The 56,038-nt window shown below is 71.4% G+C and carries 55 protein-coding genes (1 of these 55 only partly in view); 23 read left to right on the forward strand and 32 right to left on the reverse strand.

Translation table 11 applies throughout. The features are described 5' to 3' along the window. Positions 1-85: 85 nt before the first annotated feature. The 7 genes from ASG04_RS08615 to ASG04_RS08645 form a co-directional block, all read right to left on the reverse strand. Positions 86-1,459 (reverse strand): MFS transporter, encoded by a 1,374-nt coding sequence (locus tag ASG04_RS08615; RefSeq protein WP_056122502.1) that lies wholly within the window; start codon positions 1,457-1,459, stop codon positions 86-88. Between the two features lie 244 nt (positions 1,460-1,703). Then, positions 1,704-2,753: an NAD(P)-dependent alcohol dehydrogenase gene (locus ASG04_RS08620; RefSeq protein WP_056122504.1), complete on the reverse strand. Its 1,050-nt coding sequence runs from the start codon at positions 2,751-2,753 to the stop codon at positions 1,704-1,706. Continuing rightward, on the reverse strand, positions 2,750-3,967 hold the full coding sequence (locus tag ASG04_RS08625; RefSeq protein WP_056122508.1) for an ROK family transcriptional regulator: 1,218 nt from the start codon (positions 3,965-3,967) through the stop codon (positions 2,750-2,752). Before ASG04_RS08625 ends, ASG04_RS08620 begins: the two co-directional genes overlap by 4 nt. A 4-nt stretch (positions 3,968-3,971) precedes the next feature. Then, the gene (locus tag ASG04_RS08630; protein ID WP_056122510.1) at positions 3,972-4,997 is read right to left on the reverse strand and encodes a sugar phosphate isomerase/epimerase family protein; all 1,026 of its coding nucleotides are present in this window, start codon (positions 4,995-4,997) and stop codon (positions 3,972-3,974) included. 23 nt (positions 4,998-5,020) lie between these two features. Continuing rightward, the gene (locus ASG04_RS08635; RefSeq protein ID WP_200938434.1) at positions 5,021-6,106 is read right to left on the reverse strand and encodes a Gfo/Idh/MocA family protein; all 1,086 of its coding nucleotides are present in this window, start codon (positions 6,104-6,106) and stop codon (positions 5,021-5,023) included. Further along, positions 6,103-6,801 carry a ThuA domain-containing protein gene (locus ASG04_RS08640; RefSeq protein ID WP_056122516.1) on the reverse strand — a complete coding sequence of 233 codons (699 nt, stop codon included), beginning with the start codon at positions 6,799-6,801 and terminating at the stop codon, positions 6,103-6,105. Before ASG04_RS08640 ends, ASG04_RS08635 begins: the two co-directional genes overlap by 4 nt. Further along, the gene (locus ASG04_RS08645; protein WP_056122519.1) at positions 6,798-7,997 is read right to left on the reverse strand and encodes a Gfo/Idh/MocA family protein; all 1,200 of its coding nucleotides are present in this window, start codon (positions 7,995-7,997) and stop codon (positions 6,798-6,800) included. Before ASG04_RS08645 ends, ASG04_RS08640 begins: the two co-directional genes overlap by 4 nt. A 97-nt stretch (positions 7,998-8,094) precedes the next feature. Here ASG04_RS08645 and xylA point away from each other — a divergent pair, with 97 nt between their 5' ends. From xylA to ASG04_RS08665, 4 genes are all read left to right on the forward strand, one after another. Beyond that, the gene (gene xylA / locus ASG04_RS08650; protein ID WP_056123903.1) at positions 8,095-9,288 is read left to right on the forward strand and encodes a xylose isomerase; all 1,194 of its coding nucleotides are present in this window, start codon (positions 8,095-8,097) and stop codon (positions 9,286-9,288) included. Beyond that, positions 9,285-10,796: a xylulokinase gene (gene xylB, locus ASG04_RS08655; RefSeq protein ID WP_235515491.1), complete on the forward strand. Its 1,512-nt coding sequence runs from the start codon at positions 9,285-9,287 to the stop codon at positions 10,794-10,796. The genes xylA and xylB overlap by 4 nt, the downstream gene beginning before the upstream one ends. Before the next feature lie 69 nt (positions 10,797-10,865). Then, a complete protein-coding gene (locus ASG04_RS08660) occupies positions 10,866-11,879 on the forward strand; it encodes an acetylxylan esterase (RefSeq protein ID WP_056122521.1) in 1,014 nt (337 codons plus the stop codon). Further along, positions 11,879-13,111 (forward strand): endo-1,4-beta-xylanase, encoded by a 1,233-nt coding sequence (locus ASG04_RS08665; protein WP_056122524.1) that lies wholly within the window; start codon positions 11,879-11,881, stop codon positions 13,109-13,111. The genes ASG04_RS08660 and ASG04_RS08665 overlap by 1 nt, the downstream gene beginning before the upstream one ends. A gap of 345 nt (positions 13,112-13,456) precedes the next feature. Here the strand turns inward: ASG04_RS08665 and ASG04_RS08675 are convergent, their stop codons facing one another. Beyond that, positions 13,457-14,455 carry an alpha/beta hydrolase gene (locus ASG04_RS08675; RefSeq protein ID WP_056122531.1) on the reverse strand — a complete coding sequence of 333 codons (999 nt, stop codon included), beginning with the start codon at positions 14,453-14,455 and terminating at the stop codon, positions 13,457-13,459. Then, positions 14,448-15,848 (reverse strand): MFS transporter, encoded by a 1,401-nt coding sequence (locus tag ASG04_RS08680; RefSeq protein WP_235515515.1) that lies wholly within the window; start codon positions 15,846-15,848, stop codon positions 14,448-14,450. Before ASG04_RS08680 ends, ASG04_RS08675 begins: the two co-directional genes overlap by 8 nt. A gap of 350 nt (positions 15,849-16,198) precedes the next feature. Here ASG04_RS08680 and ASG04_RS08685 point away from each other — a divergent pair, with 350 nt between their 5' ends. From ASG04_RS08685 to ASG04_RS08710, 6 genes are all read left to right on the forward strand, one after another. Next, positions 16,199-16,756 (forward strand): RNA polymerase sigma factor, encoded by a 558-nt coding sequence (locus tag ASG04_RS08685; protein WP_056122537.1) that lies wholly within the window; start codon positions 16,199-16,201, stop codon positions 16,754-16,756. Further along, positions 16,747-17,331: a hypothetical protein gene (locus tag ASG04_RS08690; protein ID WP_056122539.1), complete on the forward strand. Its 585-nt coding sequence runs from the start codon at positions 16,747-16,749 to the stop codon at positions 17,329-17,331. The genes ASG04_RS08685 and ASG04_RS08690 overlap by 10 nt, the downstream gene beginning before the upstream one ends. Before the next feature lie 8 nt (positions 17,332-17,339). Beyond that, positions 17,340-17,807, forward strand: coding sequence for a hypothetical protein (locus tag ASG04_RS08695; RefSeq protein WP_056122542.1), 468 nt, complete (start codon positions 17,340-17,342; stop codon positions 17,805-17,807). Positions 17,808-17,874: 67 nt separating this feature from the next. After that, a complete protein-coding gene (locus ASG04_RS08700) occupies positions 17,875-18,597 on the forward strand; it encodes a VIT1/CCC1 transporter family protein (protein ID WP_056122545.1) in 723 nt (240 codons plus the stop codon). 64 nt (positions 18,598-18,661) lie between these two features. Next, complete coding sequence (locus ASG04_RS08705; RefSeq protein ID WP_056122547.1) at positions 18,662-19,171, forward strand: AAA family ATPase; 510 nt, start codon at positions 18,662-18,664, stop codon at positions 19,169-19,171. A 199-nt stretch (positions 19,172-19,370) separates the two neighbouring features. After that, a complete protein-coding gene (locus tag ASG04_RS08710) occupies positions 19,371-20,030 on the forward strand; it encodes a TetR/AcrR family transcriptional regulator (RefSeq protein ID WP_056122550.1) in 660 nt (219 codons plus the stop codon). A 6-nt stretch (positions 20,031-20,036) separates the two neighbouring features. Here the strand turns inward: ASG04_RS08710 and ASG04_RS08715 are convergent, their stop codons facing one another. From ASG04_RS08715 to ASG04_RS08755, 9 genes are all read right to left on the reverse strand, one after another. After that, positions 20,037-20,540, reverse strand: coding sequence for a GNAT family N-acetyltransferase (locus tag ASG04_RS08715; protein ID WP_056122553.1), 504 nt, complete (start codon positions 20,538-20,540; stop codon positions 20,037-20,039). A gap of 55 nt (positions 20,541-20,595) precedes the next feature. Further along, positions 20,596-22,779 (reverse strand): ArnT family glycosyltransferase, encoded by a 2,184-nt coding sequence (locus ASG04_RS08720; protein WP_056122555.1) that lies wholly within the window; start codon positions 22,777-22,779, stop codon positions 20,596-20,598. Positions 22,780-22,899: 120 nt separating this feature from the next. Then, entirely contained in the window at positions 22,900-23,601 is a 702-nt protein-coding gene (locus tag ASG04_RS08725) for a hypothetical protein (protein WP_056122560.1), read from the reverse strand. 354 nt (positions 23,602-23,955) lie between these two features. Beyond that, positions 23,956-25,308 carry a family 1 glycosylhydrolase gene (locus ASG04_RS08730; protein WP_056122563.1) on the reverse strand — a complete coding sequence of 451 codons (1,353 nt, stop codon included), beginning with the start codon at positions 25,306-25,308 and terminating at the stop codon, positions 23,956-23,958. After that, on the reverse strand, positions 25,305-26,222 hold the full coding sequence (locus ASG04_RS08735) for a carbohydrate ABC transporter permease (protein ID WP_200938438.1): 918 nt from the start codon (positions 26,220-26,222) through the stop codon (positions 25,305-25,307). The genes ASG04_RS08730 and ASG04_RS08735 overlap by 4 nt, the downstream gene beginning before the upstream one ends. Further along, positions 26,212-27,180, reverse strand: coding sequence for a carbohydrate ABC transporter permease (locus ASG04_RS08740; protein ID WP_200938440.1), 969 nt, complete (start codon positions 27,178-27,180; stop codon positions 26,212-26,214). The genes ASG04_RS08735 and ASG04_RS08740 overlap by 11 nt, the downstream gene beginning before the upstream one ends. Further along, positions 27,177-28,439: an ABC transporter substrate-binding protein gene (locus ASG04_RS08745; RefSeq protein WP_056122567.1), complete on the reverse strand. Its 1,263-nt coding sequence runs from the start codon at positions 28,437-28,439 to the stop codon at positions 27,177-27,179. Before ASG04_RS08745 ends, ASG04_RS08740 begins: the two co-directional genes overlap by 4 nt. Before the next feature lie 114 nt (positions 28,440-28,553). Next, positions 28,554-29,603 (reverse strand): LacI family DNA-binding transcriptional regulator, encoded by a 1,050-nt coding sequence (locus tag ASG04_RS08750; protein ID WP_056122570.1) that lies wholly within the window; start codon positions 29,601-29,603, stop codon positions 28,554-28,556. A 274-nt stretch (positions 29,604-29,877) separates the two neighbouring features. Next, a complete protein-coding gene (locus tag ASG04_RS08755; RefSeq protein ID WP_056122573.1) occupies positions 29,878-30,627 on the reverse strand; it encodes a hypothetical protein in 750 nt (249 codons plus the stop codon). A 408-nt stretch (positions 30,628-31,035) separates the two neighbouring features. On the opposite strand from ASG04_RS08755, the gene ASG04_RS17360 reads away from it, so the two are divergent. Then, the gene (locus ASG04_RS17360) at positions 31,036-31,278 is read left to right on the forward strand and encodes a hypothetical protein (RefSeq protein WP_156463581.1); all 243 of its coding nucleotides are present in this window, start codon (positions 31,036-31,038) and stop codon (positions 31,276-31,278) included. 73 nt (positions 31,279-31,351) lie between these two features. Here the strand turns inward: ASG04_RS17360 and ASG04_RS08765 are convergent, their stop codons facing one another. The 3 genes from ASG04_RS08765 to ASG04_RS08775 form a co-directional block, all read right to left on the reverse strand. Continuing rightward, complete coding sequence (locus ASG04_RS08765) at positions 31,352-32,035, reverse strand: GNAT family N-acetyltransferase (protein ID WP_056122579.1); 684 nt, start codon at positions 32,033-32,035, stop codon at positions 31,352-31,354. A gap of 51 nt (positions 32,036-32,086) precedes the next feature. Then, the gene (locus tag ASG04_RS08770) at positions 32,087-32,335 is read right to left on the reverse strand and encodes a hypothetical protein (protein ID WP_156463582.1); all 249 of its coding nucleotides are present in this window, start codon (positions 32,333-32,335) and stop codon (positions 32,087-32,089) included. Between the two features lie 111 nt (positions 32,336-32,446). Then, positions 32,447-32,836, reverse strand: a complete 390-nt coding sequence (locus tag ASG04_RS08775) for a hypothetical protein (RefSeq protein ID WP_056122585.1) — start codon at positions 32,834-32,836, stop codon at positions 32,447-32,449. Positions 32,837-33,096: 260 nt separating this feature from the next. Between ASG04_RS08775 and ASG04_RS08780 the strand changes: the two genes are divergently transcribed. Both ASG04_RS08780 and ASG04_RS08785 read left to right on the forward strand, forming a co-directional pair. Further along, positions 33,097-33,948, forward strand: coding sequence for an alpha/beta fold hydrolase (locus tag ASG04_RS08780; protein ID WP_056122588.1), 852 nt, complete (start codon positions 33,097-33,099; stop codon positions 33,946-33,948). After that, entirely contained in the window at positions 33,941-34,510 is a 570-nt protein-coding gene (locus ASG04_RS08785; RefSeq protein ID WP_200938442.1) for a TetR/AcrR family transcriptional regulator, read from the forward strand. Before ASG04_RS08780 ends, ASG04_RS08785 begins: the two co-directional genes overlap by 8 nt. A gap of 45 nt (positions 34,511-34,555) precedes the next feature. On the opposite strand, the gene ASG04_RS08790 is transcribed toward ASG04_RS08785, so the two are convergent. Both ASG04_RS08790 and ASG04_RS08795 read right to left on the reverse strand, forming a co-directional pair. Further along, positions 34,556-35,128, reverse strand: coding sequence for a hypothetical protein (locus tag ASG04_RS08790; protein WP_156463583.1), 573 nt, complete (start codon positions 35,126-35,128; stop codon positions 34,556-34,558). A 53-nt stretch (positions 35,129-35,181) separates the two neighbouring features. Further along, positions 35,182-36,165, reverse strand: a complete 984-nt coding sequence (locus ASG04_RS08795) for an aldo/keto reductase (RefSeq protein ID WP_056122595.1) — start codon at positions 36,163-36,165, stop codon at positions 35,182-35,184. A gap of 89 nt (positions 36,166-36,254) precedes the next feature. Between ASG04_RS08795 and ASG04_RS08800 the strand changes: the two genes are divergently transcribed. Continuing rightward, a complete protein-coding gene (locus ASG04_RS08800) occupies positions 36,255-36,668 on the forward strand; it encodes a MerR family transcriptional regulator (protein WP_056122600.1) in 414 nt (137 codons plus the stop codon). Positions 36,669-36,748: 80 nt separating this feature from the next. Here ASG04_RS08800 and ASG04_RS08805 read toward each other — a convergent pair whose 3' ends face one another. Beyond that, entirely contained in the window at positions 36,749-38,302 is a 1,554-nt protein-coding gene (locus tag ASG04_RS08805; protein ID WP_056122602.1) for a hypothetical protein, read from the reverse strand. Further along, on the reverse strand, positions 38,299-39,210 hold the full coding sequence (locus ASG04_RS08810; protein WP_056122605.1) for an ATP-binding cassette domain-containing protein: 912 nt from the start codon (positions 39,208-39,210) through the stop codon (positions 38,299-38,301). Before ASG04_RS08810 ends, ASG04_RS08805 begins: the two co-directional genes overlap by 4 nt. 87 nt (positions 39,211-39,297) lie before the next feature. Here ASG04_RS08810 and ASG04_RS08815 point away from each other — a divergent pair, with 87 nt between their 5' ends. After that, on the forward strand, positions 39,298-39,747 hold the full coding sequence (locus ASG04_RS08815) for a GbsR/MarR family transcriptional regulator (RefSeq protein ID WP_056122608.1): 450 nt from the start codon (positions 39,298-39,300) through the stop codon (positions 39,745-39,747). 87 nt (positions 39,748-39,834) lie between these two features. Here ASG04_RS08815 and ASG04_RS08820 read toward each other — a convergent pair whose 3' ends face one another. Then, a complete protein-coding gene (locus tag ASG04_RS08820) occupies positions 39,835-41,721 on the reverse strand; it encodes an arabinofuranosidase catalytic domain-containing protein (protein ID WP_056122612.1) in 1,887 nt (628 codons plus the stop codon). Positions 41,722-41,913: 192 nt separating this feature from the next. Between ASG04_RS08820 and ASG04_RS08825 the strand changes: the two genes are divergently transcribed. Continuing rightward, positions 41,914-42,354, forward strand: coding sequence for a hypothetical protein (locus tag ASG04_RS08825; RefSeq protein ID WP_056122615.1), 441 nt, complete (start codon positions 41,914-41,916; stop codon positions 42,352-42,354). 93 nt (positions 42,355-42,447) lie between these two features. On the opposite strand, the gene ASG04_RS08830 is transcribed toward ASG04_RS08825, so the two are convergent. The 4 genes from ASG04_RS08830 to ASG04_RS08845 are packed head-to-tail and all read right to left on the reverse strand — an operon-like array spanning position 42,448 to position 48,168. Beyond that, positions 42,448-44,952 carry a beta-glucosidase family protein gene (locus tag ASG04_RS08830; protein WP_082517909.1) on the reverse strand — a complete coding sequence of 835 codons (2,505 nt, stop codon included), beginning with the start codon at positions 44,950-44,952 and terminating at the stop codon, positions 42,448-42,450. Beyond that, a complete protein-coding gene (locus ASG04_RS08835; RefSeq protein WP_056122618.1) occupies positions 44,949-45,836 on the reverse strand; it encodes a carbohydrate ABC transporter permease in 888 nt (295 codons plus the stop codon). Before ASG04_RS08835 ends, ASG04_RS08830 begins: the two co-directional genes overlap by 4 nt. Beyond that, entirely contained in the window at positions 45,833-46,864 is a 1,032-nt protein-coding gene (locus tag ASG04_RS08840; RefSeq protein ID WP_082517910.1) for a carbohydrate ABC transporter permease, read from the reverse strand. Before ASG04_RS08840 ends, ASG04_RS08835 begins: the two co-directional genes overlap by 4 nt. 8 nt (positions 46,865-46,872) lie before the next feature. Next, a complete protein-coding gene (locus ASG04_RS08845; protein WP_056122621.1) occupies positions 46,873-48,168 on the reverse strand; it encodes an ABC transporter substrate-binding protein in 1,296 nt (431 codons plus the stop codon). Positions 48,169-48,330: 162 nt separating this feature from the next. Between ASG04_RS08845 and ASG04_RS08850 the strand changes: the two genes are divergently transcribed. After that, complete coding sequence (locus ASG04_RS08850) at positions 48,331-49,359, forward strand: LacI family DNA-binding transcriptional regulator (RefSeq protein ID WP_056122624.1); 1,029 nt, start codon at positions 48,331-48,333, stop codon at positions 49,357-49,359. 9 nt (positions 49,360-49,368) lie between these two features. On the opposite strand, the gene ASG04_RS08855 is transcribed toward ASG04_RS08850, so the two are convergent. Continuing rightward, positions 49,369-50,340, reverse strand: coding sequence for a helix-turn-helix transcriptional regulator (locus ASG04_RS08855; RefSeq protein ID WP_156463585.1), 972 nt, complete (start codon positions 50,338-50,340; stop codon positions 49,369-49,371). A gap of 149 nt (positions 50,341-50,489) precedes the next feature. Between ASG04_RS08855 and ASG04_RS08860 the strand changes: the two genes are divergently transcribed. Next, positions 50,490-50,948: a MarR family winged helix-turn-helix transcriptional regulator gene (locus ASG04_RS08860; protein WP_056122630.1), complete on the forward strand. Its 459-nt coding sequence runs from the start codon at positions 50,490-50,492 to the stop codon at positions 50,946-50,948. Between the two features lie 153 nt (positions 50,949-51,101). Continuing rightward, positions 51,102-51,251, forward strand: a complete 150-nt coding sequence (locus tag ASG04_RS17365; protein WP_156463586.1) for a hypothetical protein — start codon at positions 51,102-51,104, stop codon at positions 51,249-51,251. 118 nt (positions 51,252-51,369) lie between these two features. On the opposite strand, the gene ASG04_RS08865 is transcribed toward ASG04_RS17365, so the two are convergent. Continuing rightward, a complete protein-coding gene (locus tag ASG04_RS08865) occupies positions 51,370-52,404 on the reverse strand; it encodes a LacI family DNA-binding transcriptional regulator (protein WP_235515492.1) in 1,035 nt (344 codons plus the stop codon). 206 nt (positions 52,405-52,610) lie between these two features. On the opposite strand from ASG04_RS08865, the gene ASG04_RS08870 reads away from it, so the two are divergent. The 4 genes from ASG04_RS08870 to ASG04_RS08885 form a co-directional block, all read left to right on the forward strand. Beyond that, positions 52,611-53,846 (forward strand): ABC transporter substrate-binding protein, encoded by a 1,236-nt coding sequence (locus ASG04_RS08870; protein ID WP_235515493.1) that lies wholly within the window; start codon positions 52,611-52,613, stop codon positions 53,844-53,846. 149 nt (positions 53,847-53,995) lie between these two features. Then, positions 53,996-54,856: a carbohydrate ABC transporter permease gene (locus tag ASG04_RS08875; protein WP_056122636.1), complete on the forward strand. Its 861-nt coding sequence runs from the start codon at positions 53,996-53,998 to the stop codon at positions 54,854-54,856. Beyond that, positions 54,853-55,743 (forward strand): carbohydrate ABC transporter permease, encoded by an 891-nt coding sequence (locus tag ASG04_RS08880; protein WP_056122640.1) that lies wholly within the window; start codon positions 54,853-54,855, stop codon positions 55,741-55,743. Before ASG04_RS08875 ends, ASG04_RS08880 begins: the two co-directional genes overlap by 4 nt. A gap of 56 nt (positions 55,744-55,799) precedes the next feature. After that, a protein-coding gene (locus ASG04_RS08885; protein WP_056122643.1) for a ThuA domain-containing protein crosses the window boundary here: on the forward strand, positions 55,800-56,038 show its 5' end (the start). The gene runs 595 nt beyond the window's last position; only the first 239 of its 834 coding nucleotides appear in the window; the start codon lies at positions 55,800-55,802; its stop codon lies off the right edge, out of view.

Genomic DNA, 56,038 nt, shown 5'->3' on the forward strand with positions numbered 1-56,038 from the left:
GACAGCGGAAACGTCGCACCGCCGTCACATTCCTGCGCCGGCACGCCGCCCGACCACGCCTGCTCAGCGCCCGACCACCACGGCCTCAGCGCGCGGCGCGCCCCTCGTCCCGCACGAAGGCCATCAGCACCAGCCCCGCGACGAGCACCACCACGACCCCGATGATGCCGAAGCGCGTGGAGCCCCCGAGGGTCACGGCGATCCCGAACATCGCCGGCGCGATGAACGACGCCGCCCGCCCGGTGGTGGCGTACAGGCCGAAGAGCTCACCCTCGCGGCCGGGGGTCGCCAGCCGGCTCAGGTAGGCCCGCGACGAGGACTGCACGGGGCCGACGAACGCGCACAGCGCCAACCCCAGCACCCAGAAGCCGACCTGGGCCGACCCGACGAAGAACACCGCCGCACCGCACACCGCCAGCCCGACGAGCGAGACCATGATGAGCATGCGGGACCCGAACCGGTCGTCCAGCCGGCCCGAGGCGAAGGTCGCGATGCCGGCGACGATGTTGGCGGCGATCGCGAACAGGATGACCTGGGACGCGCTGAACCCGAACACCTGCGCGGCGATGATCCCGCCGAACGTGAACACGCCCCCGACGCCGTCGCGGAACACGGCGCTGGCGACCAGGAACGACAGCACGTTCCGGCGCTCGCGCCACAGCCGGGCGATGTCGCGCCCGAGGTCGCGGTAGGCCGACCACAGGGTGCCGCGGCGGGTCGGGTCCGCGGGTGCCTCGGGGACGACCAGGAACAGCGGGATCGAGCTGACCGCGAGCCAGACCGCCGCGATGCCGATCGCAACGCGCACGTCCCACTGCCCGGAGGCCACGGTGGCGGGGAGGTGCAACAGCCCCGCCGTGTCGCCGGCGCCGAAGTCCTGGATGCACAGCACCAGCAGCACGACCAGCAGCACGATGCCGCCGAAGTAGCCTGCCGCCCACCCGATCGCGGACACGCGGCCGGTCTTCTGGCCGGTGGCGACCTGTCCGAGCATGGCGTTGTAGCCGACGCAGGCGATCTCGTACGCGACGGTGCCGATGCCGATGAGGGCCGCGCCGAGCACCAGGAACGGCTCGCTGGGCGCGACGAACACCATCGCACCGATCGACAGCGCGACGCCGATCGTGGCGACGAGCACCGAGCGGCGACGGTGCCCGGACGAGTCGGCGAGCCGGCCCACCGCGGGCGCGACGAGCGCGACGACGATCCCGGCGATCGTCAGCGCCGTCGAGACCACGCCCGCGTTGTGCGCGAGTTCGCGCTCGACCGCCTGCTTCGCCGCGGCCGAGGTGTCCTCGGCGGCGACGATGGCGGGGTCGACGAAGGCGCGGCTGGCCAGGTAGGTGCTGAAGACGAAGGTCGTGACGACCGCGTTGAAGGCCGCGGAACCCCAGTCCCACAGCGCCCAGGACACGAGGGCGCGACGATCGGTGCGCTGCGGCGGCGGAGCGACGGTCATGCGCGAACCGTAGCGCGTCCCGGTGACGCACCGGTGGCCCCGTTCCGGGCCACACGGCGGACGGGAGGTCCGGTGCCGGTCGCACGTCGGGCCTCCCGTGCGCCCCGTGGCGCGCTGACGGGCGCATCGCACCCCCACTCGCGCATCGCGCCCCGCAGGAACGGGGCGCGATGCGCGCAGCGGGGTGCGATGCCGCGCGGGGCGTGATGCGCGCAGCGGAGTGCGATGCCGCGCGGGGCGCGGGTCAGGCGGGGACGCCGCCCGGGTACACGACGGACTTGAGCGACTCGGGGTCGGTGTCGCTCTCGAGGGCCTGTCGCACGTCGTCGAGGCCGTAGCGCCCGGTGACGAGCGAATCCAGGTCGACCTGCCCCGACGCGACGAGCTCGATCGCGATCGGCCAGGTGTTGGTGTACCGGAAGATGCCGGTGACGGTGACCTCGAGGTTCTGGATGTGCTCGACCGGCAGCGTCATCTCGGAGTTGCCGAGACCGACGAGCACCGCTGCGCCGGCCGGACCGACCGCCTTGATCCCGTCGGACACCGCACGGGGTGCGCCGCTGGCGTCGATGAACGCGTCGACCGGGGCGATGTCCGCGGAAACGTCGACCGCGGTGGGATCGACGACCTCGGTCGCGCCGTAGGACAGGGCACGCTCACGCCGCTCGGGGACCAGGTCGCTGATGACGATGCGCGTCGCGCCGAACGCCCGGGCTGCCTGCGCGCAGATGATCCCGATCGGACCGGCACCGGCGATGAGCACCGACGAACCGGGGACGATGCGGGCTTTGCGGACGGCGGCGATGCCGACGGACAGCGGCTCGAGCAGGGCACCAGCCTCGAACGACACGGAGTCGGGCAGGGTGTGGGCGAACTCGGCCTCGATGGTCACGAACTCGGCGAAGGCCCCGTCGACCGGGGGCGTCGCGTAGAAGCGCATGTGCGGGCAGAGGTTGTAGCGGCCGGCCAGGCACTGCGCGCAGCGGTGGCAGGGGCGCTGCGGCTCGATGGCGACGCGCTCCCCGACGCGCGACGGGTCGACTCCCTCGCCCACCGCGACGACGGTGCCGGACAGCTCGTGGCCGAGCACGAGCGGCTCCTCGACGACGAAGTCGCCGATGCGGCCGTGCCGGAAGTAGTGGACGTCCGAGCCGCACACGCCGACGGCGGCGACACGGACGAGCACGTCGCCGGGGTCGACGGTGGGGACGGGGCGGTCCTCGACGGTCAGGTCGTCCTGACCGAGCAGGACGCTGACACGCTGGGTGTCGGACTGCGGGGTGGTGGTGCTCATGGGGTGGTCACTTCCTGTTGCGGGGAGAACTCTGGGTCGTCGAGCAGGTCACGGAAGCCGATCTCGGCTGCACCGCGCAGCAGGACGTCGGGACCGAGGGCGGTGGGCACGATGCGGACACGATCGGCCATGGCGGCCATCGACTGTGCCCGCACCGCGGTGACGATGCGGTCCCCGACGTGGCCGAGCAGCGTGCCGAGGAACCCCCCGAGCGCGACGACCTCGGGGTTGACGGAGTGGATCGCGTTCCGCAGGCCGGTGGCGAGCGCCGCGACCTGGCGGTCCACGACGGCCTGCACCGCGGGCCCGCCGGTGTCGAGCGCGACGGCGAGGGCAGGCAGGTCGTCGGCGGCGACCCCGGTCACGGCGACGAGGGCCGCGCGTGAGGCCTCGGTCTCCAGGCACCCGAACGCGCCGCAGTGGCAGCGGATCCCGTTGTCGGCGACGAACGTGTGTCCGAGCTCGCCGGCGTACCCGTCGGCGCCGCTGAGCGGCCGACCGGCGCTGATCACCCCGCCGCCGATGCCGGACGCGCCGCCGTTGAGGTAGATGAGGTCGCTGACGCCCCGGCCGCTGCCGTAGAGGTGCTCGGCGAGGGCGCCCAGGTTGGCGTCGTTCGCCACGCGCACCGGGAGGCCGGTCGCGGCGGCGAGGGGCTGCGCGAACGGCTCGTCGCGCCACCCGAGGTGCGGGGCGTACCGGACCAGGCCGTCCTCGACGCGGACGGTGCCGGGGATGGACACGCCGATGCCGACCGTCCGGACCGGCCGCATCCGCTCGGCCAGGTCGTCGAGGAGCGCTGCCACGGCGGCGACGGCCTCGGGGGCGCTCGGGCGCGATGCGGCCGGCGAGGTCACCCGGTGCCGGATGCTGCCGTCGAGCCCGACGAGCGCGACCGTGACGGCGTCGATCTCGACCGTGACGGCGACGGCGACGACGTCGGCCGAGGCACGGACGACGGGGCTGGGGCGCCCCACCCCGACCGTGGGGGCCACCGCGCCCGGCGCCGGGTTCTCGGACTCGTGGACCAGGCCGAGCGCGACCAGCTCACCGACGAGCGCCAGCGTCGTCGAGCGGTTCAGGCCCGTGCGGCGGGTGAGTTCGGCGCGGGTGACGGGCCCCTCCTCGTGCACCAGGCGGAGCAGCCGCGCCGTGTTCCGACGCGGTGCGCCCGCTGCGCTCCGCGGAGCGCCCGCTCCCGTCACCGACCCCATCCGTTCAGCGCGACCGCGAGAACGCGGCGTCGAACGCGGCGTCCGGCGGAGCGATGGTGCCGAGCCGGCGCACGAACGCGAGCGCCTCGGGGCCGCCGACGAGCCGGTCCATGCCGGCGTCCTCCCACTCGACGCTGGTCGGACCGGTGTAGCCGATGTGGTTCAGCACGCGGAACACCCGCTCCCACGGGACGTCGCCGTGTCCGGCCGTCACGAAGTCCCAGCCGCGTCGGGGGTCGCCCCACGGCAGGTGCGACGACAGCCGGCCGTTCCGCCCGTCGAGCTGCTTCACCGACTCCTTGCAGTGCACGTGGTAGACCCGGTCCGCGAAGTCGAGCAGGAACGCGGCGGGGTCGAGGTCCTGCCAGACGAAGTGCGACGGGTCGAAGTTGAACCCGAACGCCGGACGGTCGGCGAAGACCTCGAGCGTGCGCTTGGCGGTCCAGTAGTCGTAGGCGATCTCGGAGGGGTGCACCTCGAGCGCGAAGCGGACCCCCACTTCCTCGAAGACGTCCAGGATCGGCGACCACCGGTCGTGGAAGTCCTGGTACCCGGCGTCGATCATCGACGGCGGCACCGGCGGGAACCCCGCGACGGTCTTCCAGATCGAGGACCCGGAGAACCCGGTCACGGTGTCGACGCCCATCGCCGCGGCGGCGCGGGCGGTCCACTGCAGTTCCTCGGCGGCACGCTGCCGCACTCCCTCGGGGTCGCCGTCGCCCCACACGTGCGGCGGGACGATGTCCTCGTGGCGCTGGTCGATCGGGTCGTCGCACACGGCCTGGCCCACCAGGTGGTTCGCGATCGTCCAGACCTGCAGGCCGTTCTCACTGAGGATGCGCTTGCGGTCGGCGACGTACTCCGGGTCCGTCGCGGCGCGACGCACGTCCAGGTGGTCACCCCAGCAGGCGATCTCGAGTCCGTCGTAGCCCCACGCACCGGCGAGTCGGGCCACCTCCTCGAAGGGCAGGTCTGCCCACTGCCCGGTGAACAGGGTCACCGGCCTGGAGGCTCGTGGTTCGTCCGTCATGGTGCTTCCTTCCGTCACAGTGGTCACCAGGTGTCGGGTCGCGCGCCGAGCGGCACCGTCGCCGGTCGCTCGACCCGGGAGGTCACGGGCACGACCGTGTGCTCGCGGGACGCGGTGCCGACCGCTTCCATCACCTCGAGCACGTGGTACGCCAGTTCCCCGGACGCCCGGTGTGGACGGCCGGTCTCGATCGCGTGCGCCATGTCGGCCAGGCCGTAGCCCCGTCCGGCGTCGGCGTACCCGCCCCGGACCGGCAGGTCCCGCCAGGTGCGGTCGTCGGCCGTCGCGATGGCCGCGGTCTCCGAGAACGCGTTCGGGTCGGGCACTGCCAGGGTGCCCGCCGTGCCGTACACCTCGAACAGCGGCGACCGGGTGGCCCAGACCTCGAAGGACACGGTGACCGTCGAGACGACCCCGCTCTCGTGTTCGAGGACGGCCACCACGTGGGTGTCGACGTCGACCGGGATCGGGGTGCCCGCCAGGGGCCCGGTGGCGACGGTGCGCTCGCGGGAGGACCGGGTCGCACTGCCGCTGACCCGGACGACGGGGCCGAAGAACGACACCAGACTGGTCAGGTAGTACGGCCCCATGTCGAGCAGCGGACCGCCGCCCGGCTGGTAGTAGAACGCCGGGGCCGGGTGCCAGAGCTCGTGACCGGGGGCGCTCCAGGACACGGCAGCGCCGACCGGGGAGCCGATCATGCCCTCGTCGAGCGCGGCCCTGGCCGTCTGGATGCCGGTGCCGAGCACGGTGTCCGGCGCGCTGCCGACCCGCAGACCGGCGGCGCGGGCGTGTTCGAGCACGGGCGCGGCCTCGGCGGTGCTCGTCGCGAGCGGCTTCTCGCCGTAGACGTGCTTGCCGGCGGCGAGCGCGCGCTCCGCGACCTCGGCGTGCGCCGCGGGGATCGTCAGGTTGAGCACCACGTCGACCTCGTCGTGCGCCAGCAGCTCGTCGACGCCGATCGCCAGGACGCCCTGCTCACCCGCGACGGCCGCGGCCCGCTCGGTGTCGAGGTCGGCGACCGCGGTCAGGCGCAGGTTCGCCAGGTCGGGCAGGTGCTGCAGGTACTGGCGGCTGATGTTGCCGACGCCGACCATGCCGACCCTCATCGTGCTGCCCACAGGAGCCCCCGTTCGATGACCGTGCGCAGCGGCTGCGACTCGACGACCTCGAGCCGGTGCCCGGGTGCCGAGACGAACACGCGGCCCTGTCCCCACTGCCGGGTCCAGATCGCCGGCGCGGTGACCGGGCGGTTCCAGGCGTCGAAGTCGCGCGCTGCCTGCGTGGTGGTGGCCAGCACGTCGTTGTACTCGTCACTGAGGACCCAGTACTGCTCGGTGACCAGGTCGAAGTCCTCGATGCCCTGCGTGATCGGGTGCTCGTGCCCGGCCGCGGTGATGTGGACCGTGTACGGGATGTAGTTGTCCGACTGCTCCCCGGTGCGCTCTGCCGGGGGCTTGGCGGCGTGGTGGGCGAACTGCCCGCCGACCATGTGCAGGTAGTCGGCCGTGTTGCGGAACGCGTCGGCGATGCCGCCGTGCCACCCGGCCAGTCCGGCACCACCGAGCACGGCGCGCTGCAGCCCGGCGAACTCGTCGTCGGCGATGGTCGACATCGTGACGACCTGCACGATGAGGTCGACCGTGTCCATCACGGCGGCGTCGGCGTAGACGGCGGTGGAGTCGTGGACCGCGACGTCGAAGCCGTTGTCCCGCAGGAACGGCACGAAGGCGTCGGTGGTCTCGACGGGCTGGTGCCCGTCCCAGCCCCCGCGGACGACGAGGGCCTGGCGCTGGGGGCTCATGCGGATTCCGATCCGGTGGTGGTGGGCGTCCAGCTGCTGCCGTCGGCGGCGCTGCGTTCGACGGCGTCGAGCACACGCTGCACGTGCAGGCCGTCCTCGAACGACGGCGACGGGTCGGTGCCGGCGGTGATGGCGTCCACGAAGTCCTTCACCTGGTGGCTGAAGGTGTGCTCGTACCCGATCAGGTGCCCCGTCGGCCACCACGCGGCCATGTAGGGGTGCTCGGGCTCGGTGACCAGGATCCGGCGGAAGCCCTGCTCCCCCGCGGGCACCGACGACTCGTACAGGCGCAGTTCGTTCATCGACTCGAGGTCGAACTGGATCGCACCCGTCGAGCCGGAGACCTCGAGCGTGAGCCCGTTCTTGCGTCCGGTCGCGTAGCGCGTGGCCTCGAAGGTGCCGATCGCGCCGTCGGCAGCGCCGCCGCTGAGCCGGCCGAGGAAGAACGCGGCGTCGTCGACGGTGACCTGGCCCCGCTCGCTCGACGCGGTGCCGGACAGCCCGACGCCCTCGCCGAGCAACGGGCGTTCGTGCACGAAGGTCTCGAGGGTGCCGGAGACACTGGCGAGCTGCGCGCCGGTGACGAACTCGGCCATGTCGATCGCGTGTGCGCCGATGTCACCAAGCGAGCCGGAACCGGCCAGCGACTTGTCGAGGCGCCACGTCATCGGGCCCTCCTCGTCGGTCAGCCAGTCCTGCAGGTAGAGCGCGCGGACCTGACGGACGGTCCCGATCCTGCCGTCCTGCACCAGCTGGCGGGCGAACGCGATCGCGGGGACGCGGCGGTAGCTGAACCCGACCATGGCGCGCACGCCGTGCTGCCGGGCCTCGGCTGCTGCGGCGACCATCGCCTCGGCCTCGGCGACGGTGTTGGCGAGGGGCTTCTCGCACAGCACGTGCTTGCCGGCCCGCAGCGCCGCGACGGCGACCTCGACGTGCGAGGACCCCGGCGAGACCACGTCGACGACGTCGATGTCCGGGTCGGCGACCACGGCACGCCAGTCGGTCGAGGCCGTCTGCCACCCGTACTGCTCGCGCGCTGCTTCGGTGCGGTCGGGATCACGTCCGACGACCACGGTCATCTCGGGCTCGGCGTCGAGGTCGAAGAACCTGGGCGCCGTCCGCCATGCCTGTGAGTGCGCGGCTCCCATGAAGCCGTGCCCGATCATCGCCACCCGGAGGGGTCTGCGTGCCATCCGTTCGCTCCCTTGCGATCACGTCCTTGCCAGAGTCAACACTACCGCTTATGTTGGGCGCGGCAACATTTTGTTTCGACGACGAACGGTGACCACCATGGCAGCGACGCCCACCCGTGCAGACAAGTTCTCCTTCGGTCTCTGGACCATCGGCTACAACGGCTCGGACCCCTTCGGCGGGCCCACCCGCCCCCAGCTCGACGTGGTCGAGGCAGTCGAGAAGCTCGACGAGCTCGGCGCCTACGGCCTGACCTTCCACGACGACGACCTGTTCGCGTTCGGCTCGACCGACGCCGAGCGCCAGACCCAGATCGACCGCCTCAAGGGCGCGCTCGAGTCCACCGGGATCGTCGTGCCGATGGTCACGACGAACCTGTTCTCCGCCCCGGTCTTCAAGGACGGCGGCTTCACCTCGAACGACCGCCAGGTCCGCCGCTTCGCGCTCCGCAAGGTGCTCCGCAACGTCGACCTCGCCGCCGAGCTCGGTGCGAAGACCTTCGTGATGTGGGGTGGCCGCGAGGGCGCCGAGTACGACTCCGCCAAGGACGTGCAGGCCGCGCTCTCCCGCTACAAGGAGTCGGTCGACCTGCTCGCGCAGTACGTGACCGACAAGGGCTACGACATCCGCTTCGCCATCGAGCCGAAGCCGAACGAGCCCCGCGGCGACATCCTGCTGCCGACCCTCGGCCACGCGATCGCCTTCATCGACACCCTCGAGCGACCGGAGCTGTTCGGCGTGAACCCCGAGGTCGGCCACGAGCAGATGGCGGGCCTGAACTTCACGGCCGGCATCGCCCAGGCGCTCTACCAGGGCAAGCTCTTCCACATCGACCTCAACGGGCAGCGCGGCATCAAGTACGACCAGGACCTGGTCTTCGGTCACGGCGACCTGCAGAACGCGTTCTCGCTCGTCGACCTGCTCGAGCACGGCGCACCCCAGGGCGGCGTCGCCTACGACGGCCCCCGCCACTTCGACTACAAGCCGAGCCGCACCGAGGACATCTCGGGCGTCTGGGACTCCGCGGCGGCGAACATGCGCATGTACCTGCTGCTCAAGGAGCGTGCGCAGGCATTCCGCGGCGACCCCGAGGTCCAGGCGGCGCTGCAGGCATCGAAGGTCGACGAGCTGAGCACGCCGACGCTCAACCCGGGCGAGTCCTACGACGACGTGCTCGCCGACCGCTCGGCGTACGAGGACTTCGACGCCGACGCGTACTTCGGCGCCAAGGGCTTCGGGTTCGTCCGGCTGCAGCAGCTGGCCGTCGAGCACCTCATGGGCGCTCGGAATTGACGTCTGACATCCGTCCGGGCACGGTCGACTCCGGCGACGGCACGCTCGTCGCCGGGGTCGACTCCTCGACCCAGTCCTGCAAGGTCACCATCCGCGACGCCCACACCGGAGCGATCGTCCGTGAGGGCCGCGCGTCCCACCCGGACGGCACCTCGGTCGACCCCGAGCACTGGTGGACCGCGCTCGGCACCGCGATCGCGGACGCCGGCGGGCTCGACGACGTCGCGGCGATCGCCGTCGCCGGCCAGCAGCACGGCATGGTCGCGCTGGACGCCGACGGCCGGGTCGTCCGCGACGCACTCCTGTGGAACGACGTCCGCAGCGCCGACGCGGCCGCCCAGATGGTCGACGAGCTCGGCCGGGAGGCCTGGGTCACCCGCACGGGACTGGTCCCGGTGGCCTCGTTCACCGGGACCAAGCTGCGGTGGCTCCGCGACGCCGAGCCGGAGAACGCAGGCCGGGTGGCGGCCGTGGCACTCCCCCACGACTGGCTGTCGTGGCGGCTGCGCGGGTACGGCCCGGCGGACGAGAGCCCGCTCGGCGCCGACCTCGACGCCCTGGCGACCGATGCGTCGGACGCCAGCGGCACCGCGTACTGGGACCCGGCTCGACGTGAGTACGACCCGGAGCTGTTCGAGCTCGCCTTGGGACGCCGGATGCGCATCGCGGGCACCGGCGACGAGGACGCGGTCGTCGTCCCCCGGGTCGTCGACCCCGACCAGGCGATGGGCACGCTCGACACCGACGTGCCCCTGCCCGGCGGCGGTGTCCTGCACCGCGGACTCGTCGTCGGCGCCGGCACCGGCGACAACGCGGGCGCGGCGCTCGGCCTGGGCCTCGGCCCGGGCGACGTCGCGGTGTCCCTCGGGACCAGCGGGACGGTGTTCGGCGTGACCGACGCCGCGCTCGCGGACCCGAGCGGGACCGTGGCGGGCTTCGCCGACGCGACGGGGGCGCGCCTCCCGATCGTCACGACGCTCAACGCGGCCCGCGTGCTCGAGGTGATCGGCGGCCTGCTCGGCGTCGACCACGGCGAGCTCGGCGCGCTGGCACTGCGTGCTCCTGCCGGCGCCGACGGGCTGGTGCTCGTGCCGTACTTCGTCGGCGAACGCACCCCGAACCGTCCGGACGCCACCGCGTCCCTGGTCGGCATGACGCCGGGGACGACCGACCGGGAGCACCTGGCCCGCGCGGCGTTCGAGGGCATGCTCTGCGCGCTCGCGGACGGCCTCGCTGCTGTCGAGGCGTCGGGTGTCACCGTGGACCGACTCCTCCTGATCGGCGGGGCTGCGCGCAACGAGGCCGTCCGGACGATCGCCGCGCAGGTGTTCGGGCGCGACGTGCACCTGCCCGAACCGGGCGAGTACGTCGCCGCCGGCGCTGCGCGACAGGCCGCCTGGGCGCTCACCGGGACCCTGCCGACGTGGATGCTCGCGACGACGACCGTCGCCGCGGACCCGCGACCCGAGGTCCTGCAGCACTACCGGGACGCCGTCGCCGCGTCCTGACCCACCTCACCACCGTGCCCCCGGCACCCGCTCGGGTGTCGGGGGCACCACCGTCCCCGGAGGACACCGATGCCGCTGACCGACCTGCCCCTCGAGGAACTGCGTTCCCACCGCCCGAGCGTCCGTGAGCCCGAGGACTTCGACGCCTTCTGGGCCGACACGATCGCCCAGGCCCGCGCCGCCGCCGAGCAGACCGGCGCCCACCCCGTGACCGTCCCCGCGGACACCCCGGTGACGGGGCTCGTGATCGAGGACCTGACCTTCCCGGGGTTCGCGGCCGACCCCGTCCGCGCCTGGGTGACCCGTCCAGCGGGAGCCAGCTCCGGACCCGACGACGCACGGCTGCCGGTCGTGGTCGAGTTCCTCGGCTACAACGGAGGTCGCGGTCGCCCGGGAGAACGAGTCGCATGGGCGCTCGCCGGGTACGTGCACGTCGTGATGGACACCCGCGGTCAGGGCAGCGGGTGGGGCGGGGGCGACACCCCGGACCCGCACGGTGCCGGGCCGCACATCGGTGGCTGGATGACGAGCGGGATCGACCGCCCCGAGGACCACCACTACCGCCGCGTCTACACCGACGCCGTGCGGCTCGTCGACGCCGTCCGCACGCTGCCCGGCGTCGACCCGGACCGGATCGCGCTCACCGGCGGCAGCCAGGGGGGCGGGATCGCGATCGCGGCCGCAGCGCTGGTCCAGGCGCACGTGGGACCGATCGTGGCCGTGCTGCCCGACGTGGCGTTCCTGTGCGACTGGGAGCACGGCGCGCTCGTGGCGGTGAGCGACCCGTACCAGGAGCTCGTCCGCTACCTGGCCGTGCACCGGGACGCGGCCGAGACCGTGTGGACGACCGCGTCGTACCTGGACGGGGTCAACTTCGCCGCGCGGATCGACGCACCCGCGCTGTTCTCCGTCGCGCTCATGGACGAGGTCGTGCCCCCGCGGACGACGTTCGCGGCGTACAACGCCCTGGCATCGACGGACCGACAGATCGAGGTCTACCCGTACAACGGCCACGAGGGCGGTGGCTTCCGGCACTGGGAGCGGCAGGTGGCCTTCCTGCGCGAACGTGACGGGCGGCGCTGATGCCGACGTCCGCTCCCGCGCACCGGTTCGGCGAGACCGTCCTGACCGTCGTCGACGCCGCGGGAGCACCGCTGCCCGACGTCGCGGTCACGGTGGCGCAGACCCGGCACGCGTTCGCCTTCGGCAACATCGGCTTCGACTTCGTCCCGCTGGCCAACGGCGAAACGGACCCGGTCGGCACCGAGGACCTGGCCGCGCTGTACACGGACGTCTTCAACACCGCGACGCTGCCGTTCTACTGGGGTCGGTTCGAGCCGGAGCGCGGGAAGCCCGACACCGGGCGGCTGCAGCAGGCGGCGCGCTGGTTCCGGGAGCGCGGCGTCGCACTCAAGGGCCACCCGCTCGTGTGGCACACGGTGCAACCGGACTGGCTGCTCGGGCTGCCCCTCGACGAGGTCGAACGGCTGCAGCGGGAGCGGATCCGGCGCGAGGTCGGGGACTTCACCGGGCTCGTCGACACGTGGGACGCGATCAACGAGGTCGTCATCATGCCGGTGTTCGACAACGGTCCGAACGCGATCACCCCGCTCGTACTCGACCGCGGGCGCATCGCGATGATCCGGATGGCGTTCGAGGAGGCCCGCGCGACGAACCCGCACGCGACGCTGCTGCTCAACGACTTCGACCTGTCGACCGCGTACGAGTGCCTGATCGAGGGCGTGCTCGAGGCCGGCATCGCCGTCGACGCCATCGGGCTGCAGACCCACATGCACCAGGGGTACCGGGGCGAGGACGCCGTCATGGCGATCGTCGACCGGTTCGCCCGGTACGGTCTGCCGATCCACCTGACCGAGACGTCACTCGTGTCGGGCGACCTCATGCCCGCCGACGTCGTCGACCTCAACGACCACCGGGTCCCCTCGTGGCCGTCGACACCCGAGGGCGAGGCGCGACAGGCCGACGACCTCGTGCGGCACTACCGGAGTCTGGTCGGGCACCCGGCGGTCGAGGCCGTCACCTACTGGGGCATCACCGACGCCGGCGCCTGGCTCGGCGCACCGATCGGGCTGGTCCGCTCCGACGGCACGCCGAAGCCGTCCTACGAGGCGCTGCGTCAGCTGGTCAAGGAGGACTGGTGGCACGCCCCGACCGTGTCCAGGACGGACGCGGACGGTCGGCTGGCGGTGCGCGGGTTCCGTGGCGAGTACCAGGCCACGGTCGGCGACGTCGCGACGCCCTTCACGGTCACGAGCACTCCGGACACGGTGCGCCTGGTCACGACGGGTCGCTGACGGCGCGGGCCGCTCGTTCGGCGTGCTCAGCTGGACGGGCGAGGTCCCGCAGCCGTCGGCCGCTCGCGCGGTCGTTCCACTCCGCACGCTGCGACGCTTCGCACGACCGGTGCGGACCGCCGTGGTGCGCGGGCAGCCCGCACCGCCACCGGTCGAACGTGCTGGGGCACCGGTCACCGCGGTGCAGGTCGTCGGCGAGGCTCCCGCTGACGGTGTCGTGCTGGTCTTCCATGCATCCCTCGGTCGTGTGTCTCCCTCCTACAGACGAATCGAGGGGCACATTCGTCACGGAATGCGTCGGGATGCTCAGCGACGGGTGACGGACCGAGGGCCGACTGTCGGTCCCTACCCGGCAGTGGTCCCGGTCCGGTCGAGCATCCGCGCGGTCCACGCCCCGAGCGCGCGGTTCGCCTGATGCGCGAGCCACGATCCAGGCGCCATCCCGCTGAAGCCGTGGAACCCCCCGGGCCAGACGTGCAGCTCGGCGGCCACCCCGGCCGCCCACAGGCGTCCGGCGAACGCGACGGTCTCGTCCCGGAACACCTCGGCGCTGCCGCAGTCGATGTACGTCGGCGGCAATCCGGTCAGGTCCTCGGCACGTGCCGGGGCCGCTGCAGCCGACACCGCGTCCGTCCCCCGTCGGTCGCCGAGCAGGGCGTCCCAGCCGAAGCGGCACATCTCGCGGTCCGCGACCCCGACGCCGTCGAACTGGCGCGCGGACACGGTGTCCAGCCGGTCGTCGAGCATGGGGCTGACCAGCACCTGCGCCGCGATGCCCGGGCCGCGACGGTCCCGGGCGAGCAGGGCCGTCCCGGCGGCGAGTCCGCCGCCGGCGCTCTGCCCCACCAGGAACACCCGGTCCGGGTCGACGCCGAGTTCGGCGGCGTGCTCGGACACCCACACCAGGCCGGCGTAGCAGTCCTCGACCGGGGTGGGGTCGGGGTGCTCGGGCGCCAGGCGGTAGTCGACGCTCACGAGCACGACGTCGTTCGGGAACAGCCACTCGTCGTAGGAGTCCAGGTTGCCGAGGTGGTGGCCGAACACCATCCCGCCACCGTGGATCGTGTAGGCGCACGCGGCGGTCCCGGTTCGCCCGGTGCGCTGCACGACGGCCAGGGTGATCGGGTCGCCGCCGTACCCCGGCACGGTGATGCTCGAGCGCTCCAGACCCTTCCCCCGCAGGACGGCGTCGAGCTCGTCCTCGGCGGTGTCGAGCGCGCGCATCGCCGGCAGCGCCTCGGGCGTCAGCAGCATCGGGCCGCGCTCGGCGAACGCGCGGAGCAAGGGCACGTACTCGGGGTCGAAGGGCGGACGGACGGCGGTGTCGGTGGTGGTGTCAGACATGCGTGGACTCCTGGTCAGCAGCGGGGACGGGACGGGCGGGGGTGGAGCGGGGACGGACGGGCGCGGAGCGGGCACGGACGAGCCCGACCACGACGAGCAGCGCGGCGACGAGCGCCAGGGACAGGCCGGACACGGTGAGCGCACCCTGGAAGGCATCGAGCCGCGCGGGCGACCAGTGGGTGGTGGTGATGCTGCCAGCGACCAGTGCGGCCACGACGGTGCCGGTGACCGCCACACCCACGCCGCTCGCGAGTTCGCTCGCCGTGTCGACGAGCGCCGCGCCGACACCGGTCCGGTCGGCCGGCAGCCCCGTCAGCACGCTCGTGCCGGCGACCGCGCCGACGACCCGCATCCCGGCGGCGACCAGGACCAGCGCGACGACGACCCAGCCGTAGCCGAAGCGGCTCAGCGCCCCGAACACGGCCAGCCCGGACACGACGGCTGCGGCGCTCACCCAGGCGGCGCGGCCGAGGCCGAGCCGCTGCACGACCGGCCCGACGAACCGGCCACCGGCGAGCAGCACCACCACCTGGGGCAGCGTGCCGATCGCGGCGAGCGCCGGCGGCCAGCCCCAGGCGAACTGCAGTTGCAGCGTCACCAGGTACGACAGCCCCGCGACGGCCAGGCCCGAGGCGGCCTTGTAGGCCAGTCCGCTCGCCACGAGCGGGAGGGCGACCGTGCGCAGGTCGAGGACGGGGTGGCGGGCCGTGGACACGCGGATCCCGAACCCGATGACGGCGGCGACGGTCGCCGCGACGGCGACCAGGGCCTCCCGGGAGGCCGATCCCGACTCCACGACGACGGTGGGGGTGAGCAGGACGCCCACCATCGCGGCGGTGCCGAGCAGCGCGCCGGTCACGTCGACGGGGTCGGGCCGCAGGTCCGACCGCTGGTCGGCCGCCACCCCGGTGGCGATCCCGACCAGGGCCAGGATCGCGATGGGCACGTTCGCCAGCAGCAGGACCTGCCAGGGCGCGACCACGAGCACGAAGCCCCCGACGGTGGGGCCCACGGCGAGCCCGACCAGGCCGGCGGTGGAGATCACGGTGAGGGCACGCACGCGCAGGTCCTCGGCGGCGAACAGACGGAACGCCAGGGCCATCGAGCCCGGTGTCGTCATCGCGGCGGCGACCCCCATGAGCACCCGGACGGCGATGAGCTCCCCCGTCGAGTCGACGAACGCCGTCGCGGCGCTGGCGACGGCGAGCAGCACGAGCCCGACGAGCATCACGCGTCGACGGCCGATCCGGTCGGCGACCGCACCGAACAGCAGCATGAGGCCGCCGAACGCGACCGAGTACGCGCCGGTGACCCACTGCAGGCCGGTGGTGGAGGCGTGCAGGTCGCGGCCGATCGTCGGCAGGGCGACGGCGAGGATCGAGTTGTCGAGCATCTCGAACAGGAAGACGGCGGACAGGCCGGCGAGGGCGACCCAGGCGTCGCGCAGACGGGACGGGCCGTCGCGACCGGTGCTCGGGTTCGTGCTCGCGCTGGGCGCGGACACACGAGATGAAATGGGGGACACGGGGAACTCCTTCACGATCGTGAAGTGGCGTCCCGCTCGGGCCGCGTGTCCTCGTGCACCGGCGAGCGGTGCGCGTCTTTCCCTCAGTAAGACACCGTAGCCGACGCGGGACCGGTCGTCCAGGGCGTTCCCCGGGCATCGCCAGTGGGTCTGGTGCATGCTCGGACGAGGGGACCCCTTCGAGCGCACCGCGGTCGAGACCCGACCGGAAGGCGAGGATGGACCACGACGACTCGCTCTCCGGCGCCGAGGACGCGACGCTCGTCGTCCGTGCGGCCGACGGCGACGTGCGGGCGTTCGAGGTCCTGGCGCGACGACACGGTCCGCTGATGCGGGTGTTCGCCGCCAAGATGCTCGGCTCGAACCTCGAGTCCGACGACGTCGTGCAGGAGTCGTTCCTGACCGCATGGCGACGGCTGTCGGAACTCGAGACGCCCGCACGCTTCCGCCCGTGGGTGACGCAGATCATCACGCGCAAGGCCCTCGACCGGATCCGCGCGCGTCGGCACCACGACGACGTGGATGCCGTCGACCCGGCAGCTGATGCCGTGCACTCGCCGGAGCGTATCGTGGAAGCGCGACTGCAGCTCGACGCGGTGTGGGAAGCGCTCGACAAGCTCCCCGAGGACCAACGCCGGTGCTGGCTGCTCCGCGAGACGGCCGGGTACAGCTACCAGGAGATCGCCGACGCCCTCGAGTTGCCGACCTCGACCGTCCGGGGGCTGCTCGCCCGGGCCAGGCGGTTCCTGCTCCAGGAGATGGAGGCATGGCGATGACGTTCGACGATGTCCCTGTGCCCGAGGACGACCTCGACGGCCACACGATGGAGGAACTCGGCGCGTACCTCGACCGCGGGCGCACCCCGCGGGACCCCGCCATCGAGGCCTCCCCTGCGTGCCGGCTCGCCCTGTCCGGCATGCAGCGACTGCGCGAGCTGTCGTGGGACGCCATGCAGCACCGGGCCGACGCCGAGCCAGACCGTGACTCGGTCTGGATCTCCGGTCTGCTCGAGACGATCCGCTCCGAGGTCCGCGCCGGTCGGGACGTCCCCGTGGCGCACCCGGACCCGCTGCTGCGCCTGACGATCACCGAGGCGGCCGTACGCGGGCTGGTCCGGCGGACCGGCGACACCATGGGCGGTGTCGTGATGGGGCGGTGCACGCTCGACGGCGAACTCGGCGTCCCCGGTGCCCCGATCCGCGTCGAGGTCACCGCGAGCATCGCGTACGGACTCGTCGCCGACCAGACCGCCGAGCGGCTCCGTGCCCGGATCGAGGACGCCCTCGCCCGCCACACGGACCTGCGCATCGACCGCATCGACGTCGTGTTCGACGACGTCCACGTCCCCTGAGGAGCACGGTGCCCGACGACCAGGACCTGTCGCAGCGCCTGACCGCGCTGCTCCGCACGATCGACGGCGTCGACGACGTCTTCCCCGCCCAGCCCGTCGTCGAGGCGGCAGCCGACGCCATCGCGGTGAAGCTCGCGCTGCGGCAGCCCGACGTGCTCGTCGACATCGACCGATCGGGCGGCAGCGGCCCCGGCAGCTCGGTGACCGTCAGGGCCGGCATCGCCGCGGACGACGGACGACCCGCTGGCGACACGCTCCGCGAGGTCGGCGAGCGCGTGCGTGACGAGCTCACCGCCGCTGGCGAGCACCCCGACCTGATCACGGTCTCGGTCCGGGTGATCGAGGGGTTGGGGGCGCCCGCTCCGGGACCCCCGGCGGATCTGCCGTCGGCGGTGCCTTCGGCCGAGCCCTCGGTCGAGCCGTCGGTCGATCCGTCGGTCGATCCGTCGGCTCGGAGTGAGGGTAGCCTGGCCTGAGAAACCCCAGGTCAGGGCAGCCTTCCCTAGCTGGCGGACCGGGCGTTCGAGTGCTTTCCTGGTCCACATGGCCACCATCTCCGTCCCCGCACTGCCGAGCGTCGCACCCCGTGAGTCCACGAGCGCGGCCCGGCTCAACTGGTTGCGCGCCGGGTTGCTCGGCGCGAACGACGGCATCGTCTCCGTCGCCGCGGTCGTCGTCGGCGTCGCGGGTGCCGGCGCACCCGTCGGCCCGGTCCTCGCGGCGGGCGGCGCGGCGCTGGTCGGGGGTGCGGTGTCGATGGCGCTCGGCGAGTACGTCTCGGTGAGCGGAGCACGCGACGCCCAGCGGACCGGGCAGGCGGCGCACGCGGCACGTCGGGCGACGGACGCGGCCGAGCCGTCCGACATCGTCGCCGCCTACCGGGCCATCGGTGTCTCCGAGGCCGCGGCGCACTCCATCGCCGACGAGCTCGGTCGCCCCGAGGTCCGCGAGCGCTGGGTCGCCGCCGAGGAACAGGCAGCGCAGGACGACGTCGTGAGCCCCTGGCGTGCTGCATGGGTGTCCGCGGCGACCTTCACCGTCGGCGGCCTGCTGCCATTCCTGGCGACGCTGCTCGTGCCCGCCTCGGTGCGCATCGCCGTGGTCGTCGTGGCCGTGCTCGTCGCGCTGGCGGCGACGGGCACGACGGGTGCGGTGCTCGGCGGCGCACCCCGGGGCCGTGCGACACTGCGGGTCGTGATCGGTGGAGCAGCAGCACTGGCGGCGACGTGGCTGGCGGGCACACTGCTCGGCGCGCACGCGCTCTGAGGCTCGAGTCTGCCCCTCCCAGGGGACGGACCAGATCACGCTGGCCACGACGACGGGACTGACGATGCTGATCCAGGTCTGTGGGCTGCCCGGCGCTGGCAAGTCGACGCTGTCCGCTGCGATCGCCGAGCGACTGCCCGCGCAGACGCTCCGGGTGGACGCGATCGAAGCGGCGATGTGGAAGTACGGGATCCCGCCGGAACAGTCGGGGATCGCGGCGTACTCGGTCATGCACGCGATCGCCGTCCCGAACCTGCGCCGTGGGCAGACCGTCCTCGCCGATGCCGTCAGTGGTGTCGAGCCCGCGCGCGCCGGGTGGGTGTCGGCAGCACAGGCGGCCGGTGCGGAGCTGCGGGTGATCGAGGTCGTGTGCCCTGACCCCGAGGAGCACCGGCGGCGCGTGGAGCAGCGGGTGAACGACCTCCCCGGCTTCACCCTGCCGACGTGGGACGACGTGCAGCGCGCCGAGGAGCAGTACGAGCCCCGCACCGACGAGCGCCTCGTGGTCGACAGCACCCGTCCGCTCGAGCAGACCGTCCGCGACGCGCTCGAGTTCCTCCGCGTGCGCGTCTGACGACGGGGCGAGGGCGCCTGCTTCGAGTTCGGGTCTGGAAGCGGGCGCCCTCGTCGTCCGGCTCCGCTGGGGCGCTCGTCGCACGACGTCGCCCCGTCGCAGCGCCGGGTGGCGGCCGCCTGGGTGGGGCTGGACCGCTCCGCAACGATACTCCTAAGTGGAGTGATCTCTCCACATGAGAAGCGGCTAGGTTGCTGCCATGTCGGAGATCCCTCGCGTGCGAGCGGAACGTGTCGAAGTGCGGCGCAGTCGCGAGGCGATCCTCGCGGCGGCGGAAGCCCACTACGCGGTGAAGGACTCCGACCCGTCGATGGTACAGCTGGCGCAGCTCGCCGGTGTCGGGATCGCCACGCTCTACCGCCGGTACGCCAGCGTCGACGACGTCATCCGGGAACTCCACGCCCGACTCCTCGGCAACTTCGCTCGGGTGGAGGAGATGGTCGCCGCACGGACGACCGCGTGGGACGCCGTCGTCGCGCTGGTGATGGGCATCGTCGACGTCCTGCAGGAGCACCCCGCGATCCCACGTCTCAACCGGAAGATGGTGGCGCTGGACGACAGCGACCGGTTCACCTCGACGTGGAACGACCAGCTCGACGCTCTGGTCCGGGCTGCGCAGGACGAGGGGTCACTCCGACCCGACGTCACCGCGAACGACGTGACGTTCGCCGCCTTCCGCATCGGCAGCTACTCGAACCTGCCCCCGGACGACGCCGGGCGCATCATCGGCAGACAGGTCGGCATCGTGCTCGACGGTCTCCGTGCCGACGGCACCCGCAACGCGCTGCCCGGCGAGCCCATCTCGATGCGCGACCTGCAGGGCATCTTCCGGCACGAGGCCGATCACCCCGTCGAGTGACGAGCGCTACCCCGGACGCTTGTGCGACCGCGAGATGGCGTAGCGACGCAGCCGCGTCCCCTCGTGGAGTTGGGTGGCGAGGAGCACCGCGTCGTAGTGCTCCAGCGTCCCGATCGAACCCGCGTTGTCATCGCGGCAGACGGCGACCACGGGGTCGATCCCGACACGGGCCGCGTGCGCGAGCACCTGGCCCAGGGCCCACGTCGCCACGCCGCGACCTCGTGCCGACGGGCGGATCCCGTACCCGACGTGGCCGAGCTGCTGCACGCTCGGATCGCCCGGAGCGCGGAGTGCGATCCCACCGAGGACCTGCCCGTCCTCGACGATCCACCAGAGCACGCCGGGCTCGGCGCGCAGTCGACCGACCCACGTCCGGAACCCGTCGTCGCTGTCGACGTCGTCGTGTGGGGCGATCCCGAACCCGTCCTCGTGCAGACCAGGACCCCACTCGGCGTGGGCCTCGGCCCACGCCTCGCGCAACGCCGTCTGCGGACGCACCAACTCGAGCATGTCCCAGTGTCGCAGCGAAGTGGCTCCCGTGGTGACCGGCTGGCCGCCGGCCCCGTCAGGCGCAGCGCTCGAGCGCGAACGACGTCGAGCTGCCGAAGCCGCCCCGCCCGCCGAAGCCGCTCGTGGCGCTCCCCCACCGGTGCACCACCGTGCAGCCGAGGTCGTCTCCCGCCTGCCGCACCGGGTCGTGCACCCGTGAGGACGCCGCGACCACGAGCAGGTGCACCCGGCCGCTGTGCACCATGGACTCGATCTGCGCCGTCGTGAACACCGGTACCTGCCCGGAGAACCCGCCGTCGGTCAGGACCTCGTCCCCGGTGGTCTCGATGACGTCGGCCGACACCCGCCACGAGTCGGTCAGGAACAGCGGCGCTCCGGCCCGGCCGCCGCCGTCCTGCTCGGCATCGGCGACGAGGGAGGCTTCCGAAGCGGGCAGCGACAGCCGTCCGCCGACGACGTCGGGTGCCGACACGCGGAACCCGGACGTCGTCCCGGAGCCGCCACGCGCGACGGAGCCGCCGCGGGCGTCGAGACGACCCCGCGTGCCGACACCACCCGCGCGAGCGACGCCCACCGCCCCGGCACGCGCCGGCTGTGCGAACTGCCCGAACTGCCCCGGCACGGCGCCGACCGAGGCGTCTCCACCGCTGCCGTCCCGCGCCGCGTCGAGCGCCTGCAGCGAGAAGCACGCCGGCCCCGCCACCACCGCGGCGACGAGCAGCCCGGCAGCCACCCGACGGGACCGGCGACCAGCACCGGCACCAGCACCAGCACCAGCACCAGCACCAGCACCAGCACCAGCCACGACACCAGCGCCGGTACCCGGAGCCGTGGACGTCCCCGACCGCAGTCCGACGACGAGCACCGCCACGAGTGCCACCACGGTCACGCCGACCGCGATCCCCCCGAGCAGCACGGGCTCGTCGCTCGCCGACGCGAGCCACGCCCACCACACCCCCTGCACCACGAGCAGTCCGGCGGGCACGGCCAGCAGCCGCCTGTCCGACGCCGTGACGCACCGAGCAGCACCCGCCCAGCCGACGGCGGCGAGCACCGCGAGCTGCACGCCGACAGCAGCGACGTACGCGGTGTGCGGGAGCCGCAGGACGGACAGCACCACACTGGCGGTGACCAGCCACACGACCAGCGTGACGAGCGTGGCGGAGGCGGGCCGGGCCTCCCGGTCGGTGCGACCGCGCCACCAGCCTGCGGCACCCATGCCGACACCGACGAGTGCTGCTGGCCACGACCATCCCACCTGCGAGGCGTACCGCGCGGAGAACAGCTGCAGCAGGTCCCGGTGCCCGCTGCCGGCTCCGAAGTGCCGGGCGGCACCCCCGACCGCCTGCCCGACCGCGTGACCGACCGCGCCGAGCGCCCCGACCGCCCCGACCGCCCCGGGCCAGAGCCCGGGCAGGAACCGGTCGACGCCGTTGTACCCGAACACCATCGCGAAGACGTCGTCGTCGGTCGACCCGTCGAAGTACGGGTGCGCGGACGTCGGCAGCAGCGCCAGCACGACCGACCAGGACAGCGACGCGACCACCGCGGCGCCGACGAGCACGGCCGCGTGCCCGATGCCGCGCCGCTTGCGCAACCCGCCGGTCCCGGACGCGACGACCGTGCCGACGACGAGCGCGGGCAGGATCAGCCACGCCTGCAGCATCTTCGCCTGGAACCCGACGCCGACGAACAGCCCCGACAGCAGCAGCGGCCACCACGTCCCGGCGAGCGCCGCCCGCTGCCACCACACCAGCGCGACGGCGAGCGCCATGGTGAGCAGGCCGTCCTCCATCGGGTGGCCGAACATCGACACGAAGATCGGCGTGCTCGCGGCGAGCGCTGCAGCGACCAGCCCGACGCGCGGTCCCGCCCAGCGGAGTCCGACGAGCGAGACGGCCCAGACGGTGACGATGCCCTCGAGGACCTGCGGCAACGCCAGGGCTGCCGTCGACATCCCGAACACCCGCACGCTCAGCGCCTGGGGCACCGCGAAGCCCGCCAGCTTGTCGAGGGTCACGGTCGCGCCGGGATCGAACGCGCCGCTCAGGAACGCCGGCCACGACTCGGACATCGACCGGGCAGCCGCCGCGTAGAACTCCGAGTCGCCGCCGCGGGCCAGGTTCCAGCTCGTCAGCACGGCGCCGAGGACGATGATCGCGGCGAGCGTCAGGCGCTCGTGCCGGGGCTGCTGGGTCCAGCGCGCGGTGCGCGTGTGGAAGCCGTTCGTGCGGGTCATGGTGGGAACTGTCCCGCCGCTGCCGATGATCCAGCCGCCAGCGGCGGCTCGTTGGCCTGCAGTTCGTTCAGGACGACGGACAGGAGGCTCGTGGCGGCGCCGCCACGAGCCTCCTGTCCGTCACGTCGTCGGTCCCGGCACCGCTGGCGACGCCCCGGCGGCCCCGCTGCGCAGCGCTCGGAGGACCCGCACGAGCGTCGCCCACTGCGCGCCGTTCGCCGCGAACGGCCGTCCGAGTGCTGCCCGCGGTGCCAGGACGACGTGCCCCCGGTCGAGGTCGATCCAGATGCCGAAGTCCTGGTCCTGTCCGCGCACGGTGTGCGTCGCGACGTCGATCCGCCGGATCCGCTGCCACGGCAGGTCGTGCACCGGACGATCCGCATGCGAGGACCAGCCGTGCAGGCCGTCGGAGTCGACCGTCCAGAGCACCGGCGCGGGGTCGGACAGCTCGTCGGGTTCGCGGATGGACGGCGTCGTCACGGGCAGGTGGAGCGCGACGTCGTCGCCCCTCGCGCGGATGCGGGCGAGGACCCGGCGGTCCCGTCGTCCCGACCACCATGCAGCGAGCGCGACGACCGGGCCGGTGACGACGAGCACGGGTGGGACGAGGACGACGGCCCCGATGCGCTGTGTGTGCTCCCACAGGTCGGCGACCCACTCGAGGTGCAGTGCCTCGGCCCACAGCAGGAGGGCACCCGCGGCGGTGAGGGCGCCGAGCGTGACGAACAACCACCGTGCGGGCGGGACGACCCCGTCGCGCAGGCGCTGCAGCCAGGGCGCGTCGGGGTCGTCGGGCTCGTCGGGCTCGTCGGGCTCGTCCACGGGGCCAGCCTGGCACGGCGGACCCGACTCGGGCGGCCACGGTGGACGGGGTTCCGACGGGGTCGCACCGCTGAAGCGACATGGCGGCAGCGAATGCGCGGCGCAGAACACGCTGCGTTGTCGCTTTCGCTGCCACCACCCCGCGCTGCCATCACCCCGCGACCGCGGGAGCCCGCCGCACTCCTCGGCAGCGCCGGAGTCGCCCCCCGAAAGCGACATGGCGGCAGCGAATACGCGGCGCAGAACACGCTGCGTTGTCGCTTTCGCTGCCACCACCCCGCGCTGCCACCACCCGCGCGACCGCGCCGCTGCCACCACCCGCGCGAGCGCGCCGCCGCTACCCCGCCGCGGCCGCTACCCCGCCGCGGTGCGGTACGCCTCGGCGGCGGCTGTGGGGACCCGGGCCAGGGTGCCGTCGAGCTGCTCCTCGAGCCGGACGAGCCCCATCCGCCGCAGGTACGGCGTCTTCCGTCCCGATCCGGTGCGCTCGGCGACGACGTCCGGTGCGACGGTGAACTCCTCGACGTTCCGACCACCGGACGCGTAGGACCAGTCCACGAAGTCGAAGACCGGCCACCACGTCCACCCACGCACGTCGACCCCGGCGTCGGCAAGCGAGCGGACCGCGACGACGGAGTCCCGCACCCAGGCCGACCGGACCGCGTCGTCGCCCTCGATCGACGTCTCGGTGACGACCATCGGCAGCCCGTACCGCGCGTCGAACCGGGTGAGGGACTCCACGAGGCCCTCGGTCCAGCGGTCGTGGGCGTGCTGCACGGTGCCGTCGGGTCCGTCCTCGAGCCGCCGAGGTGACAGGTCCGGGTAGTAGTTGACGCCGAGCACGTCGATCGTCACGGCGCCGTCGACGAGCTCGTCCAACGCTGCGGCGGACGCCCCGTGGGACAGCAGCCAGGCGTGGGACGGGTGCATCGCGTCGACGCGGCCGAGGACCAGGTCGGTCGGCAGGAAGCCGAGCGCCTCGAGCATGGCCGCCTCGGCGACGAGCGCCGACGCGCGGGACGACGACGCCGCCGCCGGTGCCGCCGACGACGCCACCGTGACCAGCGATGAGGCCTCCACGTGCACGATCACGGCATCCGGGTTCGCGGACCGGACCGCGGCGACGGACTGCTGCAGACCCGCGGCGATCCCGAGCACGACGCGGGTCCACCCGTCCCACCCGGTCAGCGCCGGAGGCCACACCCCGCGCAGCCCGGCGAACGACGCGGTCGTTATCGGCTCGTTGAGCGGGGTCACGTGGTCGACCACACCCGCGTACCGTCCGGCGAACGCCCCCGCGAAGGACGCGACCGCCGCCGGGTACCCCGGGTCGGCGAACGACTGCTCGAGCCACGTGGGCGTGCCGTAGTGCACCAGGTCCGCGATGACGGTGATCCCGAGCGACGCCGCGTACGCCAACCGCTCGTCGAGGACCGCCCAGTCGAACACACCCGGTGCGACGTGCACCCGGGGCCAGTCCACGCCGTAGCGCAGCGCGGTGGCGCCGAGTGCGGCGACGGTGTCGAGGTCCTCGCGCCAGGCCCGGTCGTGCCCGGTGAGCTCGTGCTCGTCGAGCGGGGCCATCGCGAAGTGTGCGGGCGGGTACACGCACGTGTCCTCGATGCCCGCGACGAAGGTGAAGGTCCCCGGGGCGAAGGCACGGACCCGCGGAGCGACCCCCGCACCCGGCCGGGTCGGCTCGCTCACTTCAGCCCCGTGGTCGCCACACCGGCGACGAAGAACTTCTGCGCGAAGAAGAACCCGACGGCGATCGGCAGCAGCGAGATCACCGCACCGGCCAGCAGGACCGCGTGGTCGGTCACGTGCGCTCCCCCGAACAGCGTCAACCCGGCGGGCAGCGTCAGCATGTCGTTCGAGGTCGTGACGACGAGCGGCCAGAGCAGGTCGTTCCACAGCGCCATCCCGTTCAGCACGGCGACCGTGGCGATCGCGGGCTTCGCGAGCGGCAGGATCACCTGCCAGTAGATCCGCCAGTGTCCGGCACCGTCGATGCGGGCAGCCTCGTCCAGCTCGACGGGGATGTCGATGAAGAACTGCCGGAACAGGAAGATCCCGAACGCGCTCGTCGCCCGCGGGATGATGAGCCCCTGGTAGGTGTTCAGCCAGCCCAGGTGGAACAGCTCCACGAACACCGGGATGAGCGTCACCTGGAACGGCACCATGAGCGTGGCGATGACGAGCACGAACGCGACGTTCCGCCCGACGAACCGCATCCGCGCCAGCGCGTAGGCGCACATCGAGTCGAAGAACAACGTCAGCACGGTGGTGACGACGGTGAACACGAACGAGTTGAGCAGCAGGCGCAAGAAGGGCAGCTGCTGCCACACGCCGATGTAGCCGTGCAGTGTGACACTCGTCGGGAACAGGCTGGCCGGGTGGCCGAACAGGTCCGACTCCGATCGGAACGAGCCGCTCACCATCCAGACGAACGGCACGAGCGCGACCACGAGTCCGATGCCGAGGTACACCCACTTCAGGACGGAACCGGTGCGAGCGGCACCGGTCCGGCGGCCGTGTCGCCGGTCGCGGGTGGGGTCCGGACGGGAGGCCCGGGCCGGCTCCGTCAGGGACGGTCGCCGGACGCGCGCCTCAGTCGACATCGTCGTAGCGGAAGAGCCGGAGCTGCAGGAGGGAGATGAGCATGATGATCACGAAGAGGACCCAGGAGATGGCCGACGCGTAGCCGGTCTGGTAGTTGACGAACCCGTCGCGGTAGAGCAGGTTCACGAGCGTGTCCGTGTGGAAGACCGGTCCGCCGCCGGTCATGACGTACACGAGGTCGAAGACCTGGAACGACTGGATCGTCAGGATCATCGACGTGAAGAGCATGGTCGGGCGGATGCTCGGCAGGGTGATCCGCCAGACGGTCTGCCAGCGGTTCGCGCCGTCGAGCTCGTCGGCCTCGTACCGTTCGGCGGGCACGCCCTTGAGTCCGGCGACGAACAGGATCATCGCGAAGCCGATGCTCTTCCAGACCGACACGAAGATGATCGTCGGCAGGGCGAGTGCGGTGGACTGCAGCCAGGCGATGCTCGGCAGTCCGAGGGCCGCGGTGATGCCGCCGACCAGCCCGATGTCCGGGTCGAGCAGGAACTTCCACACCAGGCCGATCGTGACGAGCGACACGATCGTCGGGAAGAAGAACACCGACCGGACGATCCGGTTCGCCAGGGTGTCCCGCTGCAGCAGCAGTGCCGCGACGAACCCGAGGACGACGAGCAGCACGACGGACACGATCGTGTACTCGAGCGTGATCCGCAGGGCGTTCCAGAACTGCTGGTCGTGGAACAGCTTGGTGTAGTTGCCGAATCCGACGAAGGGCTGCGACACGGCACCGACGGTCCAGTCGAAGAACGAGTAGTACAGCGACCGCAGGATCGGGAAGACGACGAACGCGCCCAGGATCAGCAGCGACGGGGCCATGAAGAGCCAGGCCGGCTGGAACCGGCGCGCTCGGCGGCGGGTGGGGCGGGCCTCCAGTCCGGTGTCCCTGCCGGAGGCGGGGGCCCCGCCACGCGGTGTGCGTGGCGGGGCCGACCCGGTGAGCTGGTGGGTCACTGGCCGCAGCCGGTGAGGCCGTCGATCGTCTGACCGGCGCTCTTCGTGGCGTCGTCGATCGACTTGCCGCGCGTGATCTCACCGATCAGCGGGACGTAGCCGTCGGAGTCGACCTTGGTGGCGTTCGGCACGTGCGGCAGGTAGAGCCGTGCGTCCGGGACCTGGCTGGCGAACACCGACACGGTCGGGTCGGCCTTGAGCTGGGCGTCGTCGGACAGGTCGGTGCGCAGCGGCGGGAACCCGGTCTGCAGCGAGAACTTCTGCTGCGCGGTCTTCGACGTCCAGTAGGCCAGGAACTCCTGCGCCTGCTTCGGGTACTTGGTCTTCGCGGAGATCGACAGCGGGGCGATCGCGCCGAGCGTCGAAGACTTGCCGTCGACGCCGACCGGGACCTTCACGATGCCGAGGTCGATGCCGGCCGACTTGTAGCCCGAGGCAGCCCACGGTCCGTTGATCTCCATCGCCGCCTTGCCTGCCGAGAAGAGCGAGTCGGCCTCGGCACCGGTCAGGCCGACGGGGCTGACCTTGTCCTTCGCGACCAGGTCGGCCCAGGTCTTCAGGCTCTGCTTGCCGTCGCTCGACTGCACGACGCTGCAGTTCTTGCCGTTGACGATGTCGCCGCCCTCGAGCCACTGCAGCACGGGCCACATCTGGATCGTCTGGTTGTCAGCGAGTGCGATGCCGTACTTGCCGTCCGCGGTCAGCTTCTGCGCGTCGGTGGCCATCTCGGCGACGGTCGACGGTGGGTTCGTGATGCCGGCCGCCTCGAAGAGCTTCTTGTTGTAGTACAGGCTCAGCGTGGCGAAGTTGGCGGGGACGCCGTAGAGCTTGCCGTCGTAGGTGAACTCCTTGACGGTGCCCGGGGCGAACTCGGACGTGTTGATCTTGCTGTCGCCGCTGCCGGTCATCGTGATCGGCAGCACGGAGTTCGTCTTGACGTACTGCGCGACGGCGTTCGGGTCCGAGCTGACGGCGGCGACGTCCGGGCCCTGGCCGGTGAGCCAGGCGCTGGGCAGCTTCTGCTGGATCGTGTCCCACGGCTGGACGGTCATGTCGATCTTGATGTCCGGGTGGGACTTCTCGAAGTCCTTGACGATCGTGGCGTAGCCGGGGCGGTCGCCGCCGGTGAACCCGGTCCAGACCTTGAGGGTGGCGGGGCCGTCGGTGCTGGCGTTGCCACCGGCCGAGCAGCCGGACAGGGTGAGGGCCGCCACGGCGGCGACGGCGCCGATCGCGAGGGTCGTGCGTGCGTGCTTCATCGGGGAACGCTCCTTTGCGTTGCTGTGCTCGCAGGGGTGATGCGGGTGGGGTGTTCAGTGGGTGCTTCGTGCGGAGTGATACGTGGGGGGGGGTGGGGCGTCGGGATGGTCCGGTCAGGTGCGGACGCGTTCCGCGTCGGGGTCGCAGCCGCACGAGGCGCGGACGACGAGCTCGACGGGGAGTTCGGTGCGGGCGGGCTGGCCGCCACGGTGGTCGACCAGGTCGAAGAGCCGCTCGGTCGCGATGCGGCCCATCTCCTCAGCCGGGACGCGCACGGTCGTGATGCCCGGAGTCGTGACGCGGGCGAGCCCGAAGTCGTCGAACCCGACGACCGCGACGTCGCCGGGGACATCGACGCCCGCGCGGCGCAGGGTGTGCAGGCCACCCACCGCCATGTCGTCGTTCGCGAACACGACGCCGTCGGGTCGGGTGTCGGCGTCGCCCGCCAGCATCTGCTCCATGGCGGCTGCGCCGGACGTCTCGGACAGGTCGCCCTCGATCACCGTGACGTCGGTCAGGCCGTGCCGTTCGGTGGCACGCAGGAAGCCCTGGCGGCGGTCGAGGCCCGTCTGGTGGTCGAGTGTGCCCGTCACGTGCAGCAGGCGGCGGCGACCGTGGACCTCGACCAGGTGGTCGACCAGGCGTTCGGTCGCGGAGACGTCGTCGATGCCGACCGTGACCGCGTCGGCCAGGTGCGGGTAGTTGCCGATGAGCACGGCGGGCAGGCCGCTCGCGACGAGTCCCTGCACGTGGTCGTCGTCGACCGCGGCGCTGGTGACGATGGCGCCGTCAGCGGTCCGGGAGCGCATGACCCGCTCGTACGCGACGTCGCCCGAGCTGGCGTCGGCGTTCGTGGACACGATCACCTGGGCGTCGTGGGCGTTCGCCGCGGTCGACATCCCCGTCAGCACGTGCATGAAGTAGAGGTGTCCGAACACGTGTGCGGACGAGTTCGGCACGATGAGCGCCACGGCGTCGGCGCGCTGGCTGCGGAGTGCCCGGCCGGCCGAGCTCGGGACGTAGCCGAGTTCGTCGGCGGCCTGCTTGACGGCGGCGCGGGTCTTCTCGCTGATGCGCTCGTGCCCGGAGAGCGCCATGCTGGCGGCGGCGGACGTCACGCCGACCTTCGCGGCCACGTCCTTGAGGGTGACGGACTTCGGCATGGGGGTCGCCTCCTTCGAGTCGGTTGCTTTATCGATTAACTGGTCACATCATGCACGTGCTTAATCGATGAAGCAAGCCCCGGTTCGAGGTCGGGTGGCACGGTTACCTGGAGTGGACACGCGGCGGACACCGGCATCCCGCTGGAGCGCGTGCTCAGCTCGGCCTCGGAGATGGAGGACACCGACTCCGCGGGCGCGTTGTCACAGCTGTCGTCCTCCGCGCCGCCAGCCCCTGTCCGGCTGCCGGCCGCGCAGCGCGGAGGACCGATCGCACCTAGGTCTCGTCCTCCCCGCCGTCGTCCTGGACCCAATGGTGGCTCTCGTTCCGATCGTGTTGCTCAGTGATCACCATCGCGACGCCAGGGACCGCCCACTCGAGGTCGAGCATGGACGGTTGCATGTCCGCGGCGCCCGCGATGCTGATGCGATCGACATGCTGGAGATGCAGGATCGGCGACCAATCGCGATCGTCCGGTTCGACGCCGAAACTGAGCTCGCGGAGCATGGGGAGTTCCGTGAGGAAGCGGAGATCTGGCGTGGTCGACTTCCCGCGCTCCGTACCCGGGTGGACGGCGAGGTACTCCAGGCGCTTGCATGCTCCGATGGCACTGTAGTCATGGACTCGGAACGTGCCGAACAGCACGAGGCGGCGAAGTGACGGGACGTTCGCGAGCGGCGAGAGGTCGATCAGGGCTGGGGCGCTGTGGAGCTCGAGCGTCTCGAGTTCCCGCATGCCGATCAGCGCATCCAGGTCGTCGTAGTCACCCCACTTCGTGATGAGGGACTGCAACTGTGTCTGCCCCTCGAGCGACGCGAAGAGGCGTTTGGGGGTCCTGCTCGTGAACTCCAACTCCCGGATCTGACTCGGTCCCGATCGGAAGAACTCGCACCATTCTGCGACGATCCGGACCGCCATCGATCTCGAGACGTTGAGCTGTGTGGCTTGTACCGCCACGGCGAGGTCGCCGTCGTAGTCCTCGGGACGCTCGAGCACCACCGTGCCGTCCCGCCCGATCCTCCGCATGTCGGCATCCTCGCAGACTCGTTCCGGCGCTGCTCTGACATCAGGTCCAGCCGTCCGCCGGCTCGTCCGTGGTCTCGTTCTGGTCCTCAGCGACGTCATCGAGGAGGGCATTGCCCCAGGTGCACCCGCCAAGCGGGACACGTTCGCTGCCCCCACCCTGCGTGGAATCGCAGCGACGGCGACGGCGACGGGTGTCAAGCTCCTGGTGTGAGCAGCAACACTCCCGGCGCGTGGACGCGTCGAGTCGGACCTCAAGCCGCCCGGACGCGCACCACGGTCATCCGGGTCCGGAACTCCGCTGGCGGACTCCTGGCCATCTACGTCGCGGCCCTGCTCGTCGTCTTCGGCCTGCAAGGATTCCGGTCAACCGGCGAGCGGTGGTGGCCGAACGTCCTGCTGTTCGGAAGCATGCTCCTCGTCATCTGCTGCGAGGTCGTGCTCACCATCCAGCAGCAGCGTTCGATGCGCCTGCTCCGTCAGCAGGTCAGCGCCGTGCTGACACGCGGTACGGACGAGAAGCGTTCTGTGATCCGGGACGACGCACTGCTGGACATCGACCGTTTCGATGCCTGGACTGGCCGCTTCGGGCTCCGGTGGTTCGACGGCACCGTTCATGCCCCCGTCAACCAACAGAGCCGCCTCGACAGGTGATCGACTGGCCTCGTCTTCTTGATCACCAGATGGCCAGCGCGACGAGGCCGCTGAGGCCGCCGCACGTCCGTGGCTACCGGGAGCGCGTTGCTCGACCCGCGTCGGCCCGCGGCCCGGAGAGGCCCAGCTGGGCGAGGACGGGCTGCTCCCCTGTGGTGGTGATGCCCCAGGCCGGGCGGTTGAAGGCCCGCCGGGACAGGCGCACTCGCTGCTCGTCGACTGGTAGCTCTGACCGCGGAGCCACCCGCGTCACGCCGTTCGGTTCGTAACCGAGCTTGTACGACACGCCCAGCGACGCGGAGTTCCAGGCTGCGGCACTCGACTCCGCCCACTCCGCGCCGAGGACGTCAAAGGCGAACAGCGGCAACGCGGCCCGCATCTCCGTACCCACTCCCTGCCCTTGGGCACTCCTCGTCAACCACGAGCCGGAAGTGACGGTCCCGCGGTGAGCGAAGTCCTGGGCGGCGAGGTCCTGCGCTCCGATGACCGTGCCGTCGAGGATGACCGCGAACTGGATCGTCCAGCTCTGCGGGGAGACCTGGCGCACGCTCCACTGGTGCATCGCGAGGACTCGGGGGAGGTCGGCAGGAGCAGCATCCGTCCACGGGAACCCGAACGGCATCCGGTCCGGATCGTGGATGCCGGCGAGAGCAGCGCTGGCCAACCCCGGAAGGTCACCATCGCGAACGGGACGGAGCACCAGCCTGGGGGTGCGGAGCTCGAGTCCGAACAGCGGCCACAGTTCTGCGAGGTCCATGCGGTGACGGTACCTGCTCGGCTCACCCTGGCGAGGCGTGGCGCCAGGTGGTCAGTCCTCGTGCGACTCCGAGGAACGCGTGGCTCTCGAGATCTGCCAGGCGGAGAGGGCAACCACGACGGCACCGGCGGTTCCGACGATCCACGAGCCTGCGATCCCGAGCATCGGCGCGTTCGCGCAGGAACTCGTCCCCTCGCCCGGGGCGGCGTCAGCGCAGCTGCTCACCCGTGCCAGGGTCAGGAACAGCACGACCACGCTGACGACGACGGCAACGGTGCTCCAGCCGACCACTCGGTTCACGCTGCGCTGCGCTCCGCTCATAACCGGACCAGGTGCTGCCCACGGTGGCACACTCGGGGGTCGACGACCAGCCCAGGTCGCCCCGCGCACCGCGACCGCGACGGTCGCACTTCAGAACCAGCGGAGGACGAACTGCTCGAGCACGTTCCGCGCGACCCCCACCGGGCCAGGCAACGGTTCACCGGAGTCGCGCCCGACGCTCTCGAGGAGCGCGCTCTGTGCAGCCTGGTACTCGTCGCGTTCGGAGTCGGTGTACGAGTCCGGCGGGACGGTCCGACTCGCACTGACCGCCTCGAGCCGACGGAACCCGTACCGGAACCCGACCGGCTGCGGCGCGGCGTCGATCAGCTGCAGCAGACGCGCATGTGAGTGGCTGTCCGAGCAGTGGGCAGCACGACCGATGAGATCGGTGAGCCCGCGGAGCCCGGCTTCAGTCGATGTAGACCACAGTCGAACACGTCGAGCGCGGCTGCAGAGGTCGTACAAGAGTGCTTCGTCCATCACGGTCCCTCCCCCACCTGGACACGAGCTTGTCACAGCGCCAGCGTGCTCCGCGAGGATTCTGAGCGCAGCGGTGATCACGTCGTCCTGACTCCCGTCGCCGGCCTGGCGCGGGGGCGCCACCACGGCGGAGCGCGCCGGACCCGGCGCGGGACCACGCCCCGCACCGCGCCCGTCACTGCTCTTGACACCGTTCGGCTATGCGAAGTAGCTTTTGGCTACACGCAGTAGCCAGGCAGCCCGCTCCGGAGGAGAACACCATGGTCCAGACACTCACCGTCACCGGTGGCACCCTCGCGTACGAGGTCCAGGGCGCGGGTCCGCTCGTCGTCCTCGCACACGGCATGGGTGACAGCCGCGATGCCTACAGCTCCATGACACCGGCCCTCGTCGCAGCCGGCTACCGCGTCGCCGCGGTCGACCTGCGCGGCTGCGGGGACTCCTCCGTCGGGTGGGACTCGTACACGCGCACCGCCATCGCCGGTGACCTGGTCGCGCTGGTCACCCACCTGGGCGGGCCGGCGACGATCGTCGGCCACTCGATCGCCGGCGGCGCGGTCACGATCGCCGCGGCGACGGCGCCGGAGCTGGTGTCCGGCGTCGTGGAGCTGGCACCCTTCACCCGCAAGCAGCAGATCAGGCTCTCCGACTTCGGCACCAGCACCTACCGCCGTGGTGCGACGGCACTCATGGGCGCGACCATGCTCGGCAGCAAGAAGCAGTGGGGAAGGTACCTCGAACTGGCGTACCCGGGCCGGAAGCCCGCCGACTGGCAGGCCCGCAGCGCCCGCATGGTCGCCAAGCTCGGTGAACCCGGCCGCATGGCAGTGCTCAAGAAGATGGGGACGCTGCCCCCGGTCGACGCCGGCGAAGCGCTGCCGGAGGTCACCTGCCCGGTCCTCGTCATCCAGGGCAGCGCCGACCCCGACTGGGTCTCGCCCGCGGCCGAAGGCAAGGCCATCGTCGGCGATCTGCGCCCTGGGCTGGGTCGCCTGGTCGTCATCGACGGTGCGGGCCACTACCCGCACGTGCAGTACCCCGAGCAGACCCTCGACGCCGTCCTGCCGTTCCTGCGCGAGGTCGCCCCGGTGGACGGAGCCTCGCGTGCCTAGGGCCGGTCTCGATCCCGTGGTCATCACGGCGGCCGCAGCGGACATCGCCGACCAGGTCGGCTTCACCAACCTGACCATGGGCGCGATCGCCGAGCAGCTCGGCGTCCGTGCGCCATCGCTCTACAAGCACGTCTCCGGTCAGGACGAGGTCAACCGCCGCGTCGCGACCCTCGCCTTCGAGGAGGCCGGATCGGCGATCGGCAACGCGATCCAGGGCCTGTCCGGACGGGACGCGCTGGCCGCGGCCGCGAACGCCCTCCGGGACTTCGCGATCGCGCACCCGGGCCGGTACGCCGCGACCGTCGCCGTCACCCCCACGGGATCCGACGACCCGATGACGGCCGCCGCGGTCCGCAGCATCGCCCCGCTCGAGGCGGTCCTCCGTGGCTACGCCATCGATCCCGCCGACACCGTGCACGCCGTCCGCGCGCTCCGCAGCGTCTTCGGCGGCTTCGCGTCCCTCGAGTCCACGGGCGGCTTCCGGTGGGCGACCGACGTCGACGACAGCTTCGACTGGCTCATCGACCTGGTCGACCAGGGCCTCCGCGCACGGGCACACTGACTCGCCCCGCGACGACCCCGCGCGTGGGGGCGTCGACGCCGAGCATCAGTCGTGTGGACGTCCGGACGACGATGGTGACCGGCGCCTGGCGACGAGTGTGCCGATGCCCTGCACGACGAGGACGGACCCGGACGCAGCGAGGACGACCATCACGATGACCGAGTCAGCGGAAGGGCCGCCAGCGACGAGCCTCGCGATGCCGAGCGCCAGGAAGACGCCCCCCATCACGATGACGACCACCGGGTTCTGGGCGACGAAGAACCGACGCCCACCGTTCGCGTCGGCGACGGCCTGCGACCGCGCCTTCGAGACCGAGTCAGGGTCGCGTCCCGCTCGACGGTCCGCTGCGCGACGGCGCGTCCGGACGGCGAACCAGACAGCGGCGCCGACCACCGCGGCTGCAGAGAACGTGACCGGCGCGGCGACGTCCAAGAGACCCGCGACGAACGAGACGACGACGCCCGCCACCACCCCCGCGACCACCGCGGTCGTCCAGGTGTCAGTCCGGCCGTCCACGCCGGTGACGTACCCGGGGCGACGTGCGTAGGGATCGTGCTGCGGTCCGTCGGCGTCCTGGTCCGGGGCGCTCGAGCGCAGGTGGTCTTCCACGCTCGCCAAGCTCGTCGCAGGCTGCGGCGATGAGGACGGCAGGGGTCGTCGCCGGTGCGGGCTCAGCCGCGGTCGCGAGCCATCCCCGCCGCGGTGTTGCGGGTGCCGACAGCCACGCCGTGCGGTGCAGCCGCCTCGATGCGGTCGAGGTCGTTCGCGGTGAGCACGACGTCGACGGCGGCGGCGTTCTCCTCGACACGGGAGGCCTTGGTGGTGCCGGGGATCGGGACGGTGCCGGCCTGGATCAGCCACGCGAGTGCGAGCTGCGCGGTGGTGACGCCCTTCTCGTCGGCGATGACCGTGAGTGCGTCGACGACGCGCAGGTTCGCGTCGATGGCGTCGTCCGAGAACCTGGGGAGGTCCCGGCGGGCATCACCCTCGGGCAGGTCGTCCCTGCGGGTGACGGTACCGGACAGGAACCCGCGCCCGAGCGGGGAGAACGGGACGAACCCGATGCCGAGCTCCGAGGCGGTCTCGAGGACGCCGTTGTGCTCGGCATCCCGCTCGAACAGGCTGTACTCGGACTGGATCGCGGTGATCGGGAACGTCGCGTGCGCCCGGCGCAGGGTCTCGGCAGAGGTCTCCGAGACGCCGATGGTGCGGGCCTTGCCGGCGGTGACGGCTTCGCTCATCGCACCGATCGTGTCCTCGATCGGCACGTCGGGGTCTGCGCGGTGCAGGTACCAGAGGTCGACGTGGTCGGTACCGAGATGGCCGAGGGACCGGTCGATCGCGCGGCGGGCGTGCTCCGGGGACCCGTCGAGGCCGATCGGCTGGCCGTCGTCGGTGAAGTCGGTGGCGAACTTCGAGGCGACGACCACGCGGTCCCGGTCGGCGCCGAGGACCCGACCGAGCAGCTTCTCGTTCTCGAACGGCCCGTACGCCTCCGCCGTGTCGAACAGGGTGATCCCGAGGTCGAGCGCGCGGCGGATGGTCTCCTCCGAGCCGGCTTCGGTGGCCCCGCCGTAGAAGGCGCTCATCCCCATGCACCCGAGACCGAGCGCGGACGTGACGAGGCCCTGGGAGCCGAGAGGGATCTGCTGCATGTGCGTTCTCCGTTCACCGCCGGGTCGACCCGGACGACCCGACTCTCGACCCTGGTGTGCGCACCATGTCAAGTGCGAGAATCGGGTCCGTGCTGCTCCCGGAGGTCCACGTCGACGAGCCCGTCACGATCAGCGTCGCCGCGGACCTGCTCGGCGTCACCGTCGACACGATCCGCTACTACGAGAAGGAAGGCATCGCGCCCGCGCCCGATCGCGGTCCGGACGGGTGGCGTCGGTACGACACGGCCGCGCTGAGCTGGCTCGCCGGCACGGTGATGCTCCGCGGGACGGGGATGAGCGTCCACGAGATGCGCGAGTACGCCGCCGCGTACCGCGCCGGCGCGGACGACGCCGAGCGTCTCGCGCTCCTCGAACAGCACCACGCGACCGTTCTCGAACGGCAGGCCGAAGTCCAGCGGCACCTGGCCGCGCTGGAACGGAAGATCGCCGCGTACCGCCAGGCCGTCGCCTCCGGTGGCCCGGAGGCGACGTCAGCGAGGTGACACCGCCTGAGCCGATGGACGGGGTCCGATGGCACGGGGGTGGAGCTGACCGGCCGCGGCCGCCGACGGCCATCCGGTCGCTAGCGCAGGTCCCGGTGCCGCACGGCGATCGCCGCGAGCAGACCCAGGGCGGCGGCGACCAGCACCAGGAGGATCGTCTGCCAGACGTGCGCCGCACCGTCCGGTGCCTGCGGGACGACCGCGAACGGTGATGCCAGGAGCGCGTCCGCCGGCAGCAGGCGGAACTCGACCGCGAACTCCAGCGCTTGGAACGCAGCCACGACCGTGTACGCGACCACCGCCGCCGCGCGCGGGATGATCGCCAGGAGCACCGCCCCCAGCGTGATGAACACCCACGGCGCCGGCGATCGCAGGACACCGGCGGCGGCTGTCGGAGCGAAGCGCTCAGGGAACGTGCCCAGCGACGCGGTCGCGATCCCCAGCCCGAAGGCCAGCAGGACGGTCGCCGCGCCGAGCACTGCCGCGGCGACGTGGGCGAGCAGCCAGCGGTCGCGCCCGACGGGGCGGGACAACACTGCTTCTGCGCGCCCGGACGCGACCTCGCCGCGCAGTCGCAGGACCACCTGGAGGCCGAGGACCGTCGCGAAGAGCGGTGCGAGGTACAGGGCGACGTCGACGAGCCCGGAGCCGCTGCCCGCTCCGCTCCCGAGCGCGAGCTCGACCTGCGTGTCGACGGTCGTGGCGACGCCGCCGATCAGGACCCCCACCACGAGTGCGCCGACGCCCCAGCCCAAGATCGTCCCCCGGGTGGTCCGCAGGGCGAGCGACACCGGGCCGCGCAGCGATCTCCCCGCCCGAGCGGGGCCGGTGCGCTCCGCGACCATCCCGGCGCCCAGGTCCCGGTTCGCGGCGACCCGGACGGCCACGGCCGCCAGGAGCGCGGCCAGCGCCAGTGCCGGCAACAGCATGGCGGCGTCGTCGGCGGCGAAGGGACGGACGGCGGAGATCCAGCCGAACGGTGAGAGCCAGAAGGCGTCTCCGCCGATGACGTCGCCGGCGCCGCGCAGCAGGAAGCAGGCCGCCACGACGGCGATCGCGACACCCGTGGCTCCCCGGGCAGTCCGCATGAGCTGCCCGGTCACCGCCGCGAGCGACGCTCCGAGCAGTCCGGTCATCGTGATCTGCGCGCCGGCGAGTGTCGAGCCCAGGACACCGGCTCCGGAGCCGATGAACCCCGAGGTCACGATGGCCCCGGCGAGCAGGGAGCCCGCGGCCGTGACGACGAGCACCGCCACGAGCGGCGCGGCGCGTCCGATCGCCGCCGATCCGGACAGCTCGCTGGTCCCGTCCTCCTCGGTCGCCCGGGTGTTCCGGACGACGGTGAAGACCGACGCGAGGCTGATGAAGATCGTCGCTGCGCCGAGGATCCGCCACAGTTCGACGCCCCCGGGATCGACGCTGGCGACGGGCCCGATGATGAACAACTCCCCGGCGCTACGGTTGACGGAGGAGGCGAGCGCCTCTCGGCTCGCCCGTGTCGGGTACGTCGAGGCGATCCCGGCGGCCACCAGGAGCGCCAGCAGCGCGGTCAGCACGTACCAGGCGGACCCGTGCACACGTTCTCGGCGGAGCACGAGGTGGAGGGACGACCGGAGTCCCGTGACGGCGTTCACGCGCTCGCGACCGGTCGGGTCTCCGCACCGCTGGCACGGTCGTACCAGTGCAGGAAGAGGTCCTCCAGTGTGGGCGGGGCGACGCTGAGCGTCTCGATGCCGGCCGCTGCGAGTCGAGTCATGACGTCGTCGAGACGCGTCGTGGTCAGGGTGACCCGGAGTCCGTCGACGCGGACGTCCGCCACCCCGGGGGTCGCTTCCAGGCCGACGGGAGGGCGGGCGAGGGTCGCAGTGACGACCGTCGACGCGTGCCCGCGCAGCTCCCCGAGGGTGCCGGTGTCGACCACCCTGCCGTCCCGGACGACGCTGACACGGTCGCAGAGCTGCTCCACCTCCGACAGGATGTGGCTGGAGAGCAGGACCGTCCGCCCGGCGGCGCGGGCCTCGCGGACGCAGTCCTTGAACACCGCCTCCATCAGCGGGTCGAGTCCCGAGGTGGGCTCGTCGAGGACCAGCAGGTCGGTCGTGACGCTCAGCGCCGAGATCAGACCCACCTTCTGACGGTTCCCCTTGGAGTACGTGCGGGATCGCTTGCTGGGATCGAGGTCGAAGCGCTCGACCAGCTCGTCACGCTTGGCCCGGTCCTCACCACCGTGCATGCGGGCGAGGAGGTCGATGACTTCCCCTCCCGTCAGGTTCGGCCACAGACTGACGTCTCCCGGCACGTACGCCAGACGGGCTCGGACCGCCGGGGCAGACGACCACGGGTCCTGTCCGAAGACCCGCGCCCGGCCGCCGTCGGCGTGCAGCATCCCGAGCAGCACCCGGATGATCGTGGACTTGCCCGCACCGTTCGGCCCCAGCAGTCCGTGCACCTCGCCCTGCCGGACCGAGAGGGTCACGCCGTCGAGCGCCCGGACGCGGCCGAAGGACTTGGTGATCCCGTCCAGCTCGACGATGTCGGTCATGGTCGCGACAGTACACGCGATTCATGAAGTTCGTGAATTCTGTGTAGTGCATGTACCGTCGTCGCATGGGATGCACCGAGGTCCACCGTGGCTGACGACGACGACAGGTTCGTCGAACGGTTCGCCGACGTGCTCGCCCGCTCCGGGTGGCCGCGGATGTCAGCGCGGATCTTCGCGAGCCTGATGGCGACGGCGGGCGGGGTCTCCACTGCGGCGGAGCTGTCGGCAGCCCTCGGCGTCGGAGCGTCGGCCGTCTCGAACGGGGCGAAGATGCTGCGGTCGCTCAGCCTGGTCGACGTGACCCGCCAGAACGATCGGCAGATCGCGTACGAGGTGCGCCCCGACGCCTGGATGGAGGCCGTCGCGCACCAGGACAGCGCGCTGCGCGACCTCGAGGGCATCCTGACGGACGGCGCGCGGACGGCCAGCGACTCCAGGACGTCGGCCCGTCTCCTCGAGACGGCCGACTTCTTCGCCTTCCTGCGCGCAGAGCTCCCGCAGATCGTCACGCGCTGGCGGCAGACCCGGCAGCAGTGACGGGGACCACGCCGTCGAGCGCGTCGGGGGCCGACGGACAGGAGGCCCGGTGCCAGCTGGCACCGGGCCTCCCGTCCGTCACGCGGTTCAGTTGAAGCTGAACACCTGCGGCGCCTGGTTGTTGCAGTCGTAGAGCTGCAGCGGCGTCGTGTTCGCGGTGTTGCCCGACGGGACGTCGAGGCAGCGACCGGACTGCGGGTTCAGCACGGAGCCGTTCGCCTGCGGCACCCACTGCTGGCCACCGACGCCGTTGCACGAGTACAGCTCCAGATGCGTGCCGTTCGCGGTGGCGTTGCCGTCGATGTCCAGGCACCGCCCGAGCGTCCGGATCGTGTGGTCGGCGGCGTTGTAGGCCCACTGCTGGTCCGTCGTCTGCTCGTCGGTCAGCAGCGTCTGGCAGTCGTAGACCTGGACCTGCTGGCCGTTCTGCTGCAGGTCGTTGCCGGCCACGTCGACGCACTTCGCCCCGATGGTCTTGATCGGGACCGCGGCGACGAACCGCTGCGCCTGGTTGCCGTTGCAGTCGTAGATCTGCAGCGCCGTGCCGTTCGCGGTGTTGCCCGACGGGTCGTCGAGGCAGCGTCCGGACTGCGGGTTCTTGATCGACCCGTCCGGCTGCACGATCCACTGCTGGCCTCCAGCGCCGTTGCAGTCGTAGAGCTCGACGTGCGTGCCGTTCGCGGTGCCGTTCCCGTTGACGTCGAGGCACCGTCCGAGCGTGCTCAGGGTGTGCGCGCCGTAGACGTTGCCGAGCCAGTGCTGGTCGGCGGCGAGCGTCTTGCAGTCGTACAGCTGCACGACCGCGGTGTTGCCGCCCGTGTCGTCACCGGCGACGTCGACGCATTTGCCACCGGGGCCGGTGATCGCCGCCCCCGGGCCGCCGCCGGTGGAGACGCCCTGGTAGTTCTGCGCGACGACGTTCGCCTGCACGGCGTTGTCGGCCGCGTCGGAGGAGTAGCCGGTGGTCATGACGCCCTCGAAGAAGGACTGCGTTCCGCGGTTCGAGTTGTCCCCGCCGGCGCCGAGCACGATCGAGCCCTCGAGCTTCATGGGCGTGTAGCCCTGGCCGTCGCCGTCCTTGTCGGTCGGCAGCGCCCCCTCGTACCACTTCGACAACGAGCCGGACTGCGCGTTCCCGCCCTTGAGTGCGAAGTTCGCGACGCCGTCGTTCTTGAGCAGCGCGGTCACGAACTTCGACGTGTTGCCGGTGTTCGCGGTGTTGATCGCGGTCTTGCCCTCGTAGACGCCGTTCTCCAGGTCTGCCTGCACCCACGGACCGCGTCCGGCGCTGCCCGTGCCGTTGAGCATCGACAGGTTGAGGGCGTCCATGTGCCCCTTGCCGGTGTCCTTCGACTGGGTCTCGACGTTGCCGAAGTCGGAACAGCAGCCGTGGTTCACGTTCGTGCCGCTGGCGACCTCGTACATCGACTCCGGGCTGGCGCCGCGCGCCGTGCCCTTGGCGACCGTGCTCGAGATCCGGTAGGCGACCTGCTGCGGCATGTAGATGCCGTACGCCTTGTGCCCGGCCACCGTGACCGGCAGCGCACCGGCGTCGGCCGCGTGGTTCGCCGGACCGGCGTCCCCGGCCCCGGCGACCGTCAGGTCGTTGTGGTTGGACGTCTGGTCGTAGATCTTCGGGATGGTGCAGGTCGTGCCGGAGCAGAACGAGTCCTGCGCGGCGGCGTTGGCGTACCCGCCGGCGGCGAGCAGCCCGACGTTGGTGGTCGCGCCGTCCGAGGCGCGCTGCACCTGGTACAGCGGCCCGTTGTACGACGAGGACAGCGCCCGGGTGGAGCTGTACGCGGCGACACACGCGGTGCCGGCGCCGGCGTAGGTGTCGCAGGGGCCGTTGGTGGCGGCGGCGGCGCTGCCCACGCCGGTCGTCGCTGCGAAGAGGCTCCCGGTGACGAGAGCCAGGGCCCCGAGTGCCGCGGCGACGATGCGCCGAGGTCTCGAGATCGATCCGATGTGCATGTGCGGTTCCTTCCGAGCGTCGTTGCTTGGGGATGTGGTCGACCGTCGGCACCGGGGGAACCTGATCGGCCCCTCATCTGCTTAATCGATTAACCACGACCAGCATACCGCGGACGCACGTCAGGGTGTGAGCCCCCGACAGCGCCGACCGGACAGCGTCCGCCGGCGAGGACACCGACCAGGAGGCCCACGGTGCGCACCCGGACTCGTCTCGGCATCGGGGCGGCTGCGGTCGCCGTCGTGGTCGGCGCGGTGGTGGTCGTGAACGTCCGCGGGCCCTCCGGCGCATCGGCTCCGCTGCCGGCCGACGGCGCCTCGGCAGGCACCGTCGCCGCAGCGTTCCTCGACGCGGCGGTGCGGCACGACTGCGGATCACTGCGATCGCTGTCGCGTCCCGACGACACGCGATGGTGCCCATCGAGCCTCTGGGAGCGGTGGCAGGGCGACGACCCGCGCATGACGTCGTGGCGGCGGCTCCGCTCCGGGTCGGACACCGGCGACGCGGAGCGGTGCTTCGTGTTCGAGATGCGCGAATCCGGCGTGACGGGCATGGAACCCGGCACGGCGACGTGGGGGCTGTGCCTGCACCGCGCCTCGGGGACCTGGCGGGTGGCCGAGGAGGGCGTCGGCTGAGGTCAGCCGCGCACCACGTTCCTCGGACGTGCCCCGGGCCGCCGCGCCGCGATGCCGCCTGATCCACGGCGTCCCGACGCGACGACCCGGGTGTCAGTCGGCCGTCCAGGTGACTACACGCGGATCCGCCAGCCCGATCTCGTGCACCGGCCCGGTCACGCGCAGCACCGCGCGGTCCGTGGCCGAGCCGGCCACGGGCGCTGCGACCGCCGCGTCACCGACCGCGACGATCCCGCCGGAGCCGAGCGGGCCTCCCGATCGGGACGCCGCCGCGTGCGACGCGACCCAGACCTGGACGTCCCCCGGCTCGACGACCCGGCGCAGGTCACGGCCGCTGAAGGCGAACCGCTGCACCGGCACGGTGAAGCACACGCGCCGGGTCTGGTCAGCGGGGACCGCCACGCGCGCGTAGCCGAGGAGCTGGACGACCGGACGGGTGACGCTCGCGTGCACGTCGTGGCCGTAGAGCTGCACGACGTCGGCGCCGTCGCGCGAGCCGGTGTTCCGGACCGTGACCGTCGCGGTGAACGTGCCGTCGGTGGTGACGGCGTCGTCGACGACCAGGTCCTCGTACGCGAACGACGTGAACGACAGGCCGAAGCCGAACGGCCGGACCGGTGTCGAGTCGGCGGCCGTGACGTCCGAGGGGCCGCCGAGCCGCGGGTGCAGGTACGTGTACGGCTGTGCGCCGGCTGCCCGCGGCAGCGAGACGGGCAGACGACCGGAGGGCTCCGCGGCACCGCTGAGCAGGTCGGCGATCGCGAGTCCCCCGCCCTCGCCCGGGAAGAACGCCTGGACGACGGCGGACGGACGGGGCCCGATGCCGTCGAGCGCCCAGCCGATCGCGTACGGGCGGCCCGTGAGCAGGACCATGACGGTCGGTGTGCCGGTGGCGACGACGGCCTCGACCAGCTCGCGCTGCACGCCGGGCAGGTCGAGCGAGGCGGTGTCGTTGCCCTCGCCGACGGTGCCGCGACCGAACAGCCCGGCCTGGTCGCCGACGACGACCACGGCGACCTCGGCATCACGTGCGACCGCGGCGGCGGCCTCGATGCCCGAGCGGTCGTCGCCCTCGACGGCACAGCCGACCGCGGACGAGACCGCGTCGCCCAGGGTCTGCTGCAGCGCCTCGAGCACGGTCGGGATCGCGAAGCCGAGCGGCAGGTCGGGGTGGGTCGCGAGCACGTGGTTCGCGAACGAGTAGCAGCCCTGCAGGGCCTCGGGGCGGTGGGCGTTCGGGCCGATCACCGCCACCGAGGTCTGCGGGCCCGCATCCGCCGAGGCGGTTGCGGCGTCGCGGCCCCGCAGGGGCAGGACACCGTCGTTCGACAGCAGCACGAGCGACTCGGCAGCCAGGCGGCGTGCCAGGTCCCGGTGCTCCGCGGTGTCGAGGTCGATGCCGGTGGGGGCGTCGTCCTCGAACACGTCCGGGTCGAGCAACCCGAGCCGCTCCTTCTGCCGCAGGACCCGCAGCACGGCGCGGTCGACGAGCGCCTCGTCGACGACCCCGGCGCGGACGCGGTCGACCAGCGGCGCCAGGTAGGCGTCCCCGGTCGGCAGTTCGACGTCGATGCCGGCGGTGAGCGCCATCGCGGCGGCCTCGCCCCGGTCGGCGGCGATGCCGTGCATGACCTCGAGGAACGCGACGGAGAAGTAGTCGGCGACGACGGTGCCGTCGAAGCCCAGCTGGTCCCGCAGCACCCCGGTCAGCAGGTCGACGTTGGCCGCGACCGGCACCCCGTCGATCTCGGCGTAGGAGTTCATCACCGACCGGGCACCGCCGTCGAGCAGGGCCATCGCGAACGGGGGCAGGAAGACGTCGGCGAGTTCGCGTGCCCCGGCGTGCACGGGCGCGTGGTTGCGGCCGGCCTGCGACGCCGAGTACCCCAGGAAGTGCTTGAGCGTCGCGTCGACACCCGCTCCCTGCAGGCCGCGCACGTACGCGGTGCCGACCGTGCCCACCAGGTAGGGGTCCTCGCCGATGCACTCGTCGACCCGCCCCCAACGCGGGTCGCGGACCACGTCGAGCACGGGGGCCAGTCCCTGGTGGATGCCGAGCTGCCGCATCGACCGGCCGATGACGGCACCGACCTGTTCGACGAGCTCCGGGTCGAACGCCGCCCCCCACGCCAGCGGCGTCGGGAACGTGGCGGCCTTCCACGCCGCCAGACCGGTCAGGCACTCCTCGTGCACGAGCGCCGGGATCCCCAGTCGGGTCTCCCGCTTCAGGCGACGCTGCTCGGTCCACAGCCACGCGGCGCGCTTGTCGGGTTCGACGGGACGGGTGCCGTAGACGCGGGTGAACTGGCCGATGCCGTGGCGGGTGATCTCGGGCAGGGTCCCGTCGGGCGCCGCCGCCATCTCGCCCTGCATGGGCGCGACGACCCCGTTCTGGTCGAGCCAGTAGCCGACGAGCTGCGCCGTCTTCTCCTCGAGCGTCATGGACGCCAGCAGGGCGTTGGCACGGTCGGACGGGAGGCCCGGTGCGGCCCCGTCACGCGCCTCCGGTCCGTCGACGGTCGCGGTGACCGACGTCGTCGACGCGGGTCGGGCCTCCGGTCCACCGGTCGGCGGTGCCGCGCCCTCGAGCGTGCTCATCCCTTCACCGCACCGGTCAGACCACCGACGATGCGACGCTGGAACACCGCGAAGAACGCCAGCGCCGGGATCATCGACAGCGAGGTGAACGCCAGGACACGGGCCGTGTCGACGGAGTACTGCGACGAGAACGCCTGCACCCCGAGCGGCAGCGTGTAGGCCGATGCGTCGTTGAGGATGAACAGCGGCAGGATGTAGCTGTTCCAGCTGCCGATGAACGCCAGGATGCCGGTCGTGACCACGCCGGGCAGCGACAGCGGCACGACCATCCGGAAGAAGAACCCGAGGCGGCTCGCGCCGTCGATGGACGCCGCCTCCTCGAGTTCGTCCGGGATCGCCTTGAGGAACGGCACCAGGATGATGACCGTCGTCGGCAGACCGAACGCGATCTGCGGCAGGATCACGCCCGCCAGGCTGTTCGTCAGACCGAGGTCCTTGACGAGCAGGTAGAGCGGGGTGATCGCGACCGTGATCGGGAACATCAGGCCGGCGGCGAACAGCGCGTACAGCGCACCGCTGCCACGGAACCGGTAGCGGGCGAGCACGAAGCTCACCATGAGCCCGAGCACGACCACGCCGACGGTGGTGGTGACACCCGCGATCAGCGAGTTGCCGAGCTCCTGCCAGAACACGCCGCTGCCGAGCACCTCGGCGTAGTTCGCGAAGTTCCACGGTGCGGGCAGACCGGCCGGGCTCGCGGTGATCTGCGCGTTGGTGCGGAAGCCGCCCAGGACGATGTAGGCGACGGGCCCGACACAGACCGCGATGAACAGCAGCGCGATGAAGTACGTGCCGAGGTTCCGCTCGCGACGGACGGGCCCGGTGTCACCACCCCGGCTGCCGCGACGGCGGCCGGGTGCGACGAGCGATGCGGTGGCGGTCATCGTGTGGCCTTCTCGGTGAGTGCGCCGGCGGTGTCGCGACGCAGGACGAACCGCTGGTAGACGAGTGCGATCACCAGCGAGATGAGGAAGATCACCACGGCGACGGCGTTGCCGTACCCGTAGTTGCCGGAGTTGCGGCCGTTGGCGACCATGTAGGTCGCCATGGTCGAGGTCCCGGCGGTCGAGGCGATGTACTGCCCCCAGATGATGTAGACGAGGTCGAAGAGCTGCAGCGACCCGATGATCGACAGGAAGGCCCAGATGCGCAGCGTCGGGCCGAGCAGCGGCAGCGTGATGCGCCGCTGGATCTGCCAGTAGCCGGCACCGTCGAGCTGTGCCGCCTCGAACAGCTCCTCGGGGATGCTCTGCAGCCCGGCCAGGAACAGGATCACCGCGAAGCCGATGTACTTCCACGAGATGATCGCCAGGAGCGTCCAGATCGCGATGTCCGGGTTCGAGAGCCAGTCGTTGCGCAGGGCGCCGAGCCCGAGCGTCTGCAGGAGGTCGTTGACGGCCCCGCTGCTCGAGAGCATCAGGCTCCACCCGGTGCCGACGATCACCTCGGAGATGACGTAGGGCACGAAGATGAGCACGCGGATCAGTCCGCGGCCCCGGATGCGCTGGTTGAGCAGCAGCGCCAGGATGATCGCGATCGGCCCCTGGACCAGCAGCGACCCGATGACGATGAAGGCGTTGTGCCACAGCACGCCCCGGAAGTCGGGGTCGGTGAAGATGATCTTGTAGTTGTCGAGCCCGACGAAGTCGGTCGGGGTCCCGTAGCCCTGCCACTTGTAGAAGCCGTAGTAGGCGGCCAGCACCACGGGCAGGATGACGAACCCGACGAACATGATCGTCGCGGGTCCGGCGAGCAGGGCGATCTCGACCCGCTTGCGGACGTCGGCGACCGGCTTCGCGCGCGGCCGGCCGGCCGGGGCCGACGACGGTGTGCCGTCGGCCCCGGTCAGGTCCTTCCCCGCGCCCGTCTGCTCACCGGAGCGGGACGGACGGGGGGCGACTGAGGTGGCCATGGTCCGGGTCAGCCCTTCGCTGCGGCCTGGTTGACCGTCTTCACGATGTCGGACACGTCACCCTTGCCGGCGAGCAGGTTGACGACGCTGGTGTTGAGCGCGTTGCCGACGTTCTGGCCGTACAGGGTGTCGAGGTAGTTCGAGACGAACGGGGCCTTGTTGTAGGCGGCGAGCACCGTCTTCAGGTAGGGCTCGGTGACGACCGACTGCGCGGACTCGTTCGCCGGGATCGCGTTGAACGCCTTGTAGTAGGCCTCCTGCACGGGCTTCTCGGTCATGTAGTTGAGGAACGCCGTGCACTCCTTCTTCGGGGCCTTCGCCGAGCAGGAGTACCCGTCGACCGCGCCCATCATCGAGCCGGGCGCGCCCTTGCCGCCGGAGACCTCCGGGAACGGGAAGAAGCCGAGGTCGGACAGCGGCTTGCCGTCCGGGGTGAGCGAGGAGATCACGCCCGGGTCCCACGCTCCCATGAGCTCCATGGCGGCCTTGTGGTTGGCGACGAGGCCCGCCGAGCTGCCGGCGCCCTGCTGTGCCGCGGTGGTGAGGTAGCCGTCGTTGAAGGGCTTCGTGGCGAAGAAGTCCTTCGTGTTCTCGCCGGCGGTCTTCCAGCAGCTGTCGGTGAACTTCAGGTCCTTCGCGGCTCCGTTCAGCACCTTCTCGCTGCAGGCACGCAGCGCGAAGTTGTAGTACCAGTGTGCTGCGGGCCAGGCGTCCTTCGCCCCGACGGCCACTGGCTGGATGCCCGCGTCCTTGAGCTTGGTGATGTCGGCGTTCAGCTCGTCCATCGTCGTGGGCGTGCCCTCGATGCCGGCCTGCTTGAACAGGTCCTGGCTGTACCAGACGCCCTCGGGGTTCACGTCGACCGGCATCGCGTAGGTCTTGCCGTCGAGCTCGTAGCCCTTGAACGCACCGGCGCTGACCTCGCTCTTGGCGTTCTTGCCGATCGAGCTCGTGATGTCCATGAGCTGGCCGGCCTGCGCCATGGCGTTCATCTTGCCGCCGCCTCGCTGCAGGAACACGTCGGGGGCGGATCCGGAGTTGAGCGCGGTCTGGAGCTTGCCGTCCAGGTCCTCGTTCTGGATGGCCTGGATCTTGATGGTCACGTTCGGGTTGGCCTTCTCGAACGACTTGACCGTGCTCTCCCAGAAGGCCTTGCCGGGCCCCGTGGTCGAGTTGTGCCAGAAGGTCATCGAGACCTTCCCGTTGCTGTCTGCGGCGTTGCCGCCGGCGGAACAGCCCGCTGCCGTGAGTGCGGTGGCCCCGATCAGCGCGATGGCTGCTGCGGCCCGGATCTTCCTCGTCATCGTGGAACTCCTCGGTGTCGTCGTCGTTGACAAGTGCGACATCGAGTGCCGCGTGCTGAGAGCGTGCCAGGTGCTCCCGCCGCTTGTCAATCGATATCGATAACGTTATCGAAGCGCGATCCGCAGAACGAGATCGGGCCGGTGCGGCGGTACGGTGTGCACATGGAGACCGCTGTCGGCGCACAGCCGGGGCCCGGCCGGGTGACGATCGCCGACGTCGCGCGCGCCGCGGGCGTCTCGATCCCGACCGTGTCCAAGGTGATCAACAACCGGGACGGCGTGGCACCCGCGACGATGCTCCGGGTGCAGGAGGTCGTCGAGCGCCTGGGCTTCGAGACGTCGCTCGTCGCACGCAGTCTGCGCAGCACCCGGACCAACGTGATCGGGATCCTGGTCCCCGAGTTCGAGCCGTTCTCCACCGAGCTGCTCCGTGGCGTCTCGAGCGCCGCGACGGGCACCGGGTACGAGCTGCTGGCCTACGCCGGTCTGGTCACCGGCGCCAGTCAGCCCGGGTGGGAGCGACGGTCGCTGTCGCGGCTCTCCGGCACGCTCATCGACGGGGCCATCGTCGTGACGCCCACGACGGCGCTGTCCAGCTCGTCGATCCCCGTCGTCGCGATCGACCCGCACACCGGCCCCGAGGGACACGCCACGGTCGACACCGACAACGCCGGCGGAGCACGCAGCGCCGTCGAGCACCTCGTCGCGCTCGGTCACCGGCGCATCGCCCACATCCACGGACGCGCCGACCTGGCCAGCGCCCAGCTCCGCGAGGCCGGGTACCGCGAGGCCCTGGCCGCGGCCGGCATCGCCGTCGACGAGGACCTGGTCCGCGCGGGCGACTACCAGGAGGACCAGGCCACCGCCGTCGCGCGCGAGCTCCTGACGATCCCGAACCGTCCGACCGCGGTGTTCGCCGCGAACGACTCGTCGGCCTTCGGCGTGTTGCACGCCGCCGCACAGCTCGGTCTCCGGGTGCCGGAGGACCTGTCCGTGGTCGGCTTCGACGACGTGCCGCAGGCGTCGACGACCACCCCGCCGCTCACCACGGTCGCCCAACCGCTGGCCGAGCTCGGTGCCGCCGCGGTGGACATGCTGCTCGCCATGCTGCGCGGCGAGCCGGGGCCCGACCACGTGCGGATGACGACCGACCTGCGGGTGCGCCACAGCACCGGGCCCGCGCCGTCCTGAGGCGTGCCCTCAGCGGCGCAACGTCTGCTTGGGGTACTCCCCGAACCGGTCGAGGTACACGGCCGAGAACCGCCCCAGGTGCGCGAAGCCCCACCGTCGGGCCACGTCGCCGACGGTGACCTCCTGCGGGTCGAGTTGCAGGAGCTCCTGTCGGACCCGGTCGAGTCGCACCTCGCGCACGTAGGTCAGCGGTGAGACGCCGAGCACCCGCGCGAAGGACTCCTGCACGCTCCGCACGCTCAGCCCGGACACGGCGGACAGGTCGGCCACCGTGACCGGCTCGCGGACGTGGGCGTGCACGTGCTCGACCATCGCGCGGAGTCGGGCGTTCTTCGGCAGCGACAGCGCCGCGGGCAGCGAGTCCACGTGGGGCGGGAACAGCCCGAGGAACGCCTCGACCGCCGCACGCTTGGCCGCCACCCAGCTCGACGAATCGACGCCGTCACGGAGCGCCCGCGAGAGCGCCCCGAGCGCGTCGTGCCACCGGCCGAGCGCCGGCTCGTCCCCCGCCAGGGGCTGGTCGAACCGCAGCGGTCCGTCACCGAGTTCGTAGCGTTCGGCAGCGACCTCGCGGACGAGGTCCCGGTGCAGGTGCACCAGGCGCTGGTCATGGTCGGTGGCGATGAACGTGAACGCCTGCTCGGTGGGGAACAGGGTCGGTTCGTCCGGTCGCAGCTCGATGCGTTCACCCGCGACGTCGATCGCACCCGCCCCACCCGTCACCCACTGCACGACGTAGTGCTCGCCGGGCTCGATGACGCCGCGCACGAACCCCGTCACACGCGACCGCCGGACGGTGACCTGGCTGTCACCCACCGCGGTGTACCGGTAGGAGAACTGCTCACCGGTGCGCCGGGCGAGCCACTGCTTGCCGGCGTCGACGGCGACGAGGTCACGAGCGGCCGACTCGGGGTCACGGCCCGCCACCTCGAGCCGGATCAGGTCTGGCAGCGGCGCCGCCAGTGCGTCGGCGTCGCTCATGCTGCCGCCGACCGGGCGGACATCCACTGTGCGCACACGTCCTCGTTATCTGGATACGCTGTGCAGGAGAGTCCGACGTGCCGTTCCCTGCGGCCGTCCGGCCCTCGCTCGTCCAGTCTCGTTCCGTTGCGCCCCCAGGAGGTGATCGCGTGTCCGTCAGCGACACCGACCTCGACCTGGACGCCGCGCTCGGCCGTCTGGACGCCGCCATGGCGTCGCTCCGCCATCGCCTCCGCGAGCACATGGGCGTCGCGGGCATCGACCTGAGCATCGTGCAGTTCGTGTCGCGCTCCGAGTCCGGCGGACGTCCCGTCCGCGTGAAGGACCTGTCGTCGCACCTCGGCATCACCGGACCGGCCGTCACCAACGCCGTCGATCGCCTGGAGCGCGCGGGGCACCTGCAGCGCAAGCCGAACCCCGACGACGGGCGCAGTCGGTTGATCGAGCTCACCGACGACAGCCGAACGAAGTACCACGCCGCGATGGACAGCACGAACGAACACCTGCACGACCTGATGGCCTCCTTCTCGGATCGCGACAAGGCCAGGTTCGTGCGGATCATCGACCGCGTCATCGATGCACTCGACGGCGGCGCACCCGGCCTCTGAGGCAGATTATTGTGCCGCGACGACCGGGCCGAACTATTGTCCACGGAGCGCAACCGGGTAATACTTCTACCTAAATCGGCGCGTGCCGACGCCGTCCGCCGTACGTTCTCCAGGGGTGGGAACACCGGGGAGACATCAGGACGGAGGGCTGCCATGAGCAACTACGACACCGAACCGGGCATCGAACCGGTCCGCATCACGACGTTCCGGCGGATGCGCCGCAAGTGGAAGTTCGGCGAGCAGCCGACCGAGGACCAGACGGTCTTCGACGACCTGTTCACGAAGACCACGCGCCAGGGCTGAGACCCGGCCACACACGGACAGGAGGCACGGTGCCAGCGGGCACCGTGCCTCCTGTCTGTCCGGTGGTCGCGTCCACCGTCCGGTGGTCGCGTCCGCCGTCCGGTGGTCGCGTCCGCCGTCAGGCGGTCGCCGACGCCCCGGCGGACACCGGTGCCGTGGACTCTGCGACGCGGAGCACGCACGGCAGCAGGAAGTGCGGCAGCTCGACGGAGGTGCCGTCGAGCTGGTCGATGAGGGCGTCGGCGGCCCGGGTGCCGAGCGCACGGCCGGGCGCGACCATCGTCGACAGTCGGGGGTAGTGCTGGTCGCCGGCGGCACCGGACGAGGCGACGCTGAGCACCGAGACGTCCTCGGGGACGCGGCGCCCGGCGGCGTACAGGCCGACGAGCAGCCCCGCCGACGAGTCGTCCTTCATGATGAGCACGGCGGTGACGTCCGGGGCGACCTCGAGCAGCCGGCGGGCGGCGTCGCGACCGCCCTCGCTGCCACCTTCTGCGTAGACGACGGACCCCTGGAAGCCGCGCGCGGACATGGCCTGCTCGAACGTGTCCTCGACGCGTCGGTGCGGGGCGTAGCCGGCCATCGGCGTGCCGTCGAGGTCCTCGAGGACGAGCCCGAACCGGCGGTGCCCGAGTTCGGCGAGGTGGTCGATGCTGCGCTCGATCGTGGTCTCGAAGTCGATGTCGACGTACGGCAGGCCGCTGCTGTCCCGCGTGCGGCCGATGAGCGTGAAGGGGACGTCGAGCTCGGTCAGGACGGCGACGCGCGGGTCGTCCATCCGCACCTCCATCAGGATCACGCCGTCGACCAGGCCGCCGGAGACCAGGTCGTGGAGGTCGTCACCAGCGGGGTCGACGGGCCAGAGGACCAGGTGGTACCCGCGCTCGGACGCACGCTCGGCAGCCGCCATGAAGAACTCGGACGTGGTCGGGCTGAACCGGTTGCCCGTCGTCGGGAACAGCAGCGCGATGATCCGGGTGCGCCGACTGGCCAGCGCTCGGGCCACGACGTTGTTGCGGAACTTCAGCTCGCGCATGGCCGCGGTGACGCGGGCCTTGGTCTTCGGGGTGACGTACTTCGTGCCGTTGACGACGAAGGAGACGGTGGCGATCGAGACACCGGCGCGGTCGGCGACCTGCTGCATCGTGGCCATGGCGACTCCTGCTCAAGACGGGCCCGCTCGAGGTCCCGATCGGACCGAGCACGATCAGCCTAGCGCTGTCCGGTCGCAGAAAAGCGCTTTACAAGCAAAGCGCTTATCTGTTAGCTTCTCGCCCCAGGAGCACAGCGACGACGACGTCGAACGGACTCGTCGGCGCGTGCGTACCCCCAGCACCCGCCCAAGAGAAGAGCTCTGCAATGAAGCACAAGTTCACTTCCACGTCGCGCCGGATGCGTGCGCTCGTCGGCGCCGTCGCCGTCGTAGCCACCATCCCGCTGGTCCTCACCGGTTGTTCCGGTTCGGGCTCCGCATCCTCGGGCTCCGGCTCGAAGAACCTCACGATCGAGGACTACTACGCGGCCAACTACAACCCGATCTACAAGCAGTGCGCCACGACCGTCGGCGCGAAGCTGACCATCAACCACGTCGCCGGCGCCGGTCTCATCGCGAAGGTGCTGCAGCAGGCATCGTCGAAGACCCTCCCCGACGTGCTCATGCTCGACAACCCCGACGTGCAGCAGATCGCGTCCTCCGGCGCACTGTCCGACCTCGGCGACTACAAGCTGGACGCTTCGGGCGACGTCCCCGGCGTCAGGGCGGCGAACACCTACAAGGGCAAGCTCTACGGCCTGCAGCCCGCCACGAACTCCATCGCGCTCTACTACAACAAGAAGCTGCTCAGCGACGCCGGCGTCACCCCGCCCAAGACCTGGGACGAGCTGCAGGCCGCGGCGAAGAAGCTCACCAGCGGCTCGACCTACGGGTTCGCGATGAGCAACATCAACACGTACGAGGGCACCTGGCAGTTCCTGCCGATGTTCTGGTCGAACGGCGGCAACGAGAAGAACATCGACACCGAGAAGGCGACGCAGGCGCTGGAGTTCGTGAAGAGCCTGCAGGACGACGGCTCGATGTCGAAGAGCTCGATCAACTGGGCCCAGGCCGACGTGAACAACCAGTTCCTCGCCGGCAAGGCCGCGATGATGATCAACGGTCCGTGGCAGCTCCCGCTCCTGAACGCCAAGAAGGGCCTGGAGTTCGACTCCGTCCCGATCCCGACCCGCACCGGGTCCGAGACCGTCGCCCCGCTCGGCGGCGAGGCGTTCACCGTCCCGCAGACCGGCAACAAGGACACGATGGCGCTCGCCGGCAAGTTCGTCGGCTGCCTGAACTCCGTGAAGATGCAGAAGGTCATCGCCGGCGTCACCGGCAACGTCCCGACGAACATCGAGGCCGGCGCCGCATGGGCGTCCGACCACCCGCAGGTCGCCTCGTTCGTCACCACGGTGAAGACGGCCCGCGCCCGCACCGGTGAGCTCGGACCCGACTGGCCCAAGGCCGCGACGAAGATCTACACCGCCGTCCAGCTCGCCCTGACCGGCAAGGCCGACCCCGCGGACGCGCTCAAGCAGGCGCAGTCGCAAGAGCAGTAGCACCCGGGGAGCCGGCCACTCGGCCGGCTCCCTCCCGCGTGGAGGAAAGGACCCCCGGCGTGAGCGCCTCGACCCAGACACGACCACGGACGACCCTGCCCGTGGTGACACCCCGACCCGGGCAGCGACGTGCCCGGTTCCGATCCGGCATGACCCGATGGCTCTTCGTGGTGCCGGCGGCGATCTTCGTGATCGTGTTCTTCGGCTACCCGGTGGTCAAGAACATCATCATGTCCTTCCAGGACTACACGACCGCGACCTTCTTCACGGGCGAAGCGCCCTGGGTCGGCCTCGGCAACTACATCCAGGTGTTCCAGAGCGCGGTGTTCACCACCAGCATCGTGAACACCGCCCTGTTCACCGCCGGCTCGATCATCCTGCAGTTCATCATCGGCCTGGCCCTCGCGCTGTTCTTCCGGCGGCACTTCCCGCTGTCGGGCTTCCTGCGCGGCCTGCTGCTGCTGCCCTGGCTGCTCCCCCTCATCGCGTCGAGCGCGGTGTGGAAGTGGCTGCTCGACCAGGACAGCGGCGCCCTGAACCAGCTGCTCGGCGTCGTCGGCATCGCCCCGGTCCCGTGGCTGGTCAGCCCGAGCCTGGCGCTCATCGCCGTCATCGGCGTCAACGTCTGGCTCGGCATCCCGTTCAACACGACGATCCTCTACAGCGGGCTGCAGTCCGTGCCCCCGGAGCTCTACGAAGCGGCGTCCCTCGACGGCGCCACCGGCTGGAAGGCCTTCTGGCACATCACCTGGCCCAGCATCCGGAGCGTGGTCAGCGTCGTGATCGTGCTCGGGGTCGTCTACACGCTGAAGGTCGTGGACATCATCCTCGGCCTGACCGGCGGCGGCCCCGCGAACTCGACGCAGACCCTCGCCACGAACGCCTACCACCAGTCGTTCATCAACTTCCAGTTCGGCATCGGAGCCGCGGTCAGCAACGTGCTCATCGTCGTCTCGTTCGTCTTCGCCATGATCTACCTGGCCATCTCCCGGAAGGCGGTCGACGAATGAGCGTCGGCATCGCGAACCAGACCGTCACCGCCACCCGTGCGCTGACCACGAGGCGGACGGCCAAGGCACCCCGCCCGCGCGGGACCGTCAAGGGCATCCCGTTCACGATCCTCGGGTGCCTGTTCCTGGCGATCATGATCTTCCCCGTCTACTGGATGGTGAACACGAGCCTGCAGGCCACCTCGGGCGCCGCCACCGCGACGTGGTTCCCCTGGAGCCCGACCTTCGCCGGGTACGAGGCGGCATTCGCCCAGCAGGGGCAGAACTTCGTCACCAGCATGGTGATCGGGCTCGGCACCGTCGTGCTGACGCTCGTCATCGCGACCCCGGCCGCCTACGGACTGGCCCGGTTCAAGATGCGCGGCACCGGCGTGTTCATGCTCGTGCTGCTCATCACGCAGATGATCCCCGCGATCGTCATCGCGAACGCGCTGTACACGCTGTTCAACAACGTCGGCCTGCTCAACAGCTACATCGGCCTGATCCTCGCGGACAGCGCCGTGCAGGTGCCCTTCGCGATCCTGCTGATGCGCGCCTTCATGGAGTCGATCCCGCCGAGCCTGGTCGAAGCGGCCCTGGTCGACGGCGCCAGCGACTTCCGGGCGTTCGTGTCCATCGTCGTGCCGATCAGCCGCAACGCGATCGTCACCGCGGCGCTGTTCACCTTCCTCGGCGCCTGGGGTGACTTCCTCATCGCGCTGACCCTGACCTCGACGACCGCCGTCCGCCCGATCACGCTCGGCATCTACAACTACATCGGCTCGAACGTGACGGACTGGGGGCCCGTCATGGCGACGTCGGTCCTGGCGTCCCTGCCGGCCGCAGTCCTGCTCATCTTCGCCCAGAAGTACATCGCCGCCGGCGCACTCGGCGGCGCAGTCAAGTGACCGTCGCGCCACAACCACCCACGAACGACCCTGTCCAGGGGAGAAAGCCGAACGTCATGAGCGACACCACCTCCACCCCGCTGCGCATCACCGTCTGGGGCGAGAACGTCCACGAGCAGGTCGAGCAGCACGTCGCCGAGCGCTACCCCGAGGGCATGCACGGCGCGATCGCGGACGGCATCCGCGAGAACCTGCCCGACGCCGTCGTCCGCACGGCGACGATGGACCAGCCCGAGCACGGCCTGACCGACGAGGTCCTCAGCCAGACCGACGTGCTGACCTGGTGGGGCCACGC

This window comes from Curtobacterium sp. Leaf183 (genome assembly GCF_001424385.1).
GTDB lineage: Bacteria > Actinomycetota > Actinomycetes > Actinomycetales > Microbacteriaceae > Curtobacterium.

What these genes read in the sequence shown, in the direction of transcription:
- ASG04_RS08855 (WP_156463585.1), bottom strand. Translation starts at nt 50,340, where the DNA reads ATGAGCGACGCCGACGCACTGGCGGCGCCGCTGCCAGACCTGATCCGG.
- ASG04_RS08840 (WP_082517910.1), bottom strand. Translation starts at nt 46,864, where the DNA reads ATGGCCACCTCAGTCGCCCCCCGTCCGTCCCGCTCCGGTGAGCAGACG.
- ASG04_RS08745 (WP_056122567.1), bottom strand. Translation starts at nt 28,439, where the DNA reads ATGAAGCACGCACGCACGACCCTCGCGATCGGCGCCGTCGCCGCCGTG.
- ASG04_RS08615 (WP_056122502.1), bottom strand. Translation starts at nt 1,459, where the DNA reads ATGACCGTCGCTCCGCCGCCGCAGCGCACCGATCGTCGCGCCCTCGTG.
- ASG04_RS08680 (WP_235515515.1), bottom strand. Translation starts at nt 15,848, where the DNA reads ATGCTCGACAACTCGATCCTCGCCGTCGCCCTGCCGACGATCGGCCGC.
- ASG04_RS08865 (WP_235515492.1), bottom strand. Translation starts at nt 52,404, where the DNA reads ATGGCCACGATGCAGCAGGTCGCCGACCGCGCCGGTGTCTCGATCGCC.
- ASG04_RS08685 (WP_056122537.1), top strand. Translation starts at nt 16,199, where the DNA reads ATGGACCACGACGACTCGCTCTCCGGCGCCGAGGACGCGACGCTCGTC.
- ASG04_RS08750 (WP_056122570.1), bottom strand. Translation starts at nt 29,603, where the DNA reads ATGCCGAAGTCCGTCACCCTCAAGGACGTGGCCGCGAAGGTCGGCGTG.
- ASG04_RS08645 (WP_056122519.1), bottom strand. Translation starts at nt 7,997, where the DNA reads ATGGCACGCAGACCCCTCCGGGTGGCGATGATCGGGCACGGCTTCATG.
- ASG04_RS08755 (WP_056122573.1), bottom strand. Translation starts at nt 30,627, where the DNA reads ATGCGGAGGATCGGGCGGGACGGCACGGTGGTGCTCGAGCGTCCCGAG.
- ASG04_RS08720 (WP_056122555.1), bottom strand. Translation starts at nt 22,779, where the DNA reads ATGACCCGCACGAACGGCTTCCACACGCGCACCGCGCGCTGGACCCAG.
- ASG04_RS08630 (WP_056122510.1), bottom strand. Translation starts at nt 4,997, where the DNA reads ATGACGGACGAACCACGAGCCTCCAGGCCGGTGACCCTGTTCACCGGG.
- ASG04_RS08850 (WP_056122624.1), top strand. Translation starts at nt 48,331, where the DNA reads ATGGAGACCGCTGTCGGCGCACAGCCGGGGCCCGGCCGGGTGACGATC.
- ASG04_RS08625 (WP_056122508.1), bottom strand. Translation starts at nt 3,967, where the DNA reads ATGGGGTCGGTGACGGGAGCGGGCGCTCCGCGGAGCGCAGCGGGCGCA.
- ASG04_RS17360 (WP_156463581.1), top strand. Translation starts at nt 31,036, where the DNA reads ATGCTCCTCGTCATCTGCTGCGAGGTCGTGCTCACCATCCAGCAGCAG.
- ASG04_RS08635 (WP_200938434.1), bottom strand. Translation starts at nt 6,106, where the DNA reads ATGAGGGTCGGCATGGTCGGCGTCGGCAACATCAGCCGCCAGTACCTG.
- ASG04_RS08620 (WP_056122504.1), bottom strand. Translation starts at nt 2,753, where the DNA reads ATGAGCACCACCACCCCGCAGTCCGACACCCAGCGTGTCAGCGTCCTG.
- ASG04_RS08830 (WP_082517909.1), bottom strand. Translation starts at nt 44,952, where the DNA reads ATGAGCACGCTCGAGGGCGCGGCACCGCCGACCGGTGGACCGGAGGCC.
- ASG04_RS08875 (WP_056122636.1), top strand. Translation starts at nt 53,996, where the DNA reads ATGACCCGATGGCTCTTCGTGGTGCCGGCGGCGATCTTCGTGATCGTG.
- ASG04_RS08810 (WP_056122605.1), bottom strand. Translation starts at nt 39,210, where the DNA reads ATGACCGACATCGTCGAGCTGGACGGGATCACCAAGTCCTTCGGCCGC.
- ASG04_RS08795 (WP_056122595.1), bottom strand. Translation starts at nt 36,165, where the DNA reads ATGCAGCAGATCCCTCTCGGCTCCCAGGGCCTCGTCACGTCCGCGCTC.
- ASG04_RS08640 (WP_056122516.1), bottom strand. Translation starts at nt 6,801, where the DNA reads ATGAGCCCCCAGCGCCAGGCCCTCGTCGTCCGCGGGGGCTGGGACGGG.
- ASG04_RS08675 (WP_056122531.1), bottom strand. Translation starts at nt 14,455, where the DNA reads ATGTCTGACACCACCACCGACACCGCCGTCCGTCCGCCCTTCGACCCC.
- ASG04_RS17365 (WP_156463586.1), top strand. Translation starts at nt 51,102, where the DNA reads ATGAGCAACTACGACACCGAACCGGGCATCGAACCGGTCCGCATCACG.
- ASG04_RS08780 (WP_056122588.1), top strand. Translation starts at nt 33,097, where the DNA reads ATGGTCCAGACACTCACCGTCACCGGTGGCACCCTCGCGTACGAGGTC.
- ASG04_RS08665 (WP_056122524.1), top strand. Translation starts at nt 11,879, where the DNA reads ATGCCGACGTCCGCTCCCGCGCACCGGTTCGGCGAGACCGTCCTGACC.
- ASG04_RS08700 (WP_056122545.1), top strand. Translation starts at nt 17,875, where the DNA reads ATGGCCACCATCTCCGTCCCCGCACTGCCGAGCGTCGCACCCCGTGAG.
- ASG04_RS08775 (WP_056122585.1), bottom strand. Translation starts at nt 32,836, where the DNA reads ATGGACGAAGCACTCTTGTACGACCTCTGCAGCCGCGCTCGACGTGTT.
- ASG04_RS08715 (WP_056122553.1), bottom strand. Translation starts at nt 20,540, where the DNA reads ATGCTCGAGTTGGTGCGTCCGCAGACGGCGTTGCGCGAGGCGTGGGCC.
- ASG04_RS08710 (WP_056122550.1), top strand. Translation starts at nt 19,371, where the DNA reads ATGTCGGAGATCCCTCGCGTGCGAGCGGAACGTGTCGAAGTGCGGCGC.
- ASG04_RS08765 (WP_056122579.1), bottom strand. Translation starts at nt 32,035, where the DNA reads ATGGACCTCGCAGAACTGTGGCCGCTGTTCGGACTCGAGCTCCGCACC.
- ASG04_RS08820 (WP_056122612.1), bottom strand. Translation starts at nt 41,721, where the DNA reads ATGCACATCGGATCGATCTCGAGACCTCGGCGCATCGTCGCCGCGGCA.
- ASG04_RS08690 (WP_056122539.1), top strand. Translation starts at nt 16,747, where the DNA reads ATGGCGATGACGTTCGACGATGTCCCTGTGCCCGAGGACGACCTCGAC.
- ASG04_RS08705 (WP_056122547.1), top strand. Translation starts at nt 18,662, where the DNA reads ATGCTGATCCAGGTCTGTGGGCTGCCCGGCGCTGGCAAGTCGACGCTG.
- ASG04_RS08735 (WP_200938438.1), bottom strand. Translation starts at nt 26,222, where the DNA reads ATGTCGACTGAGGCGCGCGTCCGGCGACCGTCCCTGACGGAGCCGGCC.
- ASG04_RS08870 (WP_235515493.1), top strand. Translation starts at nt 52,611, where the DNA reads ATGAAGCACAAGTTCACTTCCACGTCGCGCCGGATGCGTGCGCTCGTC.
- ASG04_RS08835 (WP_056122618.1), bottom strand. Translation starts at nt 45,836, where the DNA reads ATGACCGCCACCGCATCGCTCGTCGCACCCGGCCGCCGTCGCGGCAGC.
- xylA (WP_056123903.1), top strand. Translation starts at nt 8,095, where the DNA reads ATGGCAGCGACGCCCACCCGTGCAGACAAGTTCTCCTTCGGTCTCTGG.
- ASG04_RS08845 (WP_056122621.1), bottom strand. Translation starts at nt 48,168, where the DNA reads ATGACGAGGAAGATCCGGGCCGCAGCAGCCATCGCGCTGATCGGGGCC.
- ASG04_RS08880 (WP_056122640.1), top strand. Translation starts at nt 54,853, where the DNA reads ATGAGCGTCGGCATCGCGAACCAGACCGTCACCGCCACCCGTGCGCTG.
- ASG04_RS08660 (WP_056122521.1), top strand. Translation starts at nt 10,866, where the DNA reads ATGCCGCTGACCGACCTGCCCCTCGAGGAACTGCGTTCCCACCGCCCG.